The 54,495-nt window shown below is 67.7% G+C and carries 55 protein-coding genes (1 of these 55 running past the window's edge); 22 read left to right on the top strand and 33 right to left on the bottom strand.

Annotated features, from left to right (window positions below; all coding sequences use genetic code 11):
* Positions 1 to 62: 62 nt before the first annotated feature.
* The 10 genes from rpsJ to L1Z78_RS01995 all read right to left on the bottom strand — a co-directional run bounded on the left by rpsJ (position 63) and on the right by L1Z78_RS01995 (position 9,108).
* Complete coding sequence (rpsJ, locus tag L1Z78_RS02040) at positions 63 to 374, bottom strand: 30S ribosomal protein S10 (protein WP_003059431.1); 312 nt, start codon at positions 372 to 374, stop codon at positions 63 to 65.
* A gap of 24 nt (positions 375 to 398) precedes the next feature.
* Positions 399 to 1,589 (bottom strand): elongation factor Tu, encoded by a 1,191-nt coding sequence (tuf, locus tag L1Z78_RS02035; protein ID WP_234639920.1) that lies wholly within the window; start codon positions 1,587 to 1,589, stop codon positions 399 to 401.
* Positions 1,590 to 1,751: 162 nt separating this feature from the next.
* Positions 1,752 to 3,860, bottom strand: a complete 2,109-nt coding sequence (gene fusA / locus L1Z78_RS02030; RefSeq protein WP_234639919.1) for an elongation factor G — start codon at positions 3,858 to 3,860, stop codon at positions 1,752 to 1,754.
* 152 nt (positions 3,861 to 4,012) lie between these two features.
* On the bottom strand, positions 4,013 to 4,486 hold the full coding sequence (rpsG, locus tag L1Z78_RS02025) for a 30S ribosomal protein S7 (protein WP_016448516.1): 474 nt from the start codon (positions 4,484 to 4,486) through the stop codon (positions 4,013 to 4,015).
* 160 nt (positions 4,487 to 4,646) lie between these two features.
* Positions 4,647 to 5,024 (bottom strand): 30S ribosomal protein S12, encoded by a 378-nt coding sequence (gene rpsL / locus L1Z78_RS02020; protein WP_003059441.1) that lies wholly within the window; start codon positions 5,022 to 5,024, stop codon positions 4,647 to 4,649.
* 137 nt (positions 5,025 to 5,161) lie between these two features.
* Positions 5,162 to 6,331: a D-alanyl-D-alanine carboxypeptidase family protein gene (locus L1Z78_RS02015; RefSeq protein WP_234639918.1), complete on the bottom strand. Its 1,170-nt coding sequence runs from the start codon at positions 6,329 to 6,331 to the stop codon at positions 5,162 to 5,164.
* Positions 6,332 to 6,414: 83 nt separating this feature from the next.
* A complete protein-coding gene (locus L1Z78_RS02010; protein WP_234639917.1) occupies positions 6,415 to 7,050 on the bottom strand; it encodes an alpha/beta hydrolase in 636 nt (211 codons plus the stop codon).
* 81 nt (positions 7,051 to 7,131) lie between these two features.
* A complete protein-coding gene (locus tag L1Z78_RS02005; protein WP_234639916.1) occupies positions 7,132 to 7,506 on the bottom strand; it encodes a (2Fe-2S) ferredoxin domain-containing protein in 375 nt (124 codons plus the stop codon).
* Positions 7,507 to 7,516: 10 nt separating this feature from the next.
* The gene (locus L1Z78_RS02000; protein WP_234639915.1) at positions 7,517 to 8,656 is read right to left on the bottom strand and encodes a VanZ family protein; all 1,140 of its coding nucleotides are present in this window, start codon (positions 8,654 to 8,656) and stop codon (positions 7,517 to 7,519) included.
* Between the two features lie 23 nt (positions 8,657 to 8,679).
* Positions 8,680 to 9,108, bottom strand: coding sequence for a CopD family protein (locus tag L1Z78_RS01995; protein WP_234639914.1), 429 nt, complete (start codon positions 9,106 to 9,108; stop codon positions 8,680 to 8,682).
* A 123-nt stretch (positions 9,109 to 9,231) separates the two neighbouring features.
* Here L1Z78_RS01995 and hemB point away from each other — a divergent pair, with 123 nt between their 5' ends.
* The 3 genes from hemB to L1Z78_RS01980 are packed head-to-tail and all read left to right on the top strand — an operon-like array spanning position 9,232 to position 12,017.
* Positions 9,232 to 10,239 carry a porphobilinogen synthase gene (gene hemB / locus L1Z78_RS01990; RefSeq protein WP_234639913.1) on the top strand — a complete coding sequence of 336 codons (1,008 nt, stop codon included), beginning with the start codon at positions 9,232 to 9,234 and terminating at the stop codon, positions 10,237 to 10,239.
* Between the two features lie 13 nt (positions 10,240 to 10,252).
* On the top strand, positions 10,253 to 11,380 hold the full coding sequence (locus tag L1Z78_RS01985; protein WP_234639912.1) for a magnesium transporter CorA family protein: 1,128 nt from the start codon (positions 10,253 to 10,255) through the stop codon (positions 11,378 to 11,380).
* Positions 11,381 to 11,384: 4 nt separating this feature from the next.
* The gene (locus tag L1Z78_RS01980; RefSeq protein ID WP_234639911.1) at positions 11,385 to 12,017 is read left to right on the top strand and encodes a molybdopterin-dependent oxidoreductase; all 633 of its coding nucleotides are present in this window, start codon (positions 11,385 to 11,387) and stop codon (positions 12,015 to 12,017) included.
* Positions 12,018 to 12,022: 5 nt separating this feature from the next.
* Here L1Z78_RS01980 and L1Z78_RS01975 read toward each other — a convergent pair whose 3' ends face one another.
* Positions 12,023 to 12,715 (bottom strand): dienelactone hydrolase family protein, encoded by a 693-nt coding sequence (locus L1Z78_RS01975; RefSeq protein WP_234639910.1) that lies wholly within the window; start codon positions 12,713 to 12,715, stop codon positions 12,023 to 12,025.
* Between the two features lie 189 nt (positions 12,716 to 12,904).
* On the opposite strand from L1Z78_RS01975, the gene L1Z78_RS01970 reads away from it, so the two are divergent.
* Positions 12,905 to 13,552: a MarC family protein gene (locus L1Z78_RS01970; RefSeq protein WP_234639909.1), complete on the top strand. Its 648-nt coding sequence runs from the start codon at positions 12,905 to 12,907 to the stop codon at positions 13,550 to 13,552.
* A 33-nt stretch (positions 13,553 to 13,585) separates the two neighbouring features.
* On the opposite strand, the gene L1Z78_RS01965 is transcribed toward L1Z78_RS01970, so the two are convergent.
* The 7 genes from L1Z78_RS01965 to L1Z78_RS01935 all read right to left on the bottom strand — a co-directional run bounded on the left by L1Z78_RS01965 (position 13,586) and on the right by L1Z78_RS01935 (position 19,469).
* On the bottom strand, positions 13,586 to 14,086 hold the full coding sequence (locus L1Z78_RS01965; protein ID WP_234639908.1) for a hemerythrin domain-containing protein: 501 nt from the start codon (positions 14,084 to 14,086) through the stop codon (positions 13,586 to 13,588).
* 292 nt (positions 14,087 to 14,378) lie between these two features.
* Entirely contained in the window at positions 14,379 to 14,966 is a 588-nt protein-coding gene (locus tag L1Z78_RS01960) for a hypothetical protein (protein ID WP_234639907.1), read from the bottom strand.
* 150 nt (positions 14,967 to 15,116) lie between these two features.
* Positions 15,117 to 15,335: a CsbD family protein gene (locus tag L1Z78_RS01955; protein ID WP_234639906.1), complete on the bottom strand. Its 219-nt coding sequence runs from the start codon at positions 15,333 to 15,335 to the stop codon at positions 15,117 to 15,119.
* Between the two features lie 289 nt (positions 15,336 to 15,624).
* On the bottom strand, positions 15,625 to 16,302 hold the full coding sequence (locus tag L1Z78_RS01950; protein WP_234639905.1) for an ABC-type transport auxiliary lipoprotein family protein: 678 nt from the start codon (positions 16,300 to 16,302) through the stop codon (positions 15,625 to 15,627).
* A gap of 13 nt (positions 16,303 to 16,315) precedes the next feature.
* Positions 16,316 to 17,278: an MlaD family protein gene (locus L1Z78_RS01945; protein WP_234639904.1), complete on the bottom strand. Its 963-nt coding sequence runs from the start codon at positions 17,276 to 17,278 to the stop codon at positions 16,316 to 16,318.
* 180 nt (positions 17,279 to 17,458) lie between these two features.
* Positions 17,459 to 18,259 (bottom strand): ABC transporter ATP-binding protein, encoded by an 801-nt coding sequence (locus L1Z78_RS01940; RefSeq protein WP_234639903.1) that lies wholly within the window; start codon positions 18,257 to 18,259, stop codon positions 17,459 to 17,461.
* 79 nt (positions 18,260 to 18,338) lie between these two features.
* Complete coding sequence (locus tag L1Z78_RS01935) at positions 18,339 to 19,469, bottom strand: MlaE family ABC transporter permease (RefSeq protein WP_234639902.1); 1,131 nt, start codon at positions 19,467 to 19,469, stop codon at positions 18,339 to 18,341.
* 301 nt (positions 19,470 to 19,770) lie between these two features.
* Here L1Z78_RS01935 and L1Z78_RS01930 point away from each other — a divergent pair, with 301 nt between their 5' ends.
* Positions 19,771 to 21,498, top strand: a complete 1,728-nt coding sequence (locus tag L1Z78_RS01930) for a GMC family oxidoreductase (RefSeq protein WP_234639901.1) — start codon at positions 19,771 to 19,773, stop codon at positions 21,496 to 21,498.
* Here the strand turns inward: L1Z78_RS01930 and L1Z78_RS01925 are convergent.
* On the bottom strand, positions 21,495 to 22,427 hold the full coding sequence (locus L1Z78_RS01925) for a LysR family transcriptional regulator (protein ID WP_234639900.1): 933 nt from the start codon (positions 22,425 to 22,427) through the stop codon (positions 21,495 to 21,497). The two genes, L1Z78_RS01930 and L1Z78_RS01925, sit on opposite strands and share 4 nt — an antisense overlap.
* Before the next feature lie 117 nt (positions 22,428 to 22,544).
* Here L1Z78_RS01925 and L1Z78_RS01920 point away from each other — a divergent pair, with 117 nt between their 5' ends.
* From L1Z78_RS01920 to L1Z78_RS01900, 5 genes are all read left to right on the top strand, one after another.
* Positions 22,545 to 23,546, top strand: coding sequence for a zinc-dependent alcohol dehydrogenase family protein (locus L1Z78_RS01920; protein WP_234642071.1), 1,002 nt, complete (start codon positions 22,545 to 22,547; stop codon positions 23,544 to 23,546).
* Positions 23,547 to 23,845: 299 nt separating this feature from the next.
* Positions 23,846 to 24,604, top strand: coding sequence for a sulfite exporter TauE/SafE family protein (locus L1Z78_RS01915; RefSeq protein WP_234639899.1), 759 nt, complete (start codon positions 23,846 to 23,848; stop codon positions 24,602 to 24,604).
* A gap of 241 nt (positions 24,605 to 24,845) precedes the next feature.
* A complete protein-coding gene (locus tag L1Z78_RS01910; RefSeq protein WP_234639898.1) occupies positions 24,846 to 25,616 on the top strand; it encodes an ABC transporter substrate-binding protein in 771 nt (256 codons plus the stop codon).
* Positions 25,617 to 25,681: 65 nt separating this feature from the next.
* Complete coding sequence (locus L1Z78_RS01905; RefSeq protein WP_234639897.1) at positions 25,682 to 26,464, top strand: amino acid ABC transporter permease; 783 nt, start codon at positions 25,682 to 25,684, stop codon at positions 26,462 to 26,464.
* A complete protein-coding gene (locus tag L1Z78_RS01900; RefSeq protein WP_234639896.1) occupies positions 26,461 to 27,219 on the top strand; it encodes an amino acid ABC transporter ATP-binding protein in 759 nt (252 codons plus the stop codon). Before L1Z78_RS01905 ends, L1Z78_RS01900 begins: the two co-directional genes overlap by 4 nt.
* Positions 27,220 to 27,276: 57 nt before the next feature.
* Here the strand turns inward: L1Z78_RS01900 and mrdA are convergent, their stop codons facing one another.
* From mrdA to L1Z78_RS01880, 4 genes are all read right to left on the bottom strand, one after another.
* Positions 27,277 to 29,325: a penicillin-binding protein 2 gene (gene mrdA, locus L1Z78_RS01895; protein ID WP_234639895.1), complete on the bottom strand. Its 2,049-nt coding sequence runs from the start codon at positions 29,323 to 29,325 to the stop codon at positions 27,277 to 27,279.
* A 201-nt stretch (positions 29,326 to 29,526) separates the two neighbouring features.
* On the bottom strand, positions 29,527 to 30,045 hold the full coding sequence (mreD, locus tag L1Z78_RS01890; RefSeq protein ID WP_234639894.1) for a rod shape-determining protein MreD: 519 nt from the start codon (positions 30,043 to 30,045) through the stop codon (positions 29,527 to 29,529).
* Positions 30,042 to 31,055, bottom strand: a complete 1,014-nt coding sequence (mreC, locus tag L1Z78_RS01885; protein ID WP_234639893.1) for a rod shape-determining protein MreC — start codon at positions 31,053 to 31,055, stop codon at positions 30,042 to 30,044. The genes mreD and mreC overlap by 4 nt, the downstream gene beginning before the upstream one ends.
* Positions 31,056 to 31,239: 184 nt before the next feature.
* Positions 31,240 to 32,283 (bottom strand): rod shape-determining protein, encoded by a 1,044-nt coding sequence (locus tag L1Z78_RS01880; RefSeq protein ID WP_234639892.1) that lies wholly within the window; start codon positions 32,281 to 32,283, stop codon positions 31,240 to 31,242.
* Positions 32,284 to 32,494: 211 nt separating this feature from the next.
* Between L1Z78_RS01880 and gatC the strand changes: the two genes are divergently transcribed.
* The 5 genes from gatC (at position 32,495) to L1Z78_RS01855 (ending at position 38,468) form a co-directional block, all read left to right on the top strand.
* The gene (gene gatC / locus L1Z78_RS01875; protein WP_234639891.1) at positions 32,495 to 32,794 is read left to right on the top strand and encodes an Asp-tRNA(Asn)/Glu-tRNA(Gln) amidotransferase subunit GatC; all 300 of its coding nucleotides are present in this window, start codon (positions 32,495 to 32,497) and stop codon (positions 32,792 to 32,794) included.
* Positions 32,795 to 32,857: 63 nt separating this feature from the next.
* Entirely contained in the window at positions 32,858 to 34,354 is a 1,497-nt protein-coding gene (gene gatA, locus L1Z78_RS01870) for an Asp-tRNA(Asn)/Glu-tRNA(Gln) amidotransferase subunit GatA (protein WP_234639890.1), read from the top strand.
* Positions 34,355 to 34,360: 6 nt separating this feature from the next.
* Positions 34,361 to 35,806 (top strand): Asp-tRNA(Asn)/Glu-tRNA(Gln) amidotransferase subunit GatB, encoded by a 1,446-nt coding sequence (gene gatB, locus L1Z78_RS01865; protein WP_234639889.1) that lies wholly within the window; start codon positions 34,361 to 34,363, stop codon positions 35,804 to 35,806.
* Between the two features lie 140 nt (positions 35,807 to 35,946).
* Complete coding sequence (locus L1Z78_RS01860) at positions 35,947 to 37,170, top strand: serine hydrolase domain-containing protein (RefSeq protein WP_234639888.1); 1,224 nt, start codon at positions 35,947 to 35,949, stop codon at positions 37,168 to 37,170.
* 161 nt (positions 37,171 to 37,331) lie between these two features.
* A complete protein-coding gene (locus tag L1Z78_RS01855; protein ID WP_234639887.1) occupies positions 37,332 to 38,468 on the top strand; it encodes an HPP family protein in 1,137 nt (378 codons plus the stop codon).
* A 32-nt stretch (positions 38,469 to 38,500) separates the two neighbouring features.
* Here L1Z78_RS01855 and serA read toward each other — a convergent pair whose 3' ends face one another.
* A complete protein-coding gene (serA, locus tag L1Z78_RS01850) occupies positions 38,501 to 39,730 on the bottom strand; it encodes a phosphoglycerate dehydrogenase (protein WP_234639886.1) in 1,230 nt (409 codons plus the stop codon).
* A 356-nt stretch (positions 39,731 to 40,086) separates the two neighbouring features.
* Here serA and L1Z78_RS01845 point away from each other — a divergent pair, with 356 nt between their 5' ends.
* From L1Z78_RS01845 to L1Z78_RS01830, 4 genes are all read left to right on the top strand, one after another.
* Complete coding sequence (locus tag L1Z78_RS01845; RefSeq protein ID WP_234639885.1) at positions 40,087 to 41,037, top strand: hypothetical protein; 951 nt, start codon at positions 40,087 to 40,089, stop codon at positions 41,035 to 41,037.
* 49 nt (positions 41,038 to 41,086) lie between these two features.
* On the top strand, positions 41,087 to 41,650 hold the full coding sequence (locus L1Z78_RS01840; RefSeq protein WP_234639884.1) for a nitroreductase family protein: 564 nt from the start codon (positions 41,087 to 41,089) through the stop codon (positions 41,648 to 41,650).
* 108 nt (positions 41,651 to 41,758) lie between these two features.
* A complete protein-coding gene (locus L1Z78_RS01835) occupies positions 41,759 to 41,995 on the top strand; it encodes a hypothetical protein (protein ID WP_234639883.1) in 237 nt (78 codons plus the stop codon).
* A 68-nt stretch (positions 41,996 to 42,063) separates the two neighbouring features.
* Positions 42,064 to 42,417 carry a hypothetical protein gene (locus tag L1Z78_RS01830; protein ID WP_234639882.1) on the top strand — a complete coding sequence of 118 codons (354 nt, stop codon included), beginning with the start codon at positions 42,064 to 42,066 and terminating at the stop codon, positions 42,415 to 42,417.
* Positions 42,418 to 42,438: 21 nt separating this feature from the next.
* On the opposite strand, the gene L1Z78_RS01825 is transcribed toward L1Z78_RS01830, so the two are convergent.
* The 3 genes from L1Z78_RS01825 to pyrE all read right to left on the bottom strand — a co-directional run bounded on the left by L1Z78_RS01825 (position 42,439) and on the right by pyrE (position 46,517).
* Positions 42,439 to 45,045, bottom strand: coding sequence for a membrane-bound PQQ-dependent dehydrogenase, glucose/quinate/shikimate family (locus tag L1Z78_RS01825; RefSeq protein WP_234639881.1), 2,607 nt, complete (start codon positions 45,043 to 45,045; stop codon positions 42,439 to 42,441).
* Positions 45,046 to 45,158: 113 nt separating this feature from the next.
* Positions 45,159 to 45,809 (bottom strand): DUF4124 domain-containing protein, encoded by a 651-nt coding sequence (locus tag L1Z78_RS01820; protein WP_418921665.1) that lies wholly within the window; start codon positions 45,807 to 45,809, stop codon positions 45,159 to 45,161.
* A 6-nt stretch (positions 45,810 to 45,815) separates the two neighbouring features.
* Positions 45,816 to 46,517, bottom strand: coding sequence for an orotate phosphoribosyltransferase (pyrE, locus tag L1Z78_RS01815; protein WP_234639880.1), 702 nt, complete (start codon positions 46,515 to 46,517; stop codon positions 45,816 to 45,818).
* Positions 46,518 to 46,527: 10 nt separating this feature from the next.
* Here pyrE and L1Z78_RS01810 point away from each other — a divergent pair, with 10 nt between their 5' ends.
* On the top strand, positions 46,528 to 47,331 hold the full coding sequence (locus L1Z78_RS01810; RefSeq protein ID WP_234639879.1) for an exodeoxyribonuclease III: 804 nt from the start codon (positions 46,528 to 46,530) through the stop codon (positions 47,329 to 47,331).
* Between the two features lie 43 nt (positions 47,332 to 47,374).
* Here the strand turns inward: L1Z78_RS01810 and L1Z78_RS01805 are convergent, their stop codons facing one another.
* Genes L1Z78_RS01805 through L1Z78_RS01795 form a run of 3 tightly spaced genes read right to left on the bottom strand, consistent with a single transcriptional unit; the run spans position 47,375 to position 50,248 of the window.
* Positions 47,375 to 48,799, bottom strand: coding sequence for an NAD(P)(+) transhydrogenase (Re/Si-specific) subunit beta (locus L1Z78_RS01805; protein WP_234639878.1), 1,425 nt, complete (start codon positions 48,797 to 48,799; stop codon positions 47,375 to 47,377).
* Complete coding sequence (locus L1Z78_RS01800) at positions 48,796 to 49,131, bottom strand: NAD(P) transhydrogenase subunit alpha (RefSeq protein ID WP_234639877.1); 336 nt, start codon at positions 49,129 to 49,131, stop codon at positions 48,796 to 48,798. The genes L1Z78_RS01805 and L1Z78_RS01800 overlap by 4 nt, the downstream gene beginning before the upstream one ends.
* 1 nt (position 49,132) lies before the next feature.
* A complete protein-coding gene (locus L1Z78_RS01795) occupies positions 49,133 to 50,248 on the bottom strand; it encodes a Re/Si-specific NAD(P)(+) transhydrogenase subunit alpha (protein ID WP_234639876.1) in 1,116 nt (371 codons plus the stop codon).
* 332 nt (positions 50,249 to 50,580) lie between these two features.
* On the opposite strand from L1Z78_RS01795, the gene L1Z78_RS01790 reads away from it, so the two are divergent.
* Positions 50,581 to 50,820, top strand: a complete 240-nt coding sequence (locus L1Z78_RS01790) for a zinc ribbon domain-containing protein (protein ID WP_234639875.1) — start codon at positions 50,581 to 50,583, stop codon at positions 50,818 to 50,820.
* Between the two features lie 86 nt (positions 50,821 to 50,906).
* A complete protein-coding gene (locus tag L1Z78_RS01785) occupies positions 50,907 to 51,545 on the top strand; it encodes an MBL fold metallo-hydrolase (RefSeq protein WP_234639874.1) in 639 nt (212 codons plus the stop codon).
* A 12-nt stretch (positions 51,546 to 51,557) separates the two neighbouring features.
* On the opposite strand, the gene L1Z78_RS01780 is transcribed toward L1Z78_RS01785, so the two are convergent.
* The 3 genes in view from L1Z78_RS01780 to dctP are tightly spaced (at most 30 nt apart) and all read right to left on the bottom strand, a layout consistent with a single transcriptional unit that may run on beyond the window.
* Positions 51,558 to 53,114 carry an AMP-binding protein gene (locus L1Z78_RS01780; RefSeq protein ID WP_234639873.1) on the bottom strand — a complete coding sequence of 519 codons (1,557 nt, stop codon included), beginning with the start codon at positions 53,112 to 53,114 and terminating at the stop codon, positions 51,558 to 51,560.
* On the bottom strand, positions 53,111 to 54,310 hold the full coding sequence (locus L1Z78_RS01775; RefSeq protein WP_234639872.1) for a lipid-transfer protein: 1,200 nt from the start codon (positions 54,308 to 54,310) through the stop codon (positions 53,111 to 53,113). Before L1Z78_RS01775 ends, L1Z78_RS01780 begins: the two co-directional genes overlap by 4 nt.
* A gap of 30 nt (positions 54,311 to 54,340) precedes the next feature.
* A protein-coding gene (gene dctP / locus L1Z78_RS01770; RefSeq protein ID WP_234639871.1) for a TRAP transporter substrate-binding protein DctP crosses the window boundary here: on the bottom strand, positions 54,341 to 54,495 show its 3' end. It continues 871 nt past the right edge of the window; only the last 155 of its 1,026 coding nucleotides appear in the window; its start codon lies beyond the right edge, outside the window — the gene reads right to left on this strand; its stop codon occupies positions 54,341 to 54,343.

Below are 54,495 nucleotides of genomic sequence, written 5' to 3'. Positions count from 1 at the left end.
TTCAAGCAAGTTCGCGTTAAATCAAAGCCCTTCGACAGCCCCGCAAGGGGCCTCAGAAGTGCTTATTGCAGCTTGATCTCGACGTCCACGCCTGCGGGCAGGTCCAGCTTCATCAGGGCGTCAACCGTCTTGTCGGTCGGGTCGACGATGTCCATCAGGCGCTGGTGGGTGCGGATTTCGAACTGGTCGCGGCTGGTCTTGTTGACGTGCGGCGAGCGCAGGATGTCGAAGCGCTTCATGCGGGTCGGCAGGGGCACGGGGCCCTTGACGATGGCGCCAGTGCGCTTGGCGGTGTCAACGATCTCGGCAGCGGACTGGTCGATCAGCTTGTAGTCGAACGCCTTCAGGCGGATGCGGATTTTTTGCTTGGACATTGTGTATTCCTAGTTTTCTAAGAATTACGCAATGATCTTGGCAACCACACCAGCGCCCACGGTACGGCCACCTTCGCGGATGGCGAAGCGCAGGCCTTCTTCCATGGCGATGGGGGCGATCAGCTTGACGGTGATCGACACGTTGTCGCCGGGCATCACCATTTCCTTGTCGGCGGGCAGCTCGATGGAGCCGGTCACGTCGGTGGTACGGAAATAGAACTGGGGACGGTAGTTGTTGAAGAACGGAGTGTGACGGCCACCTTCGTCCTTGGACAGCACGTACACCTCAGCCGTGAAGTGGGTGTGGGGCTTGATGGAGCCGGGCTTGCACAGCACCTGGCCGCGTTCCACGTCTTCACGCTTGGTGCCGCGCAGCAGCAGACCCACGTTGTCGCCAGCCTGGCCCTGGTCCAGCAGCTTGCGGAACATTTCCACGCCGGTGACGGTGGTCTTTTGCGTGTCGCGGATACCGACGATCTCGATTTCCTCGCCAACCTTGATGATGCCGCGCTCGACACGACCGGTCACCACGGTGCCGCGGCCGGAGATGGAGAACACGTCTTCCACGGGCATGGCGAAGGCACCGTCCACAGCGCGCTCGGGCGTGGGGATGTAGGTGTCCAGGGCTTCAGCCAGCTTCATGATGGCGGGTTCGCCCTTGTCGGACTGGTCGCCTTCCAGGGCCAGCTTGGCCGAGCCGCGCACGATGGGAGTGTCGTCGCCGGGGAAGTCGTACTTGGCCAGCAGCTCGCGCACTTCCATTTCGACCAGTTCCAGCAGTTCCTCGTCGTCGACCATGTCGCACTTGTTCAGGAACACGATGATGTAGGGCACGCCCACCTGGCGGGCCAGCAGGATGTGCTCGCGGGTCTGGGGCATCGGGCCGTCAGCGGCCGAGCACACCAGGATGGCGCCGTCCATCTGGGCGGCACCGGTGATCATGTTCTTGACGTAGTCGGCGTGGCCGGGGCAGTCCACGTGGGCGTAGTGGCGGTTGGCCGTTTCGTACTCGACGTGGGCGGTGTTGATCGTGATGCCGCGGGCCTTTTCTTCAGGTGCTGCGTCGATCTGGTCGTAAGCCTTGGCTTCGCCGCCGAACTTCTTGGACAGAACGGTAGCGATGGCAGCCGTCAGGGTCGTCTTGCCGTGGTCCACGTGACCGATGGTGCCGACGTTGACGTGCGGCTTGGTCCGCTCGAATTTTTCCTTTGCCATGATTTCTCCGAAAGAGCAAAACCTGTGTGATGTTTAAGGTCTGCACCCCATTGCTTGATCACCCCGCACAGGTGACAGGGTGGCATGGGATCGCAGACCGGCAAAAATCGCAACCCCCTTTCAGGGGCTGCGACTCAAAAGCCTTCGATTATACAAAAAGCCTTACTTGGCGCGAGCAGCCACGATGGCTTCGGCCACGTTGCGGGGAGCTTCGGCGTAGTGCTTGAACTCCATCGTGTACGTAGCGCGGCCTTGCGTCTGCGAGCGCAGCGAGGTGGCGTAGCCGAACATTTCGGACAGGGGCACTTCGGCCTTGATGGACTTGCCGCCGCCGGCCATGTCGTCCATGCCTTGCACCATGCCGCGACGCGAGGACAGGTCGCCCATCACGGTACCGGCATAGTCTTCGGGCGTCTCGACTTCCACGGCCATCATCGGCTCGAGGATGACGGGGCTGGCCTTCTTGGCGGCTTCCTTGAAACCGAAGATGGCGGCCATCTTGAACGCCATTTCGTTCGAGTCCACATCGTGGTACGAACCGAAGGTCAGACGCACCTTGACGTCCACCACGGGGTAGCCGGCCAGCACGCCGGAGGTCAGCGCCTCGATCACACCCTTCTCGACGGCAGGAATGTATTCACGGGGAACCACGCCACCCTTGATTTCGTCGACGAACTCGAAGCCCTTGCCGGCTTCCTGGGGCTCCAGGGTCAGCACCACGTGGCCATACTGGCCCTTGCCGCCGGACTGGCGCACGAACTTGCCGTCCACGTCGGTGACCTTCTGGCGAATGGTTTCGCGGTAGGCCACCTGGGGCTTGCCCACGTTGGCCTCCACGTTGAATTCGCGCTTCATGCGGTCAACGATGATTTCCAGGTGCAGCTCGCCCATGCCGGCGATGATGGTCTGACCCGATTCCTCGTCCGAACGCACACGGAAGGACGGATCCTCGGCTGCCAGACGCGACAGGGCGATGCCCATCTTTTCCTGGTCGGCCTTGGACTTGGGCTCCACGGCCTGTGCAATCACGGGCTCGGGGAAGACCATGCGTTCCAGCACGATCGGGGCTTCGACGGCGCACAGCGTTTCGCCGGTGGTCACGTCCTTCAGGCCCACGCAGGCAGCGATGTCGCCGGCGCGGATCTCTTCGACTTCCACGCGCTCGTTGGCCATCATCTGCACGATACGGCCGATGCGTTCCTTCTTGCCCTTGACCGAGTTGAACACGGTGTCGCCCTTGGTCAGGACGCCCGAGTACACGCGCACGAAGGTCAGCTGGCCCACGAAGGGGTCGGTCATCAGCTTGAAGGCCAGGGCGGAGAACTTCTCGCCGTCGTCGGCCTTGCGGCTGAGCTTGGTCTCTTCGTTCTCGGGATCGGTACCGGTGACGTCGGGGATGTCCACGGGCGCCGGCAGGTAGTCGATCACGGCGTCCAGCATGCGCTGCACACCCTTGTTCTTGAAGGCGGTACCGCACAGCATGGGCTGGATTTCGGTCGCCAGGGTACGGGCACGCAGGCCGGCCTTGACGTCCTCTTCCGACAGCGTACCTTCCTCCAGGTACTTGTTCATCAGGTCTTCGCTGGCTTCGGCGGCGGCTTCGACCAGGTTCTCACGCCACTTGTTGGCCGTCTCCACCAGCTCGGCGGGGATGTCGTGGTATTCGAACTTCATGCCTTGCGAGGCTTCGTCCCAGATGATGGCCTTCATCTTGACGAGGTCGACCACGCCCTTGAAGTTTTCTTCGGCGCCGATCGGGATCACGACGGGCACGGGGTTGGCCTTCAGGCGCAGCTTCATCTGCTCGACGACCTTGAAGAAGTTGGCGCCGGTGCGGTCCATCTTGTTCACGAAGGCCAGGCGAGGCACCTTGTACTTGTTGGCCTGGCGCCACACGGTTTCCGACTGGGGCTGCACGCCACCCACGGCGCAGTACACCATGCAGGCGCCGTCCAGCACGCGCATGGAACGCTCCACCTCGATGGTGAAGTCCACGTGGCCGGGGGTGTCGATGATGTTGAAGCGGTGCTCGGGGTAGGACAGGTCCATGCCCTTCCAGAAGCAGGTCACTGCAGCGGAGGTGATGGTGATGCCGCGCTCCTGCTCCTGCTCCATCCAGTCGGTCGTAGCAGCGCCGTCGTGCACCTCGCCCAGCTTGTGGGTCACACCGGTATAGAACAGGATACGTTCCGTGGTGGTGGTTTTGCCTGCGTCGATGTGGGCGGAGATACCGATGTTGCGGTAGCGCTCGATGGGGGTCTTGCGAGCCATGATGGATCCTTGATTGATCGTATGGAGGGAGTCTCTGCCCGTTCCAGCCTCATGGTGCAGACGGACAGCAGTCTTATCTGGGGATGCTCCTAATCGAGACAAGGCCGCAGGCAAAAATGCATGCGGCCTGTCTCAGCGGGAGCGAATCGCTCTTAGAAGCGGAAGTGGCTGAACGCCTTGTTGGCTTCGGCCATGCGGTGCACTTCGTCACGGCGCTTCATCGCGCCGCCACGGCCTTCCGTGGCCTCGAGCAGCTCGTTGGCCAGGCGCTGGGCCATGGACTTCTCGCCGCGCTTGCGGGCGGCTTCCTTGAGCCAGCGCATGGACAGGGCCAGGCGACGCACGGGGCGCACTTCGACGGGCACCTGGTAGTTGGCACCGCCAACACGGCGGGACTTGACTTCGACCATGGGCTTCACGTTGTTGATGGCAACGATGAAGGCTTCCAGCGGGTCCTTGTCAGGGTGCTTCTTCTGGATCAGGTCCAGCGCGCCATAGATGATGCGCTCGGCGACGGCCTTCTTGCCGCCTTCCATGATCACGTTCATGAACTTGGACAGCTCGACATTGCCGAACTTGGGATCCGGCAGGATTTCACGTTTGGGGACTTCGCGACGACGTGGCATTTCTTACCTCTATCTTGCTTCAGTTGGCATCTTTTCAGACACCGCGAGAGCCAACAGGACTCCCACTTACTCGACCCGCGCAAAACACTTGCGTTTGGGGTCACTACGCTGGATCTCGCGCCACGCGGGATACAGCACCTTCCTCGAAAAAACGCAGGGCTTACTTGGCCTTGGGCTTCTTCGCGCCGTACTTGGAACGGGCTTGCTTGCGGTCCTTGACGCCTTGCAGGTCAAGGGAGCCACGCACGATGTGGTAACGCACACCGGGCAAGTCCTTCACACGACCGCCGCGCACCAGCACCACGCTGTGCTCTTGCAGGTTGTGGCCTTCGCCGCCGATGTAGGAGATGACCTCGAAGCCGTTGGTCAGGCGCACCTTGGCGACCTTACGCAGAGCGGAGTTGGGCTTCTTGGGCGTCGTGGTGTACACGCGGGTGCACACGCCACGGCGCTGAGGGCAGTTTTCCATGGCAGGGCTCTTGGATTTGACAACTTCGACCGTGCGGCCCTGACGCACGAGTTGGTTAATGGTCGGCATTAATAAACGTCCCTAAACGTGAATGCTTGCGAAAAGCGAAAACGTGAATCCCTTCGGAAATTCCGAAAAGCCCTCGACTGTACCAGCTTGGGTGCGATCGCACAACCGATCCCCTCCAAACCAGTACGCGAAGCGGCTTACTTGATCCAGAGGCGGATGGCGTCCCAGGCACGACCGAAGAAACCGGCCTGCTCCACGCCCTCCAGCGCCACCAGAGGCACTTCCGCGACGGTGTCCGAACCCAGCTTGACCTTGAGCGTGCCCATGGGCTGACCCTTGGTGAAGGGAGCGATCAGCGGATCCTGGCGGACCACCTCGGTGCTCAGCTTGCCGCCGCTGCCGGCCGGCACAGTGACCACGATGGGCGTGGTGCGGCCGATCTTGACGCTGCCGGCCTTGCCCTTCCAGACCTCGGGCGTGGCCACGGCCTGCTCGGCATCGAACAGCTTGACCGAATCGAAGGCCGCATAGCCCCAGTTCAGCAGCTTCTGGCTTTCGTTGGCGCGCGCATTCTCGCTGGCCGCGCCCAGCACGATGGAGATCAGGCGGCGGCTGCCCACGTTGGGCAGGTCGCGCTTGGCCGTGGCCACGAGGCAGTAGCCGGCTGCGGCCGTATGGCCGGTCTTGAGACCATCGACGGTCGGATCGCGGAACAGCAGCGAGTTGCGGTTGGTGCCGTTGGAGGCCGGCGTGCCCGGATAGAAGTACTTCTTGGTCGAGTAGTAGTGCATGTACTCGGGGAAGTCCTGCATCAGGCGCTGCGCCAGGATGGACAGGTCGCGCGCCGTGGTCAGGTGGCCGGGTTCGGTGAGGCCCTCGGGGTTCTTGTAGCTGGTGTTCTTCATGCCCAGCGCCTTGGCCTGCTCGTTCATGAGCCGCACGAAGTTCTCGGCCGAGCCGCCCACGCCTTCGGCCAGGGCCATGGTGGCGTCGTTGCCGGACTGCACGATCATGCCCTTGATCAGGTCATCGACGGGCACCTGCATCTTGGGGTCGATGAACATGCGCGAACCCGGCATCTTCCAGGCACGCTCGCTCACGGGCAGGCGTTGCTCCAGCGTGATCTTCTTGGCGCGCAGCGCGTCGAACACCAGGTAGCCGGTCATCAGCTTGGTCAGCGAGGCCTGCTCGATGGGCGAATCGATGTCCTTGGCGCCCAGCACCTGGTTGGCGGTGACATCGACCAGCAGGTAGTTGCGCGCGGCGATTTCGGGCGGCTGTGGCGGGGTGATCTGCGCCAGCGCCAGGGCCGGCGCCATGGCTGCCGCCAGTGCCAGGACTCGCAGCGTGGAGGAAAGTGGCTTCATGAGGAAAACTCTCGCTTAAGGGCAGGAAAGGCAGAAAAGAAGCCCGTCGCCAGGACGGGCATGTACCGCAGCAGCTTGGGCTGTCAGGGAAGTGAGCGCAAATGGCGGACCACGAGACTCTTGAGCAGCGGCAATTGTCCGTGAAAGAAATGACCGCCCCCGGGCACGACGGTAACAGGCAGTATCTGCGGCCGCGCCCAGTCCATGACGGCGGACAGCGGCACCGTGTCATCGGCCTCGCCATGCACGACCAGGGTCCGGTCATGGGCCTCGGGCGGCACGGGCGCCACCGTGAAGCGGCTGGCTGCCGTGCCCACGAGCACCGCCTTGTCCACCCGCCCCTCATCCCACAGCCTGGCCAGCACATGGCTGGTGACGAAGGCGCCGAAGGAGAAGCCGGCCAGGGCGATGGGGCCCTCGGGCGCGACCTGTCGCACCACGGACAGCATGTCCTCGGCTTCGCCGATGCCGGCATCGTGCTCGCCGGCACTGGCGCCCACGCCACGGAAGTTGAAGCGCACGGCGGTATAGCCGCACTGCACGAAGGCGCGCGCCAGGGTCTGCACCACCTTGTTGTCCATGGTGCCGCCGAACAGCGGATGGGGATGGGCAATGATGGCCACGCCACGCGCAGGCACATCGGGGGCCGGCGCATCGCGCAGGGCTTCCACGGCCCCGGCACCGCCGGTCAAGGTCAATCGTTCGGTCTGCGCATTCACAATCGCTATCCTAGTAGTAGCAGCCAGTCCAAGCTGACAAAGCACTGATGCCCGGAAAGAGTCAAAGTTCCAGGCCGGAACTCAGCGACCCACATCGGGCGGCAGCAGCAGGCGCTCCACCGGCTGGCCATTTTTGAGATGGGATTCGACGATCTCGTCGATGTCGGACTCGTCCACGAAGGTGTACCAGGTGCCTTCCGGATAGACCACGGCCACGGGCCCGCCCGCGCAGCGGTCCAGGCAGCCGGCCTTGTTCACGCGCACCTGGCCCCTGCCCGCCAGGCCCAGCTGCTTGACCTGCTTCTTGCAATGGTCGAAGCCCGCCTTGGCACCGTGCAGCGCGCAGCAGTCCTCGCCGCCGGGCCGCTCGTTGAGGCAAAAGAAGATGTGGCGCGCATAGTAGTTGCCTGCGCCTTGCTGGCCGCCATCGGCCCCGGGACGTGGGTGTTCGCTCATGCAGAGGATTCTAGGCCTGCGCCTGCGTCTGTGCGGGTGCAGGCACCGGCGGCGCGGCCGCATCGCGGCGCGCCACCCGGAACAGGACATAGACCAGGGTCACGAAAGGCCACAGCCAGCCCAGCCACTGGCCCAGGCCATAGAAACGGATGAAGCGGCCCTGCTCCCAGGCCTGCAGCGTCTCGGAGAAATAGGCGCTGGTGGGCGCCTGGTTCAGGATGCTCAGGTGCAGCACCAGCACCAGCATCAGCAGGGCCGCGCAAGCCCGGCGCGGCAATGGCAGGGCCACCATGGCCAGGCCCAGGCCGCCCCATACCCCCATGCGCACGGGCAGGTCCACCCATTCCCAGGCGTGGGCCGGCCCCCAGCTCAGCGCAGCCGACAGCGCCGAGACGCCGATGCCGATGACGATGGCCGAACTGGCCAGCATGGCACGCCGGCCCATGTGGCGCATCACGCAGTAGGCCAGCAGGCAAGGCGCCCACAGGCCCAGCATCACGCACAGCATTTCCGTGACAGGCGACAGCGGCGTCAGCGGCGACTCGCGCAGGGGCAGCCACATGAGAAAGGGCGTGCCTTCCAGCAGGTCGAGCAGGCCCTGCTCCAGCCGCTCCAGCACCTGGCCCAGGCCGAAGGGCACGGCCGCAGGAAACAGCAGCGCCCAGGGCCACAAGGCCAGCAGTACCATGGCGCCGCCGCCGTCCTCGCCCAGCCAGTGCGTGCGAAAGGCGCTCCAGCGTGCCAGCGCACCCAGACGCTCCAGCAGCAGGGCCAGCAGCGCGCCCGCCAGCGTACCCGCCGCGTTGAGCACCAGGTCCAGGTTGGAGGGAACGCGCCGCGGCAGGTAGATCTGCAGGAACTCCATGCCCAGCGACAGCAGCGTGCCCGCCAGCGCGGCCAGCGGGACGGCCGCGCGCGGATGGCCGCTGCGCACCAGCGCCAGCGCCAGGAAAAAGCCCAGCGGCGCATAGCCGACGATATTGGTATTGACGTCGAACCAGGTCCAGTACGGCGGCGGGATCCTGGCTGTCAGGAACACCAGCGGATCTATGCCCTGGGCCCGCCAGCCGTCGAAAGGAAACAGGCTGGCGAAAACGATGAGCGCCGCGTAGACCAGCGCCAGCGGCCAGGCAGAAGTCTTTTGCAACACGCCCTGCCTCCCTGCACCTGGATTCAAAAGGGTTTGACCACCACCAGGATGACGATGGCCACCAGCAGCAGCACCGGCACCTCGTTGAAGACACGGAACCAGCGGTGGCTGTGCTGGTCCTGGTTGTCGATGAGCTTGCGCAGCAGCCGCGCACAGGCATGGTGGTAGCCGATGACCAGCAGCACACCCGCCAGCTTGGCGTGCATCCAGCCGTTGCCCGCTCCCTTGCCTATGCCGTAGCCCAGGTACAGCCACAGGCCCAGGCCCAGGGCCGGCACGGCCAGCAGCGTGGTGAAGCGCAGCAGCTTGCGCGCCATCAGCAGCAGGCGCTCGCGCTCAGCCACCGAGCCGGGCGTGACCAGGGCCAGGTTGACGAAGATGCGCGGCAGATAGAACAGGCCCGCGAACCAGCTTGCCACGAAAACGATATGAAAGGCTTTGACCCACAGCATGCGGGCAGTGTACGTGCGTACAGGAGTGTGCCGGCCTGCGCGGGGACAAAAGCCGACTCTGCCGTGACGGCGTCGCAAGCCCGGTCCGAAGCCCTGCGGCGGGAATGGGGCACAATTTTCGGCATGCATCTGTCCAGCCCCACTCCCTTCCCGCACAACCGCCCCCGCCGCCTGCGCCGCGACGCCTTCACGCGCAATCTCGTGCGCGAGAACCGGCTGACGGCCCATGACCTCATCTACCCCGTGTTCGTGCACGAGGGCACGAGCCACCGCGAGGCCGTACCCTCCATGCCCGGCGTGGACCGCCTGAGCCTGGACCTGCTGCTGCCCGTGGCCGAACAATGCGTGCAACTGGAGATCCCCTTCCTGGCGCTGTTCCCCGCCATCGACGCCTCGCTCAAGACGCCCGACGGCAAGGAGGCGCTCAACCCCGACGGGCTGATCCCGCGCGTGGTGCGCGCGCTCAAGAAGGAGTTCCCGCAACTGGGCGTGATGACCGACGTGGCCCTGGACCCCTACACCAGCCACGGCCAGGACGGCATCCTGGACGACAGCGGCTACATCATCAACGACGAGACCGTCGAAGTGCTGGTCGGCCAGGCCCTGACCCATGCCGATGCCGGCGTGGACATGGTGGCCCCCAGCGACATGATGGACGGCCGCATCGGTGCCATCCGCGAGGCGCTGGAGAGCCATGGCCACATCCACACGCGCATCATGGCCTACAGTGCCAAGTACGCCAGCGCCTTCTACGGCCCGTTCCGCGATGCCGTGGGCACGCGCGGCGCGCTGGGCAAGGCCGACAAGAACGTCTACCAGATGGACCCCGCCAACACCGACGAGGCGTTGCGCGAGGTGGCCCAGGACCTGGCCGAAGGCGCCGACATGGTCATGGTCAAGCCCGGCATGCCCTACCTGGACGTGGTGCGCCGCGTCAAGGACGAGTTCGGCGTGCCCACCTTCGCCTACCAGGTCAGCGGCGAGTACGCCATGCTCAAGGCCGCGGCCGCCAACGGCTGGCTGGACCATGACCAGGTGATGATGGAATCACTGCTGGCCTTCAAGCGTGCGGGCGCCGACGGCATCCTGACCTATTTCGCCATCGACGCCGCGCGCAAGCTGCGCGGCTGAGCCCGGCACCGGCATGCGCATCTTCCATCTGCAGGCCGCAGGCGTCACCGAGCTGCAAGACCTTCCTCAGCAGCCACCGGCCCAGGGCTTCGTCTGGATTTCCTGCACGCGCGCCACGCTGCAGGCCCGGCTGGCCGACGTGCAGCGCACGCTGCAGGCGCTGACCGGCCAGCAGCTGGTGGACCTGCATGTCTCGGACCTGCTCAACGCCCAGCTGCCCTCGCGCTATGACTACACCTCGCAGTACGACCTGCTGGTGTTCCGGCGCCTGGCGGCCGCGCAGGCCACGGCGCCGGAGGCGCCGGCTGCACCCGCCAGCCCTGCCGTGCGGCGCAGCGGCCCGCCCGTGCTGCGCCACATCGACACCAGCCCCGTGGGCTTTGCCCTGTTCGATCAGGTGCTGCTGTCCGTGCACCCGGGCGACTGCACCGTGCGCGACGCCTATGCCGCGCGCCTGCTGGCGGCCATGCCCACCGACCTGCGCGAGGGGCGCCTTAGCCCCTCGCCGGGCGCGCGTATCCCGGCCAGCCCGTCCGATCTGATGCTGCGCGTGGTCAACCTCATCGTGGACGGCTTCCTGGACCTGCGCCGCGAGCTGTCACGCCAGCTCGACCACTGGCAGACAGAACTGCTGCGCCCGCGCACGCGCTTTTCCAACTGGAGCGCCCTGCTGGACGCGCGCCTGGCCTTGCACGAACTGGACGATGTCTGCGAAGACCAGCGCGCTGCCATCCAGGACTGGATCGACGCGCTGGAGACCTGGCCGGCCCCCGAGGGTGCCGCCGCGCTGCGCGAACTGGACCTGCTCAAGGTGCGCAGCCGCGACGTGCTCGAACACATAGAGCGCGTGGTCCACCATGTGCGCCGGCTGGAGCAGAGCACCGAGACCGTGGTGCAGATGCATTTTTCCGTGCAAAGCAACCGCACCAACGACATCATGCGCACGCTGACCGTGCTGACCGCCGTCTTCCTGCCACTGAACCTGATCGCGGGCATCTTCGGCATGAATTTCGAGTTCATTCCGCTGGTGCACAAGCAGGATGGATTCTGGTGGGCCATGGCCTCGATGGCGCTGATCGCCGTGGGACTGACCGCCTTCTTCTGGAACAAGCGCTACATGGCGCGCACCGCAAAGGACTGAACCCATGGCCTCCAGGACCTCCCCCCTGTCCCGCCGCCACCTGCTGACGGCCGCCGCCAGCCTGCCGCTGGGCCACGCCGCCCACGCCGCGCCGGCCGGCCGCAGCCCCTCGCAGCAGGCCACCGTGCTCACCGTCAGCGGCCCCGGCGTGCGCGGCAACCGGGGGCCGCTGCACCCGGTCAGCGACCTGCTGCTGAAAAACCAGGGCCTGTCCTTCGACGTGGCCTGGGCTACGGATGCCGACGCGCTGCAGCGCCTGCCCGCCGTGGAGATCACGCCCCACATCGAATACGACGGCCAGCCCCACCGCCTGCGCGGTCCGCTGCTGGCCAGCGTGCTGCAGGCCGCCGGCGTGGACGCTGCGGCCGCCGCCGCCCAGGGCCACTGGCTCCACCTGCAGGCCATCGACGGCTACCGCGCCCGCCTGCCGCTGGCCCAGGCCCTGCAATGGCGCATGCTGCTGGTCACGCACATGGATGACGCACGTCTGGGCCTGGGCGGCCTGGGCCCGCAATGGGCCATGTATGACGCCGACCGCATTGCCGAGCTGGCCGGCAGGCCCCTCAAGGAGCGCTTTGCCCAGGCGCCCTGGGGGCTGTACTACATGGGGCTGCACGCGCAACAGCCCCGGGACTGAGCCCGTCAGGCCAGGTGCTGGTCGAAGAAGGCCAGCGTGCGATCGCGCGCCTGCAAGGCGCTGGCCTCGTCGTAGGCGCTGCGCTGGTCGCAGTTGAAGCCATGGTCGGCGTCGTAAAGATGCACCTGCACATGCTTTTGCGCCTGGGCGAAGAGCTGCACGGCGTCCACGGGAATGTGCTGGTCGCGGCGGCCGAAGTGGGCGATCACGGGACACAGCGGCTGGCGCCCCATCTCCAGCGGGGTGGTCATGCCCCCGCCGTAGTAGCAGGCCGCCGCCGACAGCCCCGGCAGGTTGCAGGCGGCGCGCCAGGCCCACAGGCCGCCCCAGCAAAAGCCGACGATGCCCACCTTGCCGCCCGGCACCAGCGTGGCGGCATGGGCGATGGCGGCCTCGATCTCGGGCAGCACGCCGGGCGGGGGCAGCGCCTCGGCGGCGGATTTCAGCGCCATGCCCTTGGCGCGGTCGGCATCGCCGTAGCCCAGGTCCACACCAGCCTCGACACGCGTGAACAGCGACGGCGCCACGGCCATATAGCCGCGGGCAGCCAGGCGGTCGGCCACGGCGCGGATATGGGCGTTGACGCCGAAGATCTCCTGCAGCACCACGACGGCGCCGCGCGCAGGCACATCGGGCCGCGCCACCCAGGCCGGCGAAGCCGTGCCATCCAACGAAGTCAACTGCACGAAACTGCCCATGTCCGCATTCCTTTCTGTCTGAGAACCTGTTGTGATTTCCCGGTGGGCGGGCGGGCTCCGCAGTGCTGTAATGGCGGCGGGCCGGCCCGTGCGGCGATTCTTTCACAGGAGACATTCGATGGAGCGATAAGCCGTTCTCATCAAGCACGGCAGGTTTCCCGACTCCGGTGGCAACCCTCAGAGAACCTCATGGACCTCAAACCCCTGATCACGCTGGTGGCCATCATCAACCCGCTGGCCATCGTCCCCTTCTTCATCCACTACACGGAGGGCTTCAGCGCCCAGCAGCGCCGGCAGACCATACGCACGGCGGCGCTGGCCTCGTTCTGCGTCATCGCCGCCTGCGCCATCATCGGGCTGCAGGTGCTGGATTTCTTCAACATCTCGCTGCAAAGCTTTCAGGTCGGCGGCGGCCTGCTGCTGCTGATCAGCGCGATGAACATGCTCAACGCGCGCCCGGCCGAGGAGCGGCCCAATGCCGCGACGCTGGCCGCCGGCGCGGAGAAGGCCGCCATGGGTGATAGCATCGCCGTGGTGCCGCTGACGATTCCGCTGTTGACCGGGCCGGCGGCCATGTCCACCGTGGTGATCTACGCCGACCAGGCGCGCAGCATCTGGCAGCACCTGGCCCTGGTCGGCTATGGCGTGGTGGTGGCGGCGGTGGTGATGGTCTGCTTCTCGCTTGCCGACCCTATCGCCCGTGTGCTGGGCAAGACCGGCATCAACGTGATGACCCGGCTCATGGGCCTGATCCTCGCTGCACTGGCCGTGGAGGTGATGGCCGGCGGGCTGGTGAAGATCTTCCCCATCCTCGCCTCCCGCGCCATCGCGCCCTGAGACCGGTGGCCCGGCCGGGGCGCGGAGCCCGGCTCAGGCGGGCACGGCCCGGACAGGTTGCGCGCTGCCATCGCAGGCGCCACCGCAACCCGTGATGACCTGCTCGGGCAGCACCTCGGGATGCGCAAGGGCTCCCGTGGCGGGATCGAAGCCTGCGCTGCGCAGATGCAATGCCAGCGCCGCATCCATGGTCTGCGCATGGTGGACGAACCAGGAGGCCAGCTCCGCCGCCATGCTGCGGATGACGGCCAGTTCGCCGGCCGCCGCCTTGTTCGCGCCCTCGCGCATCACCTGCAGCACCACCTTGTGCTGCAGGCTGTGGCAGTTGCTGCTGGAAAAGCGCGTGGACTGCATCCAGCGGTCTTCCTGATCGAAATGCACCTGCGTATGCGCGATCAACTCATCCCAGCGCGCGCACAGCTGCGCGTCCGGCGCGGCTTCCACCTCGGCCAGCAGCAGCACGAACTCCTGATGCACCTCGTCCATGGCCGGCAACTCCAATGCCAGCGCTCCGCTCCATTCCAGCACGGCCATATGCTTCTCCTGCCTTCATCGTGAAAGCCTGCAGCTTAGGAACGGCACCGCCCAACCCGGTTGACCCACATCAGCCAACCTGAAAACAGCAAAGCCCCGCGAGCGGGGCTTTCAATCGGAACTGAGCGCGTCGGCCAAAAACTGGCGCTACCCAAAATCAGGGACGGCGAGCGAGAGCCTAAGCCGGCCGCGCCGCCCCGCAGCGAGGCTGCCGTCCCCCTCCCCCGCGAAGCGGGTAGAGAGGCGCCGTGCAACGGGGGGAAGCGGCGTCAGCCGCTCAGGGGGAGCTTACTTACTGTCCAAACTTTCGCTTGGCATCCGCCACGCAGGTGTCCTTGGCGGCGCCGCTCATGGTGTCGCAACGGGCCTTGGCAGCCTTGTAGTCGGCTTCGCGGGTTTCTTCGGCAGCGTCCTTGCGGGTTTCTGCCACGTTGGCAGCCTTGGCTGCGGGGTTGGCAGCGGGTTCGGCCTGGGCCTTGTTCACCTTGGCGGCTTCCACGGCGTGCACGTGGGCGGCCTTGGCATCCTTCACGCACACATCCTTGGCGTCGCCCTTGAGGTCGTCACACTTTTCCTTGGCGATGTCGTAGTCGGCATCGGCCTTGGCGATGAGCGCCTTTTCACTGTTCTTGGGCGAGGGATTGCGGCGCGACTCCAGTTCGGCCTTGGCCACGTTTTCCTGGCCCTTGGCCTGCTTCTCGCAGACGTCCTTGGCGTTGCCCTTCAGCGGCTTGCACTGTTCCTTGGCGGCCTTGTATTCGGTCTCGATCTGGTTCTTGGCGGCCGTGTGCTCCGCATTGGTCATGGCCATGGCGCCGGAGGCCATCAGGCCCAGGGCGACAGCGGAAAGCATGTGGCGAAAGCGTTGCGGTGCTTGCATGATGGAACTCCTTGTATTTGTACTGAACCGGCCCTTGGTGCCTGCGGTGGCGGGCCATTGGTGCGTGCCCTCGGGCACGCTGGCTGTCTGTCGGGGAGCGGGTGGTGGCGCCGGCCAGGGAGTCCGTGCCACCCGCGGGGTCCACACTCGTCAGTCTTCGAAGCGGAAGTCGGGATGGCGCTTTTGCCATTCGGTCAGCTGCTTTTCGGCAGCGTCGCGGGCCAGGCCCTGGCGCTCCTGCAGCTTGCCCAGGAACTGTTCGCGCTTGCCGGCGATGACGTCCAGGTCATCGTCGGTGAGCTTGCCCCATTGCTCACGGATCTTGCCGGTGAACTGCTTCCAGTTGCCCTTGATGCGGTCTTCATTCATGGCTTGGTCCTTTCAGTGATGTTGAAGTCGTGCCGTGCAATCAGGCCTTGTTTTTTCAAAGCCGCTATCTGCATCAGCGACGGTTTCACTGTAAAAAACCTGGCGCTCCCGCGCCGTAGTCTGCGCCTAGCGTTGCTGGTCGTCCCAGGGGCAGCCCGGGTGGTGGGATCGGGACTACAGCCCCTGACGGACACGCTGGAAGCCGAAAGTCAGGCGACGACAAAAACAGCCGGAGGATGCACTGCACCAACCGGCTGTCTTGTGAAGAGGTGGAAGGGAAGTGAAGGGGTCAGTGTCCCTGCTGCCCCAGCCAAGCATCGATCTGCGCGATCGCCTCATCGGCCGCCCTGGCCAGGGCCTGGGCACCACCGGCGGCATCACCCGAAACCGCGGGACTGCGCACCTCGAACACCTTCTGCCCCAACAGGCGGTCCACCGCACCACTTTGCTCGACCAGGGTGGCGCGCAGCCGCAGCACGCCCGCGCTGGAGCCGGGCGCGTCAAAGACCTGGCTGAACTCCTCGATGTCCACGCGCAGCAGCGTCGGCACCGCGCCCTGCGCGCGCGGCTGGGCCACGCTTTCACTGCTGGCGAGCACGGGACGTTGCAGGCCCAGCTGGCTGCGCAAGCGCTGTTGCAGCAACAGGGCCGGGGGCTGGCTCCAGCGCGCATGCTGGTAGGGGCGCAGTTCCTGGCCGTTGGCATAGGCCAGGCGATAGAGCATGGCAGTGCTGCCGTCGGACAGGGCCGGGGCCTCCACATCGGCCAGGGCCAGTGGTGTACGCGTGGGCGCAGCGGTTGCGGTGGCAGCGGCAGGCACAGGTGCGGAAGCGGGAAGCGGCGCCAGGCCGAAGTCATAGCGTGCGGGCTGGGCCGGAGGCTGGGGCAGGGCCGAGCAGCCGGTCAGCAGCGCCAGGGCTGCGGCCAGGGCGACGCTGGCCAAGGTGGTCTTGCGAGAGATGGGCATGCGGATTCCTCGGTCAGGGCTGGGTCGCTGCGGACGGGACGACAAAGCCCGGCTCGCCAGGCCCAGGGCGGGCCTGGCCCGGACCGTAGATCACGGCCTGGGGGTTGTCGCTGAAGCGGCTGGCGGCCGTGCCCATCTGGCGGGCCGCACGCGAGACATCGTCGGCCGCGCGGTTGGCATGGGGTACCGTGGTGCGGCCCAGGGTATCGGCCATTCGGGTCAGCGCGCGCGTGCTCTGCGCGATCTGCTCCAGCGGCCCGTCCTGTGCGTTCACGCGGCGCACGGTCTGCTGCAGCTCGGAGGCCACGGAAGCGGCGCCGTTGCTGGCCTTCTCCAGGGACTGAAGGGTGTTGCGCGCATCGGTGACGAGCTGCGGCATCTGGCTGGCCAGCGCGCGGTCCATGTTCTGCGTGAGCTGCTGCACGCCTGCGGCAGCAGCGGCAATGTTCTCCAGCGCCTGGCTCACACGCTTCTGGTTGTCGGTGTCCAGCATGTCGCTCAGGCGGCGGGAGATCTCGTCGGCACGCTCCAGCAACACCTGGCCCTGGTCGGCCAGCATGCTCAGCGGCGAGGACCGCAGCGGCAAGCGCGGCAGCCCGCTGGGACCGGCCGGCAGCTGGGGCTGCGGCTGGTCGGCATCGTCGAGCTGCACATGGGCCAGCCCCGTGACCCCCTGGTAGCCCAGCACGGCGAACGTGGTCGGCGTGATGGGCGTGTCCACACCGACGGCGATACGGATCAGCACATTGCCATTGGTCTGCGGATCGAACCCGATGCGCGTGACCTTGCCCACGGCCACGCCCTTGTAGCGCACCGCCGCCTGGGCCTGCAGCCCGCTGATGCCATCCTTGGTGGACAGCTCATAGAGGTTGTACTGGCGCGTATCGCGCGTCAGCCAGACCGCCAGCCCCGCCAGCAGGGCCGCCACGACCAGCACGAAGATGCCGGCCGCCATGGCATGTGATTTGTTTTCCATGTCAATGATCCATAACGTTAGCCCAGCGAACAAGGCATGCAGCCGCCACCAGAGCACAGCCTTCAAAACTGGCGCAGCCCCCAACGTGGGACAGCGAGCAAGGGCCGCCCCGCAGCGAGGCTGTCGTCCCCCCCCGCGCAGCGAGAGGGGGGAAGGCGCGAAGCGACTCAGGGGGGCTTCTCATACCGTGCTCATCGCGCGCCTGCCGCGCTCGCCCTGGAAGAAATGCGCGATGAACGGATGCTTGAACTCGGCCACCTCGCGCGGCGGGCCGCTGACCAGCACTTTCTTCTCGGCCAGCACGGCCACGCGCGAGGACAGGGCGAACAGCGTGTCCAGGTCGTGGGTGACCATGATGACGGTCAGGCCCAGCTCGGCACGCAGCTCGCGCAGCAGGTCGCAGAATTCGTCGGAGCTCGTGGGGTCCAGGCCCGCCGTGGGTTCGTCCAGCAGCAGCAGCGGCGGATCCATGATCAGCGCGCGCGCCAGCGCCACGCGCTTGATCATGCCGCCGGACAGGTCCGCCGGCATGCGCGTGGCATGCTCGGGCTTGAGGCCCACCATCTGCAGCTTGACCAGGGCCGCGTCGCGCACCAGATCGTCGGGCAGGGTGCCCTGCTCTCGCAGGGCAAAGGCCACGTTGTCCAGCACGCTGAAGGCCGAGTACAGCGCGCCATGCTGGAACAGCATGCCCACGCGGCTGGCTGCCCCCTCGCGGCCCATTTCGCTGGCAGGGCGGCCCAGGACCTCCACCGTCCCCCTGGAGGGGGCCAGCAGCCCCAGCATCTGCCGCAGCAGCACGGTCTTGCCCGTGCCCGAACCGCCCACGATGGACAGCATCTCGCCACGCCGCACGTCGAGATTCAGGTCCTGGTGCACGGCAAAGGCATTATCGCCCTCGCCGAACACGCTCCACAGCCCGGCGATGCGCACGATGGGCTCGGCGTCAGCAGGCGCTGCAACCATGTTGTGCTCGTTCATTTCCGTCATCTCAGTGCCCCGCGCCGAAGGTATCGCCCCCCCTCGGGGGAAGGCGCGCAGCGACTCAGGGAGGATCTCCTCATATCCCCACATCCTTGAACAAGATCGCGAAGATCGCGTCCACGACGATGACCATGGTGATCGCCGAAACCACCGAAGCCGTCGTTCCCTTTCCCAGGCTCTGCGTATTGGGCTCCACGCGCAGGCCCCAGTGGCAGCCGATCAGCGCGATCAGCACGCCGAAGACCACGGACTTGCCCATGGCGATCCAGAGATTGCCGATCTTCACGGCCGCAGGCAGCGCCTGTGCGAAATAAGCCCCCGTCACGCCCATGGTCAGGTCGGCGGCGAGCATGCCTCCGGCCAGCGCGGCCAGCGTGGTCCACAGCGAGACCAGCGGCATGGCGACGGCCAGCGCCAGCGCACGTGGCAGCACCAGGCGAAAGCCGTGCGGTATGCCCATGACCTGCATGGCATCGAGCTCCTCGGTCACCCGCATCACGCCGATCTGGGCCGTGATGGCCGAGCCCGTGCGGCCCGCCACCAGGATGGCCGCCAGCAGCGGGCCCAGCTCGCGGATCAGCGAGATGCCCAGGATGTTGACGATGAAGGATTCGGCGCCGAACTGGCGCAGCTGCAGCGCCATCAGGTAGGCCAGCACCACGCCGATCAGAAAGCCCACGAGGGCCGTGATCGGCAGGGCCGTGGCGCCCATGGAATAAAGATGACCGGAGATGTCGCGCCAGGGCCCGCGGTGCGGGGCGCGCGCAAAGCGCAGCACATCGATCAGCAACTGGCCGATGAGCCGCGTCATCTGGGCGAAATGGCCGCACGCATTGATCACCAGGCAGCCCAGGCTGTCGATGCGGTCGGCCAGGCTCCAGCGCGATGGCGGTGGACGCGGCACGTCGGAGAAACGGGCCACGCGCTCGAGCATGGCGCGCTGTGCGTCGCTGGCAACGAAGCGTTCGGGCCAGCGGCGGCCCCAGTGGTTCCACAGCAACTGGGCACCCACATGGTCCAGCCAGTCCAGGCCCTGGAGATCCCAGCCCAGGCCACCGGCCGCAGCCTGCTGCAGCTGCGTGTGCAATCGGCGCCATTGCCGACGTCGGCCCAGCTCGGCCGCGCCCCAGGAACCGGTGGGCAGCGCCCACTGGCCATCGTCGCCACGGCGCAGGCTGCATTGGGGAGGGTTTGTCAGGGCGGGCAAGGCAGGAAGATCCTCGGACAGTGGAGACCGGCATCGGGCCAGTCAGGCAAGCCCGCAGGATAACCCGAGTACCCAGGGGCCGCAAAAGGCGCCTGCGCCCACAGGTCCGTCGCGCACGATCCAGGCTGCAATATTTATCAAAAAAACCCGCCAACCCTCATGCCTGCATGCTTTGCCGCTCACAGAGCAGGAGCACACCAGGCTTGCCCTATCGACAGGCAAGGGCCCATGCGCACAATGGATCGCCAGTACGGTCCATCCGGGACCGCCCGGCCTGCCGCAGGCGCCCCCCTTGCCCCCAATGAGCAACACCACCTTCGACTACATCATCGTCGGCGCCGGCACGGCCGGCGCCCTGCTGGCCAACCGCCTCACGCGCGAGCGCGACTGCCGCGTGCTGCTGATCGAGGCCGGCCGCAAGGACGACTACCACTGGATCCACATTCCCGTGGGCTACCTCTACTGCATCGGCAACCCTCGCACCGACTGGCTCTACCAGACCGAACCCGACGAAGGCCTCAACGGCCGCAGCCTGCGCTACCCGCGCGGCAAGACCCTGGGCGGCTGCTCCAGCATCAACGGCATGATCTACATGCGCGGTCAGGCCCGCGACTATGACGGCTGGGCCGCAATCACGGGTGATGACACCTGGCGCTGGGACCAGGTGCTGCCGGCCTTTCGCGCGCATGAAAACCACTGGCGCCTCGATGCGGGCAGCGGCGTGGACGAGCGCTTCCGCGCCCTGCACGGCGGCCAGGGGACCGGGGGCAGCGCGGAGTGGCGCGTGGAACGCCAGCGCCTGCGCTGGGACATCCTGGATGCCTTTGCCCAAGCCGCTCAGCAGGCCGGCATTCCCGCCACCGAGGATTTCAATGGCGGCAGCAACGAGGGCGTGGGCTATTTCGAGGTCAACCAGAAAGGCGGCCTGCGCTGGAACACCGCCAAGGCCTTCCTGCGCCCCACCTGCTATGGCCGCCCCAACTTCGAGCTGTGGACCCATGCCCAGGTGAGCCGCTTGCTGTTCGAGCCGCTTGCCGGCGGCGGCCAGCGCTGCAGCGGCGTCCAGGTCTGGACCGGCACGGAAATGGTCAGCGTGCAGGCACGCCACGAGGTACTGCTGTGCGCGGGCGCGGTCAACTCGCCGCAGATCCTGCAGCTGTCGGGCATCGGCCCGGGCGAGCTGCTGCAGCGCCACGGCATTGCCGTACGCCACGACCTGCCCGGTGTGGGCGAGAACCTGCAGGACCACCTGCAGATCCGCTCGGTCTACAAGGTCCGGGGCGCACGCACGCTCAACACCATGGCCAATTCGCTGTGGGGCAAGGCCGGCATCGGCCTGGAATACCTGCTGCGCCGCAGCGGACCCATGAGCATGGCCCCCTCCCAGCTGGGCGCCTTCACGCGCAGCAGCCCGCAGCAGGCGCATCCCAACATCCAGTACCACGTGCAGCCGCTGTCCCTGGATGCCTTCGGCGAGCCGCTGCACGGATTTCCCGCCTTCACGGCCAGCGTCTGCAACCTCAACCCCACCAGCCGTGGCACGGTGCGCATCCAGGGCCCCGACTTCCACCAGGCACCGGCCATCGCGCCGCATTACCTGTCCACCCCCGAGGACCGCCAGGTGGCGGCCGACAGCCTGCGCGTGACACGGCGCATCGTCAGCCAGAAAGCGCTGGCGCGCTTCGAGCCCGAGGAATGGAAGCCCGGCCTGCAATACCAGAGCGACGAGGAACTGGCACGGCTGGCCGGCGACATCGCCACCACCATCTTCCATCCCGTGGGCACGACGCGCATGGGCCGCATGGACGATCCCATGGCCGTGCTCGACAGCCGCCTGCGCGTGCGTGGCGTGCAGGGCCTGCGCGTGGTCGATGCCGGCGCCATGCCGCGCATCACCAGCGGCAACACCAACAGCCCCACGCTGATGCTGGCCGAGAAGGCAGCCGCCTGGATCATCGCGGACCGGCAGGCGCGGGCCGTCGACCGCGAAGTCGCACCGGCCGGGGCCTCGGTGGAGCTCATGGCCTAGTTGCCCCGGCCCTGATCCTGGAGCAGGGGGGGTATCGTCTCCAGCAGCGCATCGATCGTCACACGCAGCCGGTAGGGCAGAAAGCGCGTGCGCGGCCACAGCACATGCAGGGGAATGGCAGCGGAGCGGACCTCGGGCAGCAGGCGCACCAGCGCCCCGCTGTCCAGCGCATCGCGCACCCGCCACAAGGGCATGTGCGCCACGCCCGCGCCCTGCAGCGCGGCCATGGCGATGGTCTCGATATCGTCAAAGCCCAGGGCCGGCTCCAGCACCGGCATGCCAGGCATGCCGTCCGCTCCCACCAGCAGCCAGGGCGCGGGGCGTCCGCCGCGCATGTAGGCAATGCAGCGGTGGGCAGCCAGGCTGGCCAGGCCATCCGGGCTGCCGCGGGCCTGCAGATAGGCGGGGGCCGCGCACAACACCATGGCCTGCATGCCCAGGCGCCGCGCGACCAGCCAGTCGCTGTCCGGCAACTCGCCGCTGCGGATGGCCAGATCGATGCCGTCGTCGGCGAAGTCCAGCTGGCGGTCGGTGAAGCTGGCCTCGATGCGCAGCCGGGGATGGTGCCGCGCCAGGTCGAGCAGCAACGGCGCCACATGGTGGCGTCCGAAGACCACGGGCGCGCTGATGCGCAGCCTGCCCACGACCTCCCTGCGTCCTGCCTCCAGCATGTGCTGAGCGGCATCCAGGTCCTCCAGCGCCTGGGCACAGCGCTCGTAGAACATCTGGCCATCCTCGGTCAGTCCCAGGCTGCGCGTGGTGCGCACGAACAGCCGTGTTCCCAGCCTCTCTTCCAGCCGCGCCACGGCCTTGCCCACGGCCGAGCGCGTCAGGCCCAGACGCTCGGCAGCGCGCGCGAAGCTGCCGGCTTCGGCGGAGGCCACGAAAGCGCTGACGCCCGCCAGCCGGTCATGGGTTATTGGCTCCATATTATCTACAAACCATGGAATAAATTGAATCAATGCAATTATCAAGGAATCAATAGACTGAAGGCCGGCTTTCGACCCTCTTCCCTGAAAGGACTGTCTTCCATGTCGTCTTCCTCCATGCAACGCTGGCAACTGCCCGCCTTCGGCCGCGAACACCTGCAGTTGGTGCAGGCACCGATCCCCGAGCCCGGCCCGGGTCAGGTGCTGGTGCGCGTGCATGCCGCATCGCTCAACTACCGCGACCTGCTGATCCTGCGCGATGGCATGGGCATGGCGCCCGCCCTGCCCCTGGTGCCAGGCTCGGACATGGCCGGCGAAGTGGTCGCCACCGGCGCGGGCACCACCGAATTCGCGGCCGGCGACGCCGTGATCAGCACCTTCTTCACGGGTTGGCAGGACGGCATGCAGCCACGCTCCAGCCTGCCGCTGGGCTTCCCGGGCCCGGGCATGCTGTCGCAATACGTGGTGCTCGGCGAAGACAGCCTGGTGGCCGCGCCCCGCAAGCTGGACTTCGCACAGGCCAGCACCCTGACCTGCGCCGGGGCCACGGCCTGGTTCGCGCTGGCCGAGACCGCGCACACGCGGCCCGGCGATACCGTCGTCGTTCTAGGCACGGGGGGCGTGGCACTGTTCGCCATGCAGATCGCCCGTGCCCAGGGCGCACGCGTGATCGTGGTCTCGGGCAGCGACGACAAGCTGGCGCGCGCGGCCCGGCTGGGTGCGGCCCACGGCATCCATCGCCAGCGCACGCCCGACTGGGCGGCCGAGGTGCGCGCCATCACGGATGGGCGCGGCGCCGACCATGTGCTGGAGCTGGCCGGGGGCGACAGCTTCGGTCGCTCGCTGTCGGCCCTGGCCCAGGGCGGGCGCGTGTCGTTGATCGGCAACCTGCAGGGCGACGAGCTGCGTGGCTCGGTCTATCCGCTGCTGCTGGGGCGTGCCACGGTGCAGGGCATAGGCGTGGCCCACCGCCGTGCGCTGCAGGACCTGGTGCGCGCCGTGGACTGGCTCGGGCTGGCGCCCGTGATCGACAGCGAGTACGCGCTCGCCGACCTGCCGCGCGCACTGGACCATCTGGAGCGTGGCGCCTTCGGCAAGCTGGTGGTGCGCATGTCCTGATCCGTCGGACAGGCGACGCTCAACGGGCCGGCCCCTTGCTGGTGCAATCCCGCGCTTTGATGGCAACCGCGGGAAATCCCCGATGCACCACCCAGGTGCGGACAGTACAGTGCACCCACTCTCGCGGTACCACAGTGCTGCACAAGAGGGGCCGAGGAGACAACTCGTACACAACCAGATCAACATTCATAAATAGCATCCCAAGATGCATTTCCCGAAGCGCCGGCCAGTCCGGCGCTTTTTTTTATGCCTTGGCATGGCCGGCGGCAGGGCGTCTGCGGTGCGACAATCGCGGCCCTATGGAATGGATCATCGTCTCGCTGGCCTCGATGCTGGCCGGCTTCGTGGACGCCATCGTCGGCGGCGGAGGCCTCATCCTGCTGCCCGCGCTGTTCGCCACCTTCCCCTCGGCTCCCCCCGCCACGCTGCTGGGCACCAACAAAAGCGCCTCGGTCTGGGGCACGGCCATGTCCACCTGGCAGTACGGCCGCAAGGTGCAACTGCCCTGGCGCGCCATGATGCCGGCGGCCTGCGTGGGCATGGCAGGTTCGTTCCTCGGCGCCTGGGCGGTCACGCAGATCTCCCCGGACTTCCTTCGGCAACTGCTGCCGCTGGTGCTGCTGGGCGTGCTGGCCTATACGCTGGCGCGCAAGGACATGGGCCGCACCCATGCGCCGCGCTATTCAGGCCGGGCGGAAACCCTGATCGCCTGCGCCATCGGCCTGGCCATAGGTTTCTACGACGGATTCTTCGGCCCCGGCACGGGCAGCTTCTTCGTGTTCCTGTTCGTGCGCCTGATGGGCTACGACTTCCTGAACGCCTCTGCTTCGGCCAAGCTGCTGAACCTGGCCACCAACCTCGCCGCGCTGGCGCTGTTCGCGCTCAAGGGCCACATCTGGTGGCACCTGGCCCTGCCCATGGCGGTAGCCAACATCCTGGGCGCGATGCTGGGCACGCACATGGCCCTGCGCCATGGCACGGGCTTCGTGCGCGGCATCTTCATCTGCGTGGTGAGCCTGCTGATCCTCAAGACCGGCTACGACGCCTTCCTCGCCTGAACACGCGGGCCCTTCTGCGCAAGCAACCCCTGCCATCGGCGTTGGCGACGGCAAGCTTCTATAATTGCGGACTTTTCGCCTTGAGCTGCGGCGGCAAGTGCATGTTGCACCCCTGCCAGCGGCTACACCCGACCAGCCGCGCGGCCGGCTCCGCCGTCCATGGCCGTGCACCGATCCGTGCCTCGGCATCTCCAATGCTGCGGCGCCAGGGTCAGGTCTTGAGCGACAGCCCAGGAGTTCCATGAAACGCTTTACCGTCATCGCCGCCGCTGCGCTGGCCCTGTGGACCGCCGTTGGCGTTCAGGCCCGCCCCTTCGACGCCATCCAGAAGGAGGGCACGCTGCGCCTGGCCACCGAAGGCTACTACGCGCCGTTCGCCCATTTCGAGGGCAAGCAGCTGACCGGCTTCGAGGTCGAGCTGGCCCAGATGCTGGCGGGCAAGATGGGCGTGAAGTACGAGTGGAAGACCATCAGCTTCGATGCCCTGCTCACCGGCCTGCAGCAGGACCGCTGGGACCTGGTGATTTCCTCGCACGGCATCACGCCCGAGCGTGAGAAGGCCGTGACCTTCACCATGCCCCACTATTGCTCTGGCGGCATCGTGATATCGCTGGACCCGGCCATCCGCTCCGCCAGGGACCTGGCTGGCAAGACGGTGTCGGCCCAGACCGGCACCACCTATCTGGCGTACGTCGAGAAGAACGTGCCCGGTGTCAAGCGCCTGGTGAACTTTCCTACCAACGAGGCCGCACGCAACGCACTGCTGTCCAAGCGCGTGGATGCCTGGGTGACAGAACGCTTCATCGCCAAGGAACTGCAGCAAAAGAACCCCAACGCCCAGCTCAAGCAGGGCGAGCTGCTGTTCATCGAGCGCATCGCCGCCGCCGTGGCCAAGGACAACAAATCGCTGGCCGACGCCTGGAACAAGGCCTTCAAGGAGGCGCTGGCAGATGGCAGCTACGCCAAGCTGTCGCAGAAGTACTTCCACGAAGACATCCGCTGCCCTGACTGAGGCCCCGGGCATCTCTGCCCGACCGGCGCCCACTTGCAGGGCGCCTTTCTGTTTCTAGCCCGCCTATGCTTACCGTCCTCTGGCCCGCCCACTGGAGCCGCTCGCAGCGCAGCAACGCCACCCTGGTCACGGCCCTGCTGCTGATGGTGCTCGTGGTCTCGCTGCTGGGGCAGCTGCTGTCCCTGCTGCCCGAGCCCATAGGCTCCAATGCCGATACCTTCGCCGAGGGTGCGCGCACCACGCTGTACCTGACGCTGGCCAGCGGCGCCGCCGGCCTGGTGCTGGGCGTGGCCGCCGCGCTGGCGCGCACCTCCCGCATGGCCGCGCTGCGCTGGGCCGCGGGCTTCTACGTCTGGGCGATCCGCGGAACGCCGCTGCTGGTACAGATCCTGTTCATCTATTTCGCGCTGCCGGTGCTGATCCCGGGCCTGAATCTGCCCGACTTCGCAGCCGCCTGCATCGCACTGGCGCTGAACGTGGGCGCCTACAACGCCGAGGCCGTGCGCGCCGGCCTGCAGGCCGTGCCGCGCGGCCAGGCCGAGGCCGCCCGTGCCCTGGGCCTGCCCAGGAGCCGCGTCTTCCTGGACGTGGTCTTTCCCCAGGCCTTCAAGATCTCGCTGCCCCCGCTGGTCAGCAACTTCGTGGCCCTGCTCAAGGACTCCTCGCTGGCCTATGCCATCGGCGTGGTGGAGCTGACCAATGTGGGCAACCGCATCCAGTCGGCCACCTTCCAGCCCGTGGAGACCCTGGTCACCGTGGGCGTGACCTATCTGGTGCTGACCACGCTCGTGACCCAGGTCACGGCCGCCGTGGAGTACCGCTTCGACGTGGAGGGCCGCCACAAATGAGCGCCGACAAGCTGGCACGGGGCATGCCCTACATCGTGGCCGACAAGGTCACCAAGTCCTTCGGCAGCCACCAGGTGCTCAAGGGCGTCTCCACGCAGTTCTGCACGGGCGAGGTGACGGTGATCATCGGTGCCTCGGGCTCGGGCAAGTCCACGCTGCTGCGCGCCATCAACCGCCTGGAGCCCCATGACGGTGGGCGCATCACCATCGATGGCGTCGAGGTCACCGACCACGAGGCCACGCTGCAAAAGCAGCGCTGCGAGGTCGGCATGGTGTTCCAGCAGTTCAACCTGTTCGGCCACATGACGGTGCTGGACAACGTGACCCTGGCGCCGCGCCGCATCCACAGGACACCGCGCGCCCAGGCCAATGCCAAGGCCATGGCCCTGCTGGAGCGCGTGGGCATGCAGGCGCATGCCCACAAGTACCCATGGCAACTGTCGGGCGGCCAGCAGCAGCGCGTGGCCATCGCCCGCGCCCTGGCCATGGAGCCCCAGGTGATGCTGTTCGACGAGCCCACCAGCGCACTGGACCCCGAGATGGTCCAGGAAGTGCTGGACGTGATGCGCGAGCTGGCGCGCGCAGGCATGACCATGATCGTGGTCACCCACGAAATGGGCTTTGCCCGCGAGGTCGCCGACCGCGTGATGTTCTTCGACCAGGGCTGCATCGCCCACGAGGCCCCTCCCGCCGAGTTCTTCGGCAAGCCGGCCAGCGAGCGCATTGCGGCGTTCATCGGGCGCATGGGGCATTGAAGCGGCCACCTGGACCGGTGGATCAAAAAAGAGCTGGCAATGCCAGCTCTTTTTCATTCAATCCTCCAGTTCGGCCGCCGAAGGTGGCGGCAGTGCCGCGGGCCGGCCTGCGGGCGCGGGAGGTGCGGCCTCGGGAGGTTCGTAGCGCGGCAGGCCGGGAAGGTTCACGGTCTCGGCGTCCAGCGTGATCTCGGAGACACGTCGCGGTGCGCCTATGGGTACGCCGGCCTGGCCCTTGCGCATGGCGGCCATGTCCTCCAGGCTGGGGTAGCGGCCCAGCAGCCAGTAGTCGAACACGCGGCGCGCCAGCGGCGCGGCGGCGGCGGCGCCGAAGCCCGCATTCTCCACGATGACGGCGACGGCGATGGTCGGGTTGTCGGCGGGCGCATAGGCGATGTACAGCGAGTGGTCGCGCTGGAACTCGGACAGGCGCGCCGCGTTGTATTTCTCGTTCTGGCGCACACCCACGGCCTGGGCCGTGCCGGTCTTGCCGGTGGAGGTGTAGGGCGCGTTGCCGAAAATGCCGCGCGAGGTACCCTCCACCGTCACGGCGGCCACGGCGGCCCGCACGGCTTCCACGTTCTCGGGCTTGTAGCCCATGCTGGTGCCCGGATCCTTGTTGATGGCCGAGTACTGCTGGGTGACGGCATCGACGCGGCCCACGGCCAGGTGGGGCCGGTGCTTGACGCCCTTGGCCGCCAGCGTGGACATGGCGTTGGCCAGCTGCAGGATGGTGAAGTTGTTGTAGCCCTGGCCGATGCCCAGCGAGATGGTCTCACCCGCATACCACTTCTTCTGTTCGGGTCGCTTGTAGGTGTTGCGCTTCCACTCGGTGCTGGGCAGCACGCCGCGCGCCTCGCCGCGCACGTCGATGCCGGTGAGCTGGCCGAAGCCCAGCGGCTTCATGTAGTCGTGGATCATGTCCACGCCCATGTCGTTGGCCAGCATGTAGTAGTACACGTTGGACGACTTGATGATGGAGCGGCGCAGGTTGGTCGGCCCGTTGGGGTGGCCGGAACGGAAGGTGTGGCCGCCGAAGGTCCAGCTGCCGTTGTCCATGATGGTGGTCTCGGGCCGGCGCTTGCCCGACTCCAGCGCGGCAATCGCCATGAAGGGCTTGTAGGTGGAGCCCGGTGGGTAGGTGCCGCGCAGCGCGCGGTTGAGCAGCGGCCGGTTGATCGACTCGTTGAGCGCGGCCCAGCTTTCCTGGTCGATGCCATCGACGAAGAGATTCAGGTCGAAGGTCGGGCGGCTGACCATGGCCAGCACCTCTCCGCTGCGCGGATCGATGGCCACCAGGGCGCCGCGGCGGTCGCCGTACAGCTCCTCCACCATGCGCTGCAGCTTGATGTCCAGCGACAGCACCAGGCTGTCGCCCGGCGTGGCGGGGCGGCTGCCGAGCTTGCGCACCGCATGGCCGCCGGCCGAGGTCTCCATCTCCTCCCAGCCTGTCTGGCCGTGCAGGTCGGTCTCGTAGCTCTGCTCCACGCCCAGCTTGCCGATGACGTCGGTGCCGCGGTAGTTGGCGGCGTCGTCGGAGTCTTCCAGCGCCTCCTTCTCGCGCTGGTTGATGCGGCCGATATAGCCGATCACATGGCTGGCCGTCTCCTGCATGGGGTAGGTGCGGAACAGCCGCGCCTTGATGTCCACGCCCGGAAAGCGGTAGCGCTGGGCAGCGAAGCGCGCCACCTCGTCGTCGGTCAGCCGCGTGCGAATGGGCAGGGAATCGAAGCTGCGAGAGTCGTCCACCAGGCGCTTGAACTTGCGCCGGTCGCGCGGCGTGATCTCGACGATCTCGGCCAGACCGTCGATGGTCTCCTCGAGATTGCCTGCGCGCGATGGCATGATCTCCAGCGTGTAGGCCGAATAGTTGGTGGCCAGCACCACGCCGTTGCGGTCCAGGATCTGGCCCCGGTTGGGCACGATGGGCACCACGGCCGTGCGATTGCTCTCGGCGCGCTCGGCCAGTTCCTCGTGGCGCTGCACCTGCAACACCAGCAGCCGCGCCACCACCAGCCCGAAAGCCAGCAGCACCACCACGCTCATCACCCATGCGCGCAGCCGAAAGCGCTGCAGCTCGGCTTCCGTATTGCGTATTTCCATCATGCCCCGGCCCCCATGCCTTCGGGCAATCCAGCAGTCCGCGGCGCCGGACGCAGGCCCCGGCCTCCGCCAACGGGCGCGGCCACAAACACGGGACAGCAAGCAAGGGCCGCCCCGCAGCGGGGCTGTCGCTGGCTGCCCATGCGCCCCTCCCCGCGTAGCGCGAGGGGGGGAGGCGCGAAGCGACGCAGGGGAGCCTTCATATCACAAGGGACGATTTTCGTCGCTGTCCGGGGGACGCCGCTGCGGCGCCAGCAGCAGGCCGCTGACCAGGGGCCACAGCAAGGCCTCGATCAGGGGCGCCACCAACACCGGCACACCGGGCAGCAGGCCGCCCGCCACCATCCGCAGCAGCACCTGCAAACCGTGCACCAGGGCGAACAGCGGCAGCAGGTGCAGGGCCTGCACGGGCGTGGAGAACCAGGACAGGCGCCGGCTCATCGCGCCAGCGGCGAACACCAGCAGCGCATAGGCCAGCGCATGCTGGCCCAGCAGGGAGGACCGGTCCACATCCATGCACAGGCCCAGCAAGAAGGCCACGCCCATGCCCACCCGCTGGGGCTGGTTCAATGCCCAGAAGGCCAGCAGCACCATCAGCAGATCGGGTTGCCAGGCCTGGCGGCCCAGCGGCAGCATGTTGAGTGCCAGTGCCGCCAGCAGGCTGACGACGATGAACAGGGGGTTGACCGGCAGCAACAGCTGCTGGCCGCGCGGCATGATCATGCGGGCTCCTTCTTCGGTGCGGAGGTGGCGGGCGCGGAGCCCTTGCCGCCCTTGCCGCCGTCCTTGGACGCCTCCTTGCCCTTGCCGTCCTTGCCTTTGCCCTTGCCCGCGCGGATCGGCTCGGCGGCGCCTTCGGCCTCGGGATGGGTGGCACGGTCCAGCGGCTTGAGCACCATGACATGGCGTACGCCTTGCACGCGGCCCACGGGCTCGCAGTAGATGCGCGAGAAGGCCGAGTCGGCGCGGCGCTCCACCGAGACCACCTTGGCCACAGGCAGACCCGGCGGGTACAGGCCATCGACGCCGCTGGTGGTCAGCAAGTCGCCCTCCTGCACATCGGCGTTGCTGGGCATGAAGCGCAGCTCGATACCGCCCGTGCGCAGCGGAGACGGGTCACCGTAGGCCACGCTGCGCGCGCCCGTGCGCGGGTTGAAGACGGGGATGGCCTGGTCACGGTCGATGAGCAAGGTGACCTCGGCACGCAGCGGATACACGCGCGTGACCTGGCCGACCACGCCTTTCTCGTCGAGCACGGGCGAGCCCTGGGCGATGCCGTCCACCTGGCCGCGGTCGATGACCACGCGGCGGGTGTAGACATCGGGGCTGTCATAGATCACCTCGGCCGCCGTGCCGGGCGTGGTCAGGCGCTCGCGCAGCTGCAGCAGCTCGCGCAGGTGGTCGTTTTCCTGGATCAGTTCGTCGGCCAGCGAGGCGCGCTGCGCCATGGCCACCAGCTCCTTGCGGGCCGACTGCTCGCGGGCCTGCGCCTCGTCGAGCGAGCCGAGATAGCGGCTGGCGTCATGCACGGCCTCCACGGGCTTGAGCATCACCCATTGCACGGGGTACAGCACGGTGGCGACGGCCACGCGCACAGGGTCGGTGATCTTGAAGCGGGCGTCGGCCACCATGAGGAACAGCGCCAGCGCGCCATAGATGGCCAGCTGCGAGACCCGGGAGGGTCGCCGCTTGAACAGCGATGGCGCCGAGTGGTCCAGGGTGTTGGGATTCATGCGGCCCTCGCGTCCGGCAGACCCCGCCCTGCCGAACCTTCTGCGGCCTGGAAAGCACGGGCCGGGCCCGGTGCGGAGGAAGGCAGGGCAAGCATGCAGGTCACCACGGAAGGGAGAAGAAAAACGTTGCAGTCAGGCGGCGGCTGCCCCGGGCCCGCGACAACGGGCCCCGGCCGGCGCCGTATCAGTCGCTGGTGAAGATGCTGCCCTGGCGGTCCATGGTCTCCAGCGCCATGCCGCAGCCGCGCACCACGCAGGTCAGCGGCTCTTCGGCCACCAGCACCGGCAGGCCGGTTTCCTCGGCCAGCAGACGGTCCAGGTCGCGCAGCAGCGCACCGCCGCCGGTCAGCATCATGCCGCGCTCGGCGATGTCGGCGCCCAACTCGGGCGGGGTCTGCTCCAGCGCGTTCTTGACGGCGCTGACGATCTGGTTGAGCGGGTCGGTCAGTGCTTCCAGCACCTCGTTGGACGAGATGGTGAAGCTGCGCGGCACGCCTTCGGAGAGATTGCGGCCCTTGACCTCCATCTCCTTGACCTCGGAGCCCGGGAAGGCCGATCCGATGTTCTTCTTGATGGCCTCGGCCGTGGGCTCGCCGATCAGCATGCCGTAGTTGCGGCGGATGTAGCTGATGATGGCCTCGTCGAACTTGTCGCCGCCCACGCGCACGGAGCCCTTGTAGACCATGCCGCCCAGCGAGATCACACCGACTTCGGTCGTGCCGCCGCCGATGTCCACCACCATGGAGCCCGAGGCTTCCGACACGGGCAGGCCCGCGCCGATGCCGGCGGCCATGGGCTCCTCGATCAGGTAGACCGAGGTGGCGCCCGCAGCCTCGGCCGCGTCCTTGATGGCGCGGCGCTCGACCTGGGTGGAGCCGCAGGGCACGCAGATGATGATGCGCGGACTGGGGGTGAGCACCGAGCGTGGGTGCACCATCTTGATGAACTGCTTGATCATCTGCTCGGTGATGACGAAGTCGGCGATCACACCGTCCTTCATCGGGCGGATGGCCTCGATGTTGCCGGGCACCTTGCCCAGCATGGCCTTGGCCTCGCCGCCCACGGCCTGGATCACCTTCTTTCCGTGCGGGCCGCCTTCGTGGCGGATGGCGACGACGGAGGGCTCGTCGAGGACAATGCCCTTGTCGCGGGCGAAGATCAGGGTGTTGGCTGTGCCAAGATCGATGGCAAGGTCGGTGGAGAAATACCGACGGAAAGCTCCGAACATTACGAGAGTCCTCTCAGGCACGGCATGCTCGTCGGCCTGCCATCGCCGGGATGAAAGTTAGGGAGTCTGGATGGGTTGGCTTTTCGCACAATGACCGGCTCGACGAGGGTCTTGCGGCAAAGCCGAGATAATACCGTATCCCCTGTGAATAACTTCTACTGCCGGGGCTGGAAATACGGGTTTACATCCCGTTGCCCCCTTCAAAATTCCTATGGCACTGAACGCACAAGACATCACACGCATCGCGAACCTCGCACGACTTGAACTCTCCCCCGCAGAGAGTGAGCGCATGCTGACGCAACTCAACGGCTTTTTCGGCATCGTCGAGAAGATGCAGGCTGTGGATACTTCGGGCGTCAGCCCACTGTCACATCCGGTCGCCGCCATCCAGGACATTGCCCTGCGTCTGCGCGAGGACATTGCCAGCGAACCCGACCAGCGCGAGGCCAACCAGCGCAGCGCCCCCGCCGTCGAGCGAGGCCTGTTCCTGGTCCCCAAGGTGATCGAGTAAGCGCCGGGCACCACGCGCCCAGCCTCGCCCCTGGCATCCGTCCCCGTTTTCCGCATTCCATACATGACCCAGCAAACCACTGATCTGCACACGCTCGGCGTGTCGGCCCTGTCGGCCCTGCTGCGCGAGCGCAAGCTCGGCGCCGTCGAAGCCGCCCAGCATTTCCTGGCCCGTGCCAAGGCCCACCAGAACCTCGGTGCCTTCGTGGCCATCGATGAAGAGGCCACCCTGGCCCAGGCCCGCGCAGCCGACGTGCTGATAGCCCAGGGCAAGGGCGCCCGCCTGGCCGGCGTGCCCATCGCCCACAAGGACATCTTCGTCACGCGCGACTTCCCGACCACGGCCGCCAGCAGGATGCTGGCCGGCTACCGCTCCCCCTTCGACGCCACCGTGGTCACGCGCCTGGCCGAGGCCGGCGCCGTGACGCTGGGCAAGCTCAACTGCGACGAATTCGCCATGGGCTCGGCCAACGAGAACTCGGCCATCGCGCCCGTGGGCTTCGATGCTCCCGCGCCCGTGCGCAACCCCTGGAACCTGGAGCGCGTGCCCGGCGGCTCCTCGGGTGGCTCGGCCGTGGCCGTGGCCGCCGGCCTGGCGCCGGCCGTGACCGGCACCGACACGGGTGGCTCCATCCGCCAGCCCGCCTCGTTCTGCGGTATCACCGGCATCAAGCCCACCTACGGTCGCGCCAGCCGCTACGGCATGATCGCCTTCGCGTCCAGCCTGGACCAGGCCGGTCCCATGGGCAAGAGCGCCGAGGACTGCGCCCTGCTGCTGTCCGAGATGTGCGGCCCCGACCTGGACCGCGACTCCACCAGCCTGGACATGCCGGCCGAGGATTTCACGGCAGGCCTGGCTGGCAGCATCGAAGGGCTGCGCATCGGCATCCCCGCCGAATTCTTCGGCGAAGGCCTGTCGGCCGACGTGCGCGCGGCCGTGGATGCGGCGCTCAAGGAGTACGAGAAGCTGGGCGCCCGCCTGGTGCCGATCTCGCTGCCCCGTACCGAACTGTCGATTCCCGTCTACTACATCCTGGCCCCAGCCGAGGCGTCCTCCAACCTGTCGCGCTTCGACGGCGTGAAGTTCGGCCACCGCGCCAAGGACTACACGGACCTGGTGGACATGTACAAGAAGACGCGCGCCGAAGGCTTCGGCGACGAGGTCAAGCGCCGCATCATGATCGGCGCCTATGTGCTGTCCGAGGGCTACTACGACGCCTATTACCTGCAGGCGCAGAAGATCCGCCGCATGATCGCCGACGACTTCCAGGCGGCCTTTGCGCAGTGCGACGTGATCGCCGGCCCCGCCGCGCCCACCGTGGCCTGGCAGCTCGGCGGCAAGAGCGATCCGCTGGCCAACTACCTGGCCGACATCTTCACGCTGCCCGCATCGCTGGCCGGCCTGCCCGGCATGAGCGTGCCGGCCGGCTTTGGCGAGGGCGGCATGCCCGTGGGCCTGCAGCTGATCGGCAACTACTTCAAGGAAGGCCAGCTGCTCAACGCCGCCCACCGCTTCCAGCAGGCCACCGACTTCCACCTTCAAGCTCCGAAGGGCATCTGAACCTCCATGACCGCGAAACTCATCCAGGGCTATGAAGTCGTCATCGGCTTCGAGACCCACGCCCAGCTGGCCACCCAGTCCAAGATCTTCAGCCGCGCCAGCACCGCCTTCGGCGCCGAGCCCAACACCCAGGCCTGCGCCGTGGACATGGCGCTGCCCGGCACACTGCCGGTGATGAACAAGAAGGCCGTCGAGTGCGCCATCAAGCTCGGACTTGCGCTGGGCTCGCACATCGCGCCGCGCAGCATCTTCGCGCGCAAGAACTACTTCTACCCCGACCTGCCCAAGGGCTACCAGATCTCGCAGTTCGAGATTCCCGTGGTCCAGGGTGGCGAAGTGTCCTTCTTCCTCGGCGACGAGAAAAAGACCATCCGCCTGGTGCGCGCCCACTTGGAGGAGGACGCCGGCAAGTCGCTGCACGAGGACTTCATCGGCCAGTCGGGCATCGACCTGAACCGTGCCGGCACGCCGCTGCTGGAGATCGTGACCGAGCCCGACATCCGCAGCACCGAGGAAGCCGTGGCCTACGCCAAGACGCTGCACCAGATCGTCACCTGGATCGGCATCTGCGACGGCAACATGCAGGAAGGCAGTTTCCGCTGCGACGCCAACGTCTCCGTGCGCAAGCCCGGCCAGCCGCTGGGCACACGCCGCGAGATCAAGAACCTCAACAGCTTCAAGAACATGCAGCTGGCCATCGACTACGAGATCCGCTGGCAGATCGAGGAGATCGAGGACGGCCGCCGCATCCAGCAGGCCACCGTGCTGTTCGACCCGGACACGGGCGAGACGCGCTCCATGCGCACCAAGGAAGACGCGGCCGACTACCGCTACTTCCCCGACCCGGACCTGCCGCCGCTGGTGGTGGCGCCCGAGTGGGTGGAGCAGGTCAAGGCTGCCATGCCCGAGCTGCCGCGCGCCATGGCCGCGCGCTTCGTGGCACAGTACGGCCTGCCCGAATACGACGCCACCACGCTGACGCAAAGCCAGGCCATGGCCGCCTACTTCGAGGACACGGCCAAGGCCTGCAATGCCCCCAAGCTGGCCAGCAACTGGGTGATGGGCGAGATCTCGCGCCGCCTGAACACCGAGGAAATCGGCATGGAGGCCGCCAAGGTCACCAGCGGCCAGCTGGCCGCGCTGATCGCCCGCATCCAGGACGGCACCATCTCCAACAACGCCGCCCGGCAGGTCTTCGAGGCGCTGTGGACGGGCGAAGGCCAGCATGTGGACGCCATCATCGAGGCCAAGGGCCTCAAGCAGATGAACGACATGGGCGCGCTGGAGAAGATCATCGACGAGGTGATCGCCGCCAACCCCGCCAATGTCGAGCAGTACAAGGCCGGCAAGGACAAGGCCTTCAATGCCCTGGTCGGCCAGGTCATGAAGGCCTCCAAGGGCAAGGCCAACCCGGCCCAGGTCAACGAGCTGATGAAGGCCAGGCTGGCCTGACGGCCTCGCGGCCGCCCGCCAGGCCCGTCCAGGCCGTGGCGGGCTTTTTTTTCGTCCGCGCTCCGGGCGCTGTCCCGGACTGAACAGCGTCCGCCGCGCCCTGTCTCCAGAATCGGCAGCTTCCCACCCCAGGAGACACCATGCCGACCACTACCGATCGCCTGCACATCCCCGGCCTGCCCTGGGCCGACTCCCCTGAATCCGTGGGCCTGGGCAGCGCGCGCCTGGCGCGCCTGTCGGCACGGCTGCGGCGCGGCGTGGACGCAGGCGAGATCCCCGGCGCCGTGGCCCTGGTGGCACGGCGCGGGCAACTGGCCTATCTGGAAAGCTTCGGCCAGCTCGACCCCGAGGCCGGCACGGCCATGCGGCCCGATGCCATCTTCCGCATCGCGTCGATGACCAAGCCCATCACCTCGCTGGCCATCATGATGCTGGCCGAACAGGGCCGGCTGTCCATCATCGAGCCCGTGGACAAATACCTGCCCGAGCTGTCCGCCCTGCGCGTGGGCCTGGAGCGCGCGCCGCTGGCACGGCCCATCACCCTGCAGGACCTGTTGCGCCACACCTCGGGCATTCCGTACGGCTTCGCGGGCACCGAGCACCCGGTCAAGAAGCTGTACCTGGAGGCAGGCCTGTTCGGCGGCAGGCTCACCAATGCCGAATTCATCACCCGGCTGGCGCAGCTGCCGCTGGTGGCCCAGCCCGGCGAGACCTGGGAGTACGGCATGTCCACCGATGTGCTGGGCCGCGTGATCGAGGTGGTCAGCGGCCAGACGCTGTCGGCTTTCGTGCGGGAGCACATCACGGGGCCCCTGGGCATGGCGGATACCGGCTTTCACGCGCCCGACAGCGAGATCGCACGCGCTGCGCGCCCCCAGCCAGAGGGCCCTCAGCGGCAGATGCCGCCGATCCCGCCGGTGACACGCGCCATGGCCTTCGAGTCGGGCGGCGGCGGCATGGTCTCGACCGTAGCCGACTACGCGCGACTGTGCCTGTTCTGGCGCAATGGCGGTGTGCTGGACGGCGTGCGCCTGGTCTCGCGCAAGACCGTGGAGCTTATGACCTCCAACCACCTGCCCGCCAGCGTGCGCATGGGACCGGACATGACCTACTTCGGCGCCCAGTTGCCCGCGCCCGAGGTGGGACAGGGCTTCGGCCTGGGCTTTGCGGTGCGCACGCAGCCAGGCCTCAATCCCCTGCCCGGCAGCGTGGGCGATTTCTCGTGGAGCGGCATCTACGGCACCTTCTTCTGGATCGATCCGCAGGAGGACCTGTTCGCCATCCTCATGATGCAGTCCATGGCCCAGCGCATTCCCTACCGCTGGGTGATGCGCGAGGGCGTCTACCAGTCCGTGGTGGACTGAATCTTCCAGGCTTGCACCAAGGCAGTGCAAAGCCCATGCTGCCAGCAAGAGCGGCGTCCCTTCCTAAAATGGCGCGCTTTTGCAGCCCTCCCCCGGGGCTGCGCAGGCAAAGACAAAAAGACAACAAGGCAATGGGCTGGAACAGAAAAGCATGGGGGCCGGTGGTACCACGCCCCGCGCCTGCGGACATGTGGCGCGTGGCCATGGGCTCCATCGTGGGCATGGGAATGGCCACGGCCCTGGTCTGGCTGGCGCATGCGGGCACCTGGGATCTTCCCCTGCGCCTGTTCGCGCCGCTGGGCGCCACGGCCGTGCTGCTGTTCGCTGTGCCCACCAGCCCGCTGGCCCAGCCCTGGTCCTGCGTGGTGGGCAATACGGTGTCGGCGCTCTGGGCCCTGTTCGTGCTGCAGTGGTGCCCGCCCCAGCTGGCCCCTGCGCTGGCCGTGGGTGGCGCCATAGGCTGCATGCTGCTGACGCGCTCGCTGCATCCGCCAGGTGGCGCCATGGCCCTGCTGACGGTGCTCAACGCCAAGGCCTCGCTGGCCGCCGGCTGGATGCTGCCCTTCCTGCCCGTGGGCGCGCTGACACTGGCCCTGGTGCTGGCGGCCGTGGCCTTCCACCGCGCCACGGGCCGGCGCTATCCCCACCATGCGGACACCGCGCCCAAGGCCGCCCCCAACGACACGGCGCGCCGCCATGCCTCGCGCCTGGGCCTGTCCCACGCCGACCTGGAGGCGCTGCTGCTGCGCTTCGGCCAGGAAAACAACCTGGAAGCCGACGACCTGGCCGACCTGCTGGCCGCCGCCGAGGACACCGCCATCGAACAGCGTCTGGGCGGCGTGCGCTGTGCCCAGCTGATGACGCACGACCCCGTGACCTGTTCGCTGGACGAGGACGTGCGGGCAGTCGCGGCACGCTTTCGCACGCATCCGGCCAAGAGCCTGCCCGTCATCGATGCCGAGGGCCGCCTGGCCGGCACGGTCTCGCGCTCCGAGCTGTTCGAGTGGCTATGGCTGAGCCCTCTGCGCCCGGTGGAACCTGCAGCGAAACCCTCCCTGTTGAACTGGCTGGGACAGCGCCTGCCGGGCAGGACGCGGGCCGCGCCCCGCCTGTCCGAGCTGCCACAACTGGTCCATGCGCCTGAACTCAGCGTGGACGAGGAAACGCCCGTGGGCCAGCTGCTGGACGCGCTGGCCCGGCACAGCGTGCCATCCGTCCCCGTGCTGCGCGAAGGCCGGCTGACGGGCGTGATCACGCGCACGGACCTGATGCGCTTGCTGCTGCAGCCGGGGCGATAACGCTGCCCGGCAATGCGCCGGTCGCATGGCAATCAGAACAGCACGCGGCAGCGGATGGTGCCGGGAACCTGGGTCAATTTCTCGACTGCCAGGCTGGACGACTGCGCCGCCAGGTCGATCACGACGTAGCCCACCTTCTCGTCGGTGCGCAGGTACTGGCCGGCGATGTTGATGCCGTTCTCGGCGAACACCTGGTTGATGGCCGACAGCACGCCGGGCTGGTTGTGGTGCACGTGCAGGATGCGGTTCTGGCCCGGGTGGGCGGGCAGCGCCACCTCGGGGAAGTTCACGGCCGAGGTGGTCGTGCCGTTGTCGCTGTACTTGACCAGCTTCTCGGCCACTTCCAGGCCGATGTTGGCCTGGGCTTCCATGGTCGATCCGCCCACGTGCGGCGTGAGGATGACGTTGTCCAGGCCGCGCAGGGGCGAGGCGAACTCTTCCTTGTTGCTGCGTGGCTCGGTGGGGAACACGTCGATGGCCGCGCCCAGCAGCTTGCCCGAACGGATGGCCTCGGCCAGCGGGTCGATCTCCACCACGGTGCCGCGCGAGGCGTTGATCAGGATGGCGCCGGGCTTCATGGCGGCGATTTGCGCCGCACCGATCATCCACTGGGTGGACGGCAGCTCGGGCACGTGCAGGGTCACGATGTCGGCGGTGGCCAGCAGCTCGTTCAGCGAGGCCGCCTGGCGCGCATTGCCCAGGGGCAGCTTGGTGGCCACGTCATGGAACAGCACCTGCATGCCCACGGACTCGGCCATTACCGACAGCTGGGTGCCGATGGAGCCATAGCCCACGATGCCCAGCGTCTTGCCACGGATCTCGTACGAGTTCTCGGCGCTCTTGAGCCAGCCGCCACGGTGGGCCGAGGCGTTCTTGGCGGGGATGCCGCGCAGCAGCAGGATGGCTTCGGCCAGCACCAGTTCGGCCACCGAGCGGGTGTTGGAGTAGGGCGCGTTGAAGACCACCACGCCGCGCTCGCGCGCCGCGTCCAGGTCCACCTGGTTCGTGCCGATGCAAAAGCAGCCCACGGCCACCAGCTTCTGGGCGGCGGCGAACACGTCGGCCGTCAGCTGCGTGCGCGAGCGGATGCCGACGAAGTGCACGTCGGCGATCTTGCGCTTGAGCTCCTCGCCTTCCAGCGCGCCGGTCAGCGCTTCCACATTCGTATAGCCGGCGTTGCGCAGCACTTCGAGCGCGGAGGGATGGATGCCTTCCAGCAGCAGAAACTTGATCTTCGATTTATCCAGCGACGTTTTTGTCATGGGCAAGCCCTCTCGGTCAGTCAAATCAAAACGATCATTACAGCGGATTCGGGAAGCCGCTACAGCGGGTAGGCCCAAAGCCTGGCGGCCCGCAAGCGGGGGAACCATGCCCTCCGTGGCCATGGACGCACCGCCATCCGACGGGAGCTCCTTGCAAGCCAAAGGGCATGAAAGGAGCGCATGCACACTTCATGAATGGCACGAAATGTAAAACATTGAGAAACGGCGCGCCCACGCATCCCGACCTTCCTAGAATTCGCGCGTCTCGGCTCAGCGCTTTCAAATCCATAGCAACAGGACAGCCCCGCAGGCGGTCCGGGCGCGGGCCTTGTTTTACGAACCAACCGAGGATTCCGATGATTACAAACATGCTGCGCAGGATCGAGGACCTGCTGGTGCAGGTGGTGCGCGTGGTGCTGCTGGTGTTCTCCCTGCTCGTGCTGGTGGGCATGGCGCTGTGGATCTGGGACAGCTTCCGGCCCGCAAAGGCCGAGGCGCCCCAGGCCGTGGCCCAGGAATTGAACTGGAAGGACGCCAGGCCCGACCTGCAGTTCGTCGTGGACGAAACCAGCCGCGACCTGGGCGCGGGCAGCGGCGAACCCGCCATGGAAAAGCGCCTGGCCGATCCGGCGCTGCGCCCCGCCTTCCAGAAGGCCGACGCCCTGGTGCGTGCCTTCGTGAACAAGGATCCTGCGCGGCGCGAACGCACCGAGCGCGACAACCAGGCCCGGGGCCTGGCGCCGCTGCACCCGCTGCTGCAGGGTGATGCCCTGCCCTCCGAGGCCGATGTGCAGCGCCGCATCCAGGAGCGCGAGCAGCGCGAAGGCGGCGCCGGGGCCGTGGACGCGGCGGCCGATGCGGCAGCCTCCACCGACGAGGAAGCGGGCTGGATGATCGATCCGGTGGATACCGCCGCCGCCATCCACGAGCGTGCCCAGGCCGCCGAACTGGAGCACGGCAAGGGCACCTACGCGGCCTACGTGCAAGGCCTGCCCGCCGCGCTGGAGCAGGTCTTCGGCAATGCCGCGCTGGAGCCGCGGCTGCAGGCGCAGACCGCCCAGCAGATCCTGTCCACGGTGCTGCTGAACTACACGCTGTCCCTGGACAATGCGGCGCGCGCGCTGCGCGGCGAGGACAGACACGGCAGCAGTTCCTGGAAGGAGCGCTTCGGCGCCGTGGAGACCGCCTTCTGGAGCATGCTGATGTCCTTCCTCGTGCTGGTGGTGATGGTGCTGGTCTTCATCCGCATGGAGCGCCACCTGCGCGTGATCAGCCAGCAGCACGGACAGGCACCGCGCCAGCCCTGAGGCCTTGCGCTATCGTTGCCGCTTTCCTTCCCGGACTCCGCCTATCCGCATGACACGCAATACCACCACCCCCATCCATCCCCAGTTCCTGGGTCGCATGTCGCCCCGCGCCTTCCGGCCCGAGGCACTGAGCCAGGCCCAGATCGCGCAATTGGCCGATGCCGCGCGCTGGGCACCTTCGGCCAGCAACAAGCAGCCCTGGCACTTCGCCTATGCGCTGCGCGGCGATGCGAACTGGCAGGCATTCGGCACCATCCCCAATGAGTTCAACCGCCGCTGGTGCCTGGAAGCCGGCGCGCTGATCGTGCTGCTGTCCGACCGCCAGGCCTCGCCCGGAAAGCACAGCTTCGACGCCGGTTGCGCCTGGGGCTATCTGGCGCTGGAGGCCCACGCCATGGGCCTGGCCACGCATGCCATGGGCGGCTTCTCGGCCGAAGCCGCGCGCGAGGTGCTGCGCCTGCCCGAGCACCTGGAGCCCGAAGTGGTGATCGCCGTGGGCTGGCGGGGCGATGCCGCCAGCCTGCCCGACGACCTGCGCGAGCGCGAGGTGCCCACGCCGCGCAAGCCCCTGGCCGAGGTGCTCAGCGCCGGGCCGGTCTGCCTGGGCGGCTGAGGACTACGCCACCTTGCGGGGATGCCCCGGGTGGCCTGTGCGGCCCCCGGGGCTACACTGGGGCATCGGCCTGCGGCGCAGCAGGCCGCCATGCCTACAGGAGTTGCCATGAACCCGTCCTCCAGCCCCAACCTCGACAAGCTGCGCAACATCGTCCAGAAGTTCGGCGCGAGTTCCTTCACCACGGACCAGGTGGCCAGCGAATACGAGGACGCTCCGGCCACGCCCGAATCCACCGAGCAATTCGATGCCCTGCTGCAGCGCCATGCGGCCGTGCTGGGCATCCACGCCGTTGCCGGCAGCGGCGGCCCGGGCCACGGCGCCAAGGTCTGGCAGCAGGCCTGAGCAGCGCGGTCCGGCACACCGCTACACTGGCCGGGGCCGGCGTCCCACAGGCGCCCGGCCTTCCCGCAATGCCCACACTTTCTCCCGATACCTGTCTGGTGCTCTCCGTGGCGGCCAGCGTCCTGCTTGTGCTCGCCGCCGTGGCCTGGGTCTGGCATGGCGCACGCCGCCTGCCCCCCGATTCGCGCGATGGCCGCAGCGCCCGGCGCATGGCCGTGCTGTTCACCGTCGGCGCCCTCGCCTGGCTGGCCCATGGCCTGTACACCGGCTATGCCGCTCTTTGGCAGGCCGATGCCCTGATGCTGTTCGCCCAGCAGGGCGCCCTGCTGCGCCTGCCGCTGCTGATCGGCGGTCTGGCCTGGGCGGCATCGCTGCTGATCACGCGCGTGCTGCGCATGCTGGGCCGCACAGCTTCGGCCTGATCCCGCCCCCGCGTCGGACGTTCAGGGCGCCGTCACCTCCTTGGGCAGGACATAGGCGCGCACGCTGTCGCCGGCCTTGGTACCCGTCGATCCATGGCCGCCCGCCACGACCAGCAGGTACTGGCGCTGGTCCGTGCCCAGGTAGGTCATGGGCGTGGCCTGCCCGCCCGCGGGAAGGCGGTCCTGCCAGAGCTGGCGGCCGCTGTCCACGTCATAGGCACGCACATAGTTGTCCAGCGCGCCCGAATAAAAAGCCACGCCGCCAGCCGTCATCAGCGGGCCGCCGATGCCGGGCACGCCCATGCGAAATCCCAGCGGCAGGGGGCTCAGGTCACGCGGCGTGCCGTTGCGCCGCTGCCAGGCGATCCGGCCCGTGCGCAGGTCGGCCCCCGCGACAAAACCCCAGGGCGGTGCCTGGCAGGGAATGCCCAGCGGCGAGACGAAGGGCTTGAGCCGCACGGCAAAGGGTGCACCGAAGTTTTCGTTGAGTGCAGGCAACCCATCCTTGGGCGGGCCGCCATCCTGCACGCGCAGCGAATGGTCATCGGAACGGGGCACCAGCGTGGAGACGAAGGCCAGCCGTGTGGGCGTGGCAAACACCACCTGGCGACGCGGGTCCACGGCCACGCCGCCCCAGTTGAAGACACCGAAGTTGCCCGGGTAGATCAGGGAGCCCTGCTCGGACGGCGGCGTGAAGCGCCCTTCGTAGCGCAGCCGGCGGAAGGCCAGGCGGCACCACAGCTGCTCGAAGGGTGTCGCGCCCCACATGTCGCGCTCGGTCAAGGCCGGGGGGTTGAAGCTCAGCAGGGAATGCGGCTGCGTGGTCGCCGTGCGGTCGCCCCGCGCCGCGCCCTGAGGCGCCGCCACCTCGGAGACGGGCAGCAGCGGCTGGCCCGTGCGCCGGTCCAGCACGAACAGCTCACCCTGTTTGGTGGGCTGCACCAGGGCCGGCACGCTCTGCCCGCCGATCTCCAGGTCGATGAGGCTGGGCTGGGCCGGTACGTCGTAGTCCCAGAGATCGTGGTGCACCGTCTGGAAGACCCAGCGCACGGCGCCCGTCGCGACGTCCAGGGCCACCACCGAGGAGGAAAACTGCTCGGCCTCGGCGCTGCGCCGGCCGCCCCACTGGTCGGGCGGCGCATTGCCCATGGGCACGTAGACCAGGCCCAGGGCCTCGTCCACGCTGGAGACGGACCAGCTGTTGGGCGAACTGGGCACATAGGTCTGGCCTTCAGGCAGGGGCGTGCTGCTGTCCGGGCGACCCGGATCCCAGGCCCACAGCAGGCGGCCCGAGCGGATGTCGAATGCGCGGATCACGCCGGAGGGCTCGCGCGTGGAATGGTTGTCCAGCACCGTGCCGCCGACGATGATCCGGTCGCGGGCCACCACCACGGGCGAGGTCGAATAGTATGCGCCCGGCTTGCGCTGCGGCATGCCCTGCCAAAGGTCGATGTAGCCCAGGCCGCCTGCCACATTGCCGCAGGTCTTGCCATCCGCCGGGTCCAGCGCGACCACCTTGCCATCGGCCGTGGCCATGAAGAGCTTGGCCGAGCAGCGCGATGCATCGTCGGAAGGCCGCGCCTCGGGCTGCTGCGATGTCGCCATGTCCGGGCCGCCGCCCTTCTTGACTGGCACGCCCCTTGCCGGCGGCACCGCCGAGAACGCCTGTCCGGCGGCCGCATCGAACTGTGCGGCAGCCTGCGCGCTCTGGTAGGACAGTCCCCGGCAGGTCAGATGCTGCAGCGCCAGGCCCTTGGGCATGGGCAAGTCGCGCCTCCACAGAAGCTTGCCCGTGGTCGCCTCCAGCGCGATCACCGACTGGTGGGGCGTGCACAGGAACAGGCGTTCTCCGATCTTCAGCGGCGTGACCTCGAAGGTGGTTTCCTCCGGGTCACCGGGCTTGCCACGCACGTCCCCCGTACGGAACTCCCAGGCCAGTTGCAGCAGCCGCGCATTGTGCGTGCCGATCTGGCGCAGTGGCGAGTAGCGCTGGCCGGCGCCGGTACGGCCATAGGCATGCCATTCGCCGTCAGGCACGGCGTCCGCCGCCTCGCCCCGGAGTACAGGCGGGCTGCGCAAGGCGCCGGATTCAGCGGCCACCATGGACATGTTCTGCACGGCCGTGACCTGCCCGTCTGCCGGAAGGTCCGAGGACGCCGCTGCGGGCCCGGCAAAGCGGCCATCGGTTTCGTGGGCATCGCGCTGGCGCGCGAAAGACAGGCCCGCCAGCACGGCGGTGCCCAGAACCACCATGGCCAGCGCCGCATGGGCAGGCGCCAGGCCCCGGTTCTGGCCCATGTCCGGTTCATGGCGCAGCGCACGCACCGACCAGGGCAGCACCAGCAGCAATCCGATCAGCCAGGGCCATCCCAGGCGGGCAGCCAGCGGCCACCAGTCCATCCCCGTCTCCCAGACGGCCCACAGCGCCGTTCCCAGCAGGCACAGGGCAAACAGCCACAGCGCCAGCGCCGATCGGCGCGCCATGCCCAGGCCCGTGACCAGAATCAGCAGCCCTGCGATCAGGTAATAGCTGCTGCCGCCAGCCAGCAGCAGCTGTGCGCCGCCCCAGGCCAGCCAAGCTCCCGCGCCCCACAGCAGCAGTGCCATCAACCAACGCCACGCCGTCATGCATGCTCCCTTGATGCCAGCCTGCGGACTCGATGCGCACAGCCTAGCCTCGCATGCGCGCGCCGCGTGCAGGACGAATTCGACTCAGGGAGGGTGGCAGGGGTTGCTGCGGCTCAACGGCGCGCGTTGGCGGCCCACAGCGGGCGCAGCTGTGCCAGCTCGGCATCGAAGCGCTCGTGGATGCGGCGCTTTTCCTGGTCCTGCTGCAGGATGAAGCGCTGCTGCTCCTCCTGCGAGGCCGTGTTCTCATCGACCTGGCGGCGCAGCGATGCCGGCGCCTTGGCAGGGTCCTTCCTGTAGAACTCCATCTCGGCATTGAGCGCGGTGCGTGCCGTCTGCAGATCCTGCTGGCGCTGGCGGGCCACGGCGACGACCTGGTCCACCTGGGCAATGGCCTCGGCGCGTTCGGCGTCATGCGCGGCCTGGTTGGGGTAGCGCATGATCAGCGCGCGCTCGCGGGAGCGCTCCTCGCGCACGCGGCGCTGCTCGGCCTGGTCCCGGCGGCGCTGGGCATCGAGTTCGGCCCGCTCGTTCTCCGTCAGCGAGGGCCCCACGCGGCGCAACTCCACGCCGGAACTGCCCAGAACGCGTTGATCGCGGTCCACGCATTCGGCAATCGGGCGGTCGGCCGTCAGGCGCCGGCCCTTGGCGTCTGTACAGGCATAGATGCCGGCCGGCAGGCCGGCATCCAAGGCACAGGCAGGTCCTGCCGCGGCCCAGACCATGGCACACCACAGCAACCTTGCATGCAACGCCCTGTTCATCAACCTTTATCCCTCGTCATGGACTCCGTAACGCTGGCGGTAGGCCAGCACGCGCTCATGGTGGGCGCTGCCCGCATCGCCCCCCTGAATCTCGAGATAAAGCAATAAGTCTGCCAGCTTGGCAATGGTGCAGACCTGCATGCCCAGCTGGTTGCGCACGTACTGAACGGCGCTGTGGGGCACGTCCTGCCCATTTTCGGTCGCCATTTCCTGGCGGTCCAGCGCGATCGCCACGGCATGCGGCGTGGCGCCGGCCGCACGGATGATGGCGATGGACTCGCGCGCCGCAGTCCCTGCGCTCATCACGTCATCGACGATGAGCACCCGGCCCTGGAGCGGCGCACCCACCAGGGTGCCGCCTTCGCCATGGTCCTTGGCTTCCTTGCGGTTATAGGCAAAGGGCTTGTTGTGACCCAGGCGCGCCAACTCCACGGCCACCGTGGCCGCCAGCGGGATCCCCTTGTAGGCCGGGCCGAAGATCATGTCGAACTCGATGCCGCTGGCCACGATGGCTTTTGCATAGAATTCGGCCAGCAGGCCCATCTTGGCGCCATCGTCGAACAGGCCGGCGTTGAAGAAATACGGGCTCATGCGCCCGGCCTTGGTCTTGAACTCGCCAAAGCGCAGCACCCCCGCATCAACGGCGAATTGCACAAACTCCTGCGCCAGACGGCCTGCACCGTCGGCCTGCAGATTACTCACCACCATGGATTCATCCTTGTTCAAATTGACCAGCCTCAACCTCAACGGCATCCGCTCGGCCTCGACCAAGGGCGTCGAAGCCTGGATCGAGGCCACCGCGCCGGATTGTATTTGCGTGCAGGAAATCAAGGCCCAGGCCGCGGACATGGCCGGACGCTTCGAGTTGCTGGCCGGCCTGCGCGGGCATTTCCACTATGCCGAGAAGAAGGGCTACTCGGGCGTGGGCATCTACAGCCGCCACGAGCCCAGCGACGTGGTGGTCGGCTTCGGATCGCACGAGTTCGACGCCGAGGGCCGCTACGTGGAGGCCCGCTTCGATACCCCCTCGCGCAAGCTGTCCATCATCAGCGCCTACTTTCCCAGCGGCAGCTCGGGCGAGCTGCGGCAGACGGCCAAGTTCCGCTTCCTGTCCGAGATGCATGCGCACCTGATGCGCATGAAGGCCGAGCGCGAATTCATCCTCTGCGGAGACATCAACATCGCCCATCAGCAGATCGACCTCAAGAATTGGCGCAGCAACCAGAAAAACAGCGGTTTCACGCCTGAAGAACGCGAATGGATGACAAAGTTGTTGCACAAAACTGACTCCACGGGCGGTCTGGTGGACGTTTATCGCCTGCTGCAGCCCGACACCACGGACACCTGCTACACATGGTGGAGCAACCGGGGCCAGGCCTATGCCAACAACGTGGGCTGGCGCCTGGACTACCACCTGGCCACGCCGGCCACCGCCGCGCTGGCACGCACCGAGCACATCTACAAGGATGTGAAGTTCTCGGACCATGCGCCGGTGACCATCGGCTATGACATGAAGCTGTGAGCGCAAGGAGCGGCTCGCGCCGCCCCTTGCGCCACGCAGCGCCTCACTCCAGCGCCTTGCCCATGTCCTCCACCACCTTCTTGGCGTCACCGAAGACCATCATGGTCTTGTCCATGTAGAACAGCTCGTTGTCCAGGCCCGCATAGCCGGCGGCCATGGAGCGCTTGTTCACGATCACCGTCTTGGCCTTGTAGGCCTCCAGGATGGGCATGCCGTAGATGGGGCTGCCCTTGGTGTGGGCCGCAGGGTTCACCACGTCGTTGGCGCCCAGGATGATGGCCACGTCGGCCTGGCCGAACTCGCTGTTGATGTCCTCCATCTCGAAGACCTGGTCGTAGGGGACCTCGGCCTCGGCCAGCAGCACGTTCATGTGGCCCGGCATGCGGCCCGCCACCGGGTGGATGGCGTACTTCACCGTCACGCCGCGCTCGGTGAGCTTGTCGGCCAGCTCCTTGACCGCGTGCTGGGCACGCGCCACGGCCAGGCCGTAGCCGGGCACGATGACCACGGTTTCTGCATTGCCCAGCACGAAGGCCGCATCGTCGGCGCTGCCGCTTTTCACGTTGCGCTGCTGCTGTGAACCCGCCGCCGCGCTGGTGGCCTCGCCGCCGAAGCCACCCAGGATCACGCTGAAGAACGAGCGGTTCATGGCCTTGCACATGATGTAGCTCAGGATGGCGCCCGAGCTGCCCACCAGCGAACCCGCGATGATCAGCATGCTGTTGTTCAGCGAGAAGCCGATGCCCGCCGCCGCCCAGCCCGAGTAGCTGTTGAGCATGGACACGACCACCGGCATGTCCGCGCCGCCGATCGGAATGATCAGCAGCACGCCCAGCAGCAGTCCCAGGGCGATGACCAGCACGATATCCATCCAGCTTTGGCTGTGCCAGAAGCCGAAGACGAAGAAGGCCGCCGCCAGGCCCAGCACGGCGTTCAGCGCATGCTGCCCCTTGAACTGCACGGGCGCCCCCTGGAACAGGCGGAACCTGTACTTGCCGCTGAGCTTGCCGAAGGCAATCACCGAGCCCGTGAAGGTCACCGCGCCGATGAAGGCGCCCAGCGCCAGCTCGACCCGGTTGCCGCCCGGGATGGGGCCGCCCTTGGCCGTGATGGCGAAGGCCCAGGGCTCGGCCACGGCGGCGACGGCGATGAACACCGCCGCCAGGCCGATCATGCTGTGCATGAAGGCGACCAGCTCGGGCATCTTGGTCATCTCCACGCGCTGGGCCATGACGGCACCGGCCGTGCCGCCGAGCAGCAGGCCCAGCAGCACCCAGCCCAGGCCCAGCGCCTGGCCGCCGGCCAGTTGCACGATGAGCGCCGCCGTGGTCAGCACGGCGATCACCATGCCGGCCATGCCGAACAGGTTGCCGCGTATCGAGGTGGTGGGATGCGACAGACCCTTGAGCGCCTGGATGAAGCAGACGCTGGCCACCAGGTAGAGCAGCGTGACGAGGTTCATGCTCATGGCCGGGCCTCCGTCTTGCCGTCCTTGGCAGGGGCGCTCTTGCGCTCCTTCTTGCGGAACATCTCCAGCATGCGCCGCGTGACCAGGAAGCCGCCGAAGACGTTGACCGCGGCCAGCGCCACGGCCAGCACGCCCATGGTCTTGCCCAGGCCCGTTTCCGTGAGCGCCGCCGCCAGCATGGCGCCGACGATGACGATGGCCGAGATGGCATTGGTCACGGCCATCAGCGGCGTGTGCAGCGCGGGCGTGACGGTCCACACCACGTGGTAGCCCACGTAGATGGCCAGCACGAAGATGATGAGGTGGATGATGGTGGGGGAGACGGCTTCCATGTCATTTCCTCCGCAGCTGGCCTTCGTGGGCCATCAGGCACGCGGCCACGATGTCGTCCTCCATGTCCACATGCAGGGCGCCATCCTTGTTGATGATGAGCTTGAGAAAGTCGAGCACGTTGCGCGCATACAGGGCCGAGGCATCGGCCGCCACCAGCGCCGCCAGGTTGGTCAGGCCGACGATGGTCACGCCATGCGTGACCACGGTCATGCCGGCCTGGGTCAGCGGGCAGTTGCCGCCACGCTCGGCCGCAAGATCGACGATGACCGCGCCGGGCTTCATGGCCTGCACCATCTCGGCCGTGACCAGCACGGGCGCCGGGCGCCCCGGGATCAGCGCCGTGGTGATGACCACGTCGGCCTGGGCCACGCGCTTGGCGACCTCGGTCTTTTGCCGGTCCAGCCAGCTCTGCGGCATGGGGCGCGCATAGCCGCCCACGCCTTCGGCGGCCTCCTTTTCCTCGGCCGTCTCATAAGGCACATCGATGAACTTCGCGCCCAGCGACTCGACCTGCTCGCGCACGCTGGGCCGCACGTCGCTGGCCTCGATCACCGCGCCCAGGCGCTTGGCCGTGGCGATCGCCTGCAGGCCCGCCACGCCCACGCCCAGGATCACCACGCGCGCGGCCTTGACCGTACCGGCCGCCGTCATCAGCATGGGAAAGAAGCGCTGGTACTGGTTGGCCGCGATCATCACCGCCTTGTAGCCCGCGATATTGGCCTGGCTGGACAGCACGTCCATGCTCTGGGCACGGGTGGTGCGCGGCGCGGCCTCCAGCGCATAGGCCGTGATGCCCGCATCGGCCAGGCGCTGCAGGCCTGCGGGCTGGAACGGGTCCAGCATGCCGACCAGCGTCGCGCCCTTGCGGATGCCCGGCAACTCGTCCTCCGAAGGGATGCGGACCTTGAGCACCAGGTCGGCGCCCAGGGCACCAGCCACATCGACGATCTCCGCACCCGCTGCCTCGTACAAGGCATCGGGCACGCTGGCCGCCACTCCCGCCCCCGCCTGCACGCGCACCACATGGCCTTGCGCGCGCAGCTTCTTGACGGTCTCGGGGGTCGCAGCCACCCGGGTTTCTCCTGCCATGGTCTCGGCAGGCACGCCAATCAACATACCGGTTCTCCCTCGCGTGATGCCGGTACCCGCCCTGCGCTGTGTCCCGTTGCGCAGGCGGCGGCCCGGCCCATCCTCGAAAAAATCCTTGCGCGCCTGCATCAGGGGCAGGCTGGCTCGGCGGCACGGCTAGCTTGTAACACGGCCGCCTGACGGCAGCCACGGGGTCTGCCCGTGGCGCTGTCGCCTGCCCGTCACACCGCCCATGGATTGCTGTGAGATGACATGCACATTAAATGATCGCCATCCACGGCACGGCGGGCGCCGGCCGTGTCCCAATGCACCTTTGAACGACTGCAGCGGCGCCGCCGCGCAGCGCGAAGGAATGCACCATGGGACTCTTGGAAAAACTGTTCGGACATCACCCGCGCGGCGGCCACCATCGGGGCGGCTCCTATAGGGCTGCGGCCGTGGCGGCGATCTGCCCCAACTGCCATGCATCGATTGCCGCCAACTCGCGCTTTTGCCCGCAGTGCGGCAGCGCGGTGCTGCCGCAGGCCTGCAGGAGCTGCAACGCCAGCCATCCGGCAGGCGCCCGCTTCTGCGGTCAATGCGGCCAACCCACCACCTGACTGCGTAAGCGGTGCGGCTGTGCGCAACCGGCAGCGCAAGGACCGGGAATAATGGGCGCTTTCGCCAGAAGAATCCCACGCCGCCCATGCTCCAGTACCACACCATTCCCGTCACCGCCTTCCAGCAGAACTGTTCGCTGGTCTGGTGCGACCAGACCCTGGACGCCGCCGTCATCGACCCGGGCGGCGACCTGGAACAGATCGGCTGGGAAGTCGAGCGCCTGGGCCTGTCGCTCAAGGCCATCTGGCTCACCCATGCCCATATCGACCATGCGGGCGGCACGCGGGAGCTGGCCGATGCGCAGCAGTTGCCCATCATCGGCCCGCATCCGGGCGACCAGTTCTGGATCGATGCCCTGCCCCAGCAGGGTGCCATGTTCGGCTTCCCGCACTCGGACCCGTTCACGCCCACGCGCTGGCTGCACGACGGCGACACCGTCCGCATCGGCCAGGAGACGCTGCAGGTGCGCCACTGCCCCGGCCACACGCCCGGCCACGTGGTGTTCCACGCGCCGCAGATAGACCGCGCCTTCGTGGGCGACGTGCTGTTCGCGGGCAGCATCGGCCGCACGGACTTCCCCCAAGGCAACCACCAGCAGCTGATCGACAGCATCGTCCAGCGCCTGTGGCCCATGGGCGACCAGACCGTGTTCATCCCCGGCCACGGCCCCGAAAGCAGCTTCGGCCGCGAGCGCAAGAGCAACCCCTACGTGGGCGGGACCTGAGCCCACCGCCCCTCAGATCGCGCGCGCACCCCCCTGCCAGTAGCGCTCGCGCAGGTCCCGCTTGAGCACCTTGCCGTTGGGGCTGCGCGGCAGCTGCGCCACGAAGTCCACGGTCTTGGGCGACTTGAGCGAGCCCAGCCGCGACTTGCACAGCGCGATCAGCTCGGCCGGCGTGGCCTGGCCGCCGGGCTTGAGCTCGACCACGGCCTTGACGGCCTCGCCCCAATCGTCGTCGGGCACGCCGATGACGGCGCAATCCTCCACGCCCGGATGGGACCACAGCACCTGCTCGATCTCCTGCGGATAGATGTTGAAGCCGCCCGAGATGATCATGTCCTTCTTGCGGTCGCAGATGTGCAGCCGCCCGCGCGCATCGATGAAGCCCACGTCGCCCGTGTGCAGCCAGCCATCGACGATGGTGGCGGCCGTGGCCTCGGGCTGCCTGTAGTAGCCGGGCGTGACCAGGTCGCCGCGCACGCAGATCTCGCCGCGCTCGCCATGGGGCACGGGGCGGTTGTCCTCGCCCAGGATGCGCACCTGCACCATGGGCGTCGGGTGGCCGCAGCTGGACAGCAGTTCGTCATCGGCCGGCAGGCCGTCCTGCACATGCTCGCCCGGCGCCAGGAAGCTGCACATCATGGGCGCCTCGGCCTGGCCGAAGACCTGGGTCATGCAGGGCCCGAAGACCTGCAGCGCCTCCTTGAGTTTTTCCACGGCCATGGGCGCCGCCGCATAGATGAAGTAGCGCAGGCTGGCGTAGTCGCGCCCGCGCACGCCGGGCGTGGCCAGCAGCCGGTAGATGACGGTGGGGGGCAGGAACAGCTCCGTCACGCGGTGGGCCTCGATGGCGTCGAGCACGGCCAGCGGCTCGGGCGCCTGCAGCACCACCACCTGGCCGCCGCGCGCGATGGTGGGCAGGGCCGCGAAGCCCGCCGCATGGGTCAGTGGCGCGGCCGCCAGGTTCACGGGCCGCTCGGTGTGCGGGTAGTGCAGGCTGGCCAGGTGGGCGGCCATGAAGGCACCCACGTTGCGCTGCGTCAGCTGCACGCCCTTGGAGCGGCCGGTGGTTCCACCCGTGGGCGCGATGATGGCGATGGCCTCGGCGTCATAGAGGGCCTGCACCGGGGCATCGTCCACGCCCTCCAGCCACTGCGCCAGCGATTCGAAGCCGTCCAGCGCGCGGTCCAGGCAGATCCAGTGGCGCAGCCCCGGCAGCCGGGCGCGCAGCGCCCGCGCCATGTCCGCCAGCTCGCTGTGGAAGATCAGCAGCGCGCAGTCCATGTGCTCCAGCAGGTAGGCGTTGTCGTCCTCGTTGAGCCGGGGGTTGGCCGGCACCCAGGCCATGCCTGCGCGCGAGATGCCGAACACGCAGATGAAGGCCTCGGCGTCGTTGCGGCTGAGCACCGAGGCCTGGCGCCCCGGCCCCAGGCCGGCGGCCAGCAGCCTGCGGGCCACGCGGGCGCTGAGGCGGTCCACGTCGGCATAGGACCAGCAGCGCGGCCCCTGGACCAGGCAGGGCGCCTCGCGGCCCAGCGCCAGGCCACGTTCGAGTGCAAGGGCATGGGTCATGCGCGCGCACCTCCATCGTGCAGGCCGTAGAGGGTGACCACGGCCGCCCCGCCGATGCCGATGTTGTGCTGCAGCGCCAGCCGCGCACCCTCGACCTGGCGCTGTTCGGCCTGGCCGCGCAGCTGCCGGGTCAGCTCGAAGCACTGCGCCAGCCCCGTGGCGCCCAGCGGATGGCCCTTGGACAGCAGCCCGCCCGAGGGATTGACCACCACGGCGCCGCCATAGGTGTTGTCGCCCGCGTCCACGAAGCGCTGCGCGCCGCCGCTCTCGCAAAAACCCAGCGCCTCGTAGCTGATCAGCTCGTTCTGCGCAAAGCAGTCGTGCAGCTCGCAGACATCGATGTCCTGCGGCCCCACGCCAGCCTCGCGGTAGACCGCCTGCGCCGCCTCGCGCGACATGCCCAGGCCCACCAGCTCCAGCATGGAGCCCGATTCGAAGGTCGATGCGCGGTCCGTGGCCATGGCCTGGGCGAGCACGCGCACGCGGGCGTCGATGCCGTGGCGTCGCGCAAAGGCCTCGCTGACCAGCACGGCAGCCGCGGCCCCGCAGGTGGGCGGGCAGGCCATGAGGCGGGTCATCACCCCCTGGGCGATGGCCGGGCTGTCCAGCACCTCCTGCACCGAGATTTCGCGGCGCAGCAGCGCCAGCGGGTTGCGCGCGGCATGCCGGCTGGCCTTGGCGCGCACCTTGGCAAAGGTCTCCAGCGGCGTGCCGTAGCGACGCATGTGCTCGGCACCGGCCCCGGCGAAGTAGCGGATCGCCATGGGCAGTTCGCTGTCGCCCGCCAGCGCCGTGGTCGTGTCGTCGAAACGCGCCAGGGGCGAAGGCCGGTCCGGCCAGTGCGAGCCCAGCGCGCCGGGCGCCATCTGCTCGAAGCCCAGCGCCAGCACGCAATCGGCCATGCCCGAGGCCACGGCCCGGCGCGCCAGGTACAGCGCCGTGGAACCGGTGGAGCAGTTGTTGTTGACGTTGACCACGGGGATGCCGCTCATGCCCACCTCGTAGAGCGCGGCCTGCCCGCAGGTCGAGTCGCCATAGACATGGCCCGCGAAGGCCTCCTGCACCTGGCCATAGGCCAGGCCCGCGTCGGCCAGGGCCGCGCGCACCGCCTGGGCCGCCATCTGCGCATAGGGCGCATGGTCCCCGGGCTTGCGAAAAGGCGTCATGCCGACGCCGGCCACCACCACATCATTCATGCTCGGTCTCCCATCGAAGAATGCAATGCCTCAGGCCCTGCCGGCTTCGGCGATGACCTGCTCGAAACGGCTGACCAGCGGTGCATTGATCTGCTGCTTCCAGCGCTGGTAGACCTCGCGCGTGGCGCCGTTCCACAGGGCCTGCTCGCGTGCCTCGGGCTTGTGGATGTCCACGCCCTGCCCGG

It is taken from the genome of Delftia tsuruhatensis (assembly GCF_903815225.1).
GTDB lineage: Bacteria > Pseudomonadota > Gammaproteobacteria > Burkholderiales > Burkholderiaceae_C > Comamonas > Comamonas tsuruhatensis_A.
The sequence above is the reverse complement of the archived record's forward strand: the minus strand, read 5'-3'. Positions and strand labels throughout refer to the sequence as shown.

Excerpts from the sequence above, each read along its gene's own strand:
- rpsJ (WP_003059431.1), bottom strand. The coding sequence starts at position 374 with ATGTCCAAGCAAAAAATCCGCATCCGCCTGAAGGCGTTCGACTACAAG.
- tuf (WP_234639920.1), bottom strand. The coding sequence starts at position 1,589 with ATGGCAAAGGAAAAATTCGAGCGGACCAAGCCGCACGTCAACGTCGGC.
- fusA (WP_234639919.1), bottom strand. The coding sequence starts at position 3,860 with ATGGCTCGCAAGACCCCCATCGAGCGCTACCGCAACATCGGTATCTCC.
- rpsG (WP_016448516.1), bottom strand. The coding sequence starts at position 4,486 with ATGCCACGTCGTCGCGAAGTCCCCAAACGTGAAATCCTGCCGGATCCC.
- rpsL (WP_003059441.1), bottom strand. The coding sequence starts at position 5,024 with ATGCCGACCATTAACCAACTCGTGCGTCAGGGCCGCACGGTCGAAGTT.
- L1Z78_RS02015 (WP_234639918.1), bottom strand. The coding sequence starts at position 6,331 with ATGAAGCCACTTTCCTCCACGCTGCGAGTCCTGGCACTGGCGGCAGCC.
- L1Z78_RS02005 (WP_234639916.1), bottom strand. The coding sequence starts at position 7,506 with ATGAGCGAACACCCACGTCCCGGGGCCGATGGCGGCCAGCAAGGCGCA.
- L1Z78_RS01995 (WP_234639914.1), bottom strand. The coding sequence starts at position 9,108 with ATGCTGTGGGTCAAAGCCTTTCATATCGTTTTCGTGGCAAGCTGGTTC.
- hemB (WP_234639913.1), top strand. The coding sequence starts at position 9,232 with ATGCATCTGTCCAGCCCCACTCCCTTCCCGCACAACCGCCCCCGCCGC.
- L1Z78_RS01985 (WP_234639912.1), top strand. The coding sequence starts at position 10,253 with ATGCGCATCTTCCATCTGCAGGCCGCAGGCGTCACCGAGCTGCAAGAC.
- L1Z78_RS01980 (WP_234639911.1), top strand. The coding sequence starts at position 11,385 with ATGGCCTCCAGGACCTCCCCCCTGTCCCGCCGCCACCTGCTGACGGCC.
- L1Z78_RS01975 (WP_234639910.1), bottom strand. The coding sequence starts at position 12,715 with ATGGGCAGTTTCGTGCAGTTGACTTCGTTGGATGGCACGGCTTCGCCG.
- L1Z78_RS01970 (WP_234639909.1), top strand. The coding sequence starts at position 12,905 with ATGGACCTCAAACCCCTGATCACGCTGGTGGCCATCATCAACCCGCTG.
- L1Z78_RS01965 (WP_234639908.1), bottom strand. The coding sequence starts at position 14,086 with ATGGCCGTGCTGGAATGGAGCGGAGCGCTGGCATTGGAGTTGCCGGCC.
- L1Z78_RS01960 (WP_234639907.1), bottom strand. The coding sequence starts at position 14,966 with ATGCAAGCACCGCAACGCTTTCGCCACATGCTTTCCGCTGTCGCCCTG.
- L1Z78_RS01955 (WP_234639906.1), bottom strand. The coding sequence starts at position 15,335 with ATGAATGAAGACCGCATCAAGGGCAACTGGAAGCAGTTCACCGGCAAG.
- L1Z78_RS01950 (WP_234639905.1), bottom strand. The coding sequence starts at position 16,302 with ATGCCCATCTCTCGCAAGACCACCTTGGCCAGCGTCGCCCTGGCCGCA.
- L1Z78_RS01945 (WP_234639904.1), bottom strand. The coding sequence starts at position 17,278 with ATGGAAAACAAATCACATGCCATGGCGGCCGGCATCTTCGTGCTGGTC.
- L1Z78_RS01940 (WP_234639903.1), bottom strand. The coding sequence starts at position 18,259 with ATGAACGAGCACAACATGGTTGCAGCGCCTGCTGACGCCGAGCCCATC.
- L1Z78_RS01930 (WP_234639901.1), top strand. The coding sequence starts at position 19,771 with ATGAGCAACACCACCTTCGACTACATCATCGTCGGCGCCGGCACGGCC.
- L1Z78_RS01925 (WP_234639900.1), bottom strand. The coding sequence starts at position 22,427 with ATGGAGCCAATAACCCATGACCGGCTGGCGGGCGTCAGCGCTTTCGTG.
- L1Z78_RS01920 (WP_234642071.1), top strand. The coding sequence starts at position 22,545 with ATGCAACGCTGGCAACTGCCCGCCTTCGGCCGCGAACACCTGCAGTTG.
- L1Z78_RS01915 (WP_234639899.1), top strand. The coding sequence starts at position 23,846 with ATGGAATGGATCATCGTCTCGCTGGCCTCGATGCTGGCCGGCTTCGTG.
- L1Z78_RS01910 (WP_234639898.1), top strand. The coding sequence starts at position 24,846 with ATGAAACGCTTTACCGTCATCGCCGCCGCTGCGCTGGCCCTGTGGACC.
- L1Z78_RS01905 (WP_234639897.1), top strand. The coding sequence starts at position 25,682 with ATGCTTACCGTCCTCTGGCCCGCCCACTGGAGCCGCTCGCAGCGCAGC.
- L1Z78_RS01900 (WP_234639896.1), top strand. The coding sequence starts at position 26,461 with ATGAGCGCCGACAAGCTGGCACGGGGCATGCCCTACATCGTGGCCGAC.
- mrdA (WP_234639895.1), bottom strand. The coding sequence starts at position 29,325 with ATGATGGAAATACGCAATACGGAAGCCGAGCTGCAGCGCTTTCGGCTG.
- mreD (WP_234639894.1), bottom strand. The coding sequence starts at position 30,045 with ATGATCATGCCGCGCGGCCAGCAGCTGTTGCTGCCGGTCAACCCCCTG.
- mreC (WP_234639893.1), bottom strand. The coding sequence starts at position 31,055 with ATGAATCCCAACACCCTGGACCACTCGGCGCCATCGCTGTTCAAGCGG.
- L1Z78_RS01880 (WP_234639892.1), bottom strand. The coding sequence starts at position 32,283 with ATGTTCGGAGCTTTCCGTCGGTATTTCTCCACCGACCTTGCCATCGAT.
- gatC (WP_234639891.1), top strand. The coding sequence starts at position 32,495 with ATGGCACTGAACGCACAAGACATCACACGCATCGCGAACCTCGCACGA.
- gatA (WP_234639890.1), top strand. The coding sequence starts at position 32,858 with ATGACCCAGCAAACCACTGATCTGCACACGCTCGGCGTGTCGGCCCTG.
- gatB (WP_234639889.1), top strand. The coding sequence starts at position 34,361 with ATGACCGCGAAACTCATCCAGGGCTATGAAGTCGTCATCGGCTTCGAG.
- L1Z78_RS01860 (WP_234639888.1), top strand. The coding sequence starts at position 35,947 with ATGCCGACCACTACCGATCGCCTGCACATCCCCGGCCTGCCCTGGGCC.
- serA (WP_234639886.1), bottom strand. The coding sequence starts at position 39,730 with ATGACAAAAACGTCGCTGGATAAATCGAAGATCAAGTTTCTGCTGCTG.
- L1Z78_RS01845 (WP_234639885.1), top strand. The coding sequence starts at position 40,087 with ATGATTACAAACATGCTGCGCAGGATCGAGGACCTGCTGGTGCAGGTG.
- L1Z78_RS01840 (WP_234639884.1), top strand. The coding sequence starts at position 41,087 with ATGACACGCAATACCACCACCCCCATCCATCCCCAGTTCCTGGGTCGC.
- L1Z78_RS01835 (WP_234639883.1), top strand. The coding sequence starts at position 41,759 with ATGAACCCGTCCTCCAGCCCCAACCTCGACAAGCTGCGCAACATCGTC.
- L1Z78_RS01830 (WP_234639882.1), top strand. The coding sequence starts at position 42,064 with ATGCCCACACTTTCTCCCGATACCTGTCTGGTGCTCTCCGTGGCGGCC.
- L1Z78_RS01825 (WP_234639881.1), bottom strand. The coding sequence starts at position 45,045 with ATGACGGCGTGGCGTTGGTTGATGGCACTGCTGCTGTGGGGCGCGGGA.
- L1Z78_RS01820 (WP_418921665.1), bottom strand. The coding sequence starts at position 45,809 with ATGAACAGGGCGTTGCATGCAAGGTTGCTGTGGTGTGCCATGGTCTGG.
- pyrE (WP_234639880.1), bottom strand. The coding sequence starts at position 46,517 with ATGGTGGTGAGTAATCTGCAGGCCGACGGTGCAGGCCGTCTGGCGCAG.
- L1Z78_RS01805 (WP_234639878.1), bottom strand. The coding sequence starts at position 48,799 with ATGAGCATGAACCTCGTCACGCTGCTCTACCTGGTGGCCAGCGTCTGC.
- L1Z78_RS01800 (WP_234639877.1), bottom strand. The coding sequence starts at position 49,131 with ATGGAAGCCGTCTCCCCCACCATCATCCACCTCATCATCTTCGTGCTG.
- L1Z78_RS01795 (WP_234639876.1), bottom strand. The coding sequence starts at position 50,248 with ATGTTGATTGGCGTGCCTGCCGAGACCATGGCAGGAGAAACCCGGGTG.
- L1Z78_RS01790 (WP_234639875.1), top strand. The coding sequence starts at position 50,581 with ATGGGACTCTTGGAAAAACTGTTCGGACATCACCCGCGCGGCGGCCAC.
- L1Z78_RS01785 (WP_234639874.1), top strand. The coding sequence starts at position 50,907 with ATGCTCCAGTACCACACCATTCCCGTCACCGCCTTCCAGCAGAACTGT.
- L1Z78_RS01780 (WP_234639873.1), bottom strand. The coding sequence starts at position 53,114 with ATGACCCATGCCCTTGCACTCGAACGTGGCCTGGCGCTGGGCCGCGAG.
- L1Z78_RS01775 (WP_234639872.1), bottom strand. The coding sequence starts at position 54,310 with ATGAATGATGTGGTGGTGGCCGGCGTCGGCATGACGCCTTTTCGCAAG.